This window comes from Roseateles oligotrophus, from assembly GCF_014204525.1.
Taxonomy (GTDB): domain Bacteria; phylum Pseudomonadota; class Gammaproteobacteria; order Burkholderiales; family Burkholderiaceae_C; genus Paucibacter_A; species Paucibacter_A oligotrophus_A.
The window spans coordinates 450798-506331 of the sequence record NZ_JACHLP010000004.1 but is presented as its reverse complement, the minus strand read 5'-3'; the positions used below and the strand labels follow the sequence as shown (position 1 = coordinate 506331).

Genomic DNA, 55534 nt, shown 5'->3' with positions numbered 1-55534 from the left:
TGCGCCGCGCTGGGCCGCCATCAAGTCCATGCTGAAGCTGGGCCTGCCCATGGGCGCGGGCATGCTGATCGAGGTGACGGGCTTCACCTTCATGGCCATCTTCATCGCCCGCCTGGGCGCCACGGCCGTGGCCGGCCACCAGCTGGCCATGAATCTGGTGGCCCTGATGTTCATGGCCCCGATGGCCCTGGGCAATGCCGCCCAGACCCTGGTGGCGCAAAGCATAGGCGCACAGCGCCTGGCCGAGGCCCGCCGCCTGGGCTGGCACAGCCTGGAAATCGGCCTGGCCCTGGCTTTTTGCATGGGTGGCCTGGTGTTTGCATTGCGCGAGCACATCCTCGGCCTCTACACCCACGACCCCGCCATCATCGCCGCGGCCATGCCTCTGCTGATCTGGCTCTGGTACTTCCATGTGGGCGATGCCGGCCAGACCGTCGGCGCCTTTGTGCTGCGGGCCCACCGCATCGCCACCGCGCCCATGCTGGTCTATGCCCTGGCCATCTGGGGTGTGGGCATAGGCGGGGGCTACTGGCTGGCCTTCGGCGAGGCGGCCTGGATCCCGGCCCGCCTGCAGGGCGCGCCCGGCTTCTGGGCGGCCGCGACCCTGGGCCTGGCCCTGGCCGCCACCGGCATGGGCGGCTTCCTGGCCTGGGTCCATGCCCAAGAGGCTCGGCGGACGCGCTAAGCCCTGCTCGGCCCTGATCAGCCCGGCAGGGCCGGCAGGCTCAGCACAAACACGCTGCCCCCGCCCTGCCGCCCCTCGCAACGCACCTGGCCGCCATGGCGCTGGGCGATCTGCTTGACCAGGCTCAGGCCCAGGCCCACGCCACCGGCCTGCTCGGCATGGCCGGGCAGGCGGAAAAAAGCCTCGAAGATGCGCTCGCGCATGGCCTCGGGCACGCCCGGGCCGCGGTCCGACACGCGCAGCTCGGCCACGCCCTCAAGGCAGGCCAAACCCAGCAGCACCTCGCTGCCACCGTAGCGGCGCGCATTCTCCAGCAGATTGCGCAAGGCCCGCCGCAGCAAGCGGTCTTCGCCGCTAACCTTGAGGCTGCTCAGGCCCTCGGCCGGCTCGAAATCGGCCCCGACCCGCGCCGCCTCCTCGGCGGCCAGGCCCATCAAATCCACCGTCTCGCTGGCGTCCCGGGGCAGGCCGGAGTCCAGGCGGCTGGCCAGCAACACCTCTTCGACCAGGGCATCCAGTTCCGCGATATTGGTATGGATCTCGCTCGCCAGCTTGGCGCGCTGTGCCGGGCCCGCCTCGTCCAGCATGGAGAAGGCCATCTTCAGGCGCGCCAGCGGCGATCTCAGCTCATGGCTGGCATTGGCCAACAGGGTTTGCTGGGAGCGGAGCAAGGTCTCCAACTGCGCGGCCGCGCGGTTGAAGCTGCTGGCCAGGGCGGCCACCTCGTCGGTGCCCTGGTCATCCACCCGATGGGCCAGCTCGCCGGCGCCGAATTGCTCCACGCCTTGCTTGAGTGCTTCCAGGCGCCGGGTCAGGCGCCGCACCACCGGATACGCCCCCAGGGCAACGCCGAAAAACAGCAGCACCAGCAGGATCACCAGCGCCTGGCCATTAGGCCTGGGGCCAAGAAAAGGCAGGCGCCACAAGACCTCATCGCGCGGCGGGGCCAAGATGCCGCGGCCCTCCCCGAACTCGCGCCCACCTTCGCGGGCTTCACGCAGCTCGCGCGTCTCGCGACCTTCCCGCGCCTGGGCCAGCACGGCCGGCGGCAGGCGGCGGGGCCGCAGCAGCAACAGGCTGCGCCCGTCGCGCAAGGCCACTTGCTGGCTCAGCATGGGCATGCTGTCGTCCGACTCGCGGCGGCGGAACAATTCCGTCGCGGCAATGCGCTGCCCCTTGGCATCCATCAAGGCCACCGCCATGCGCAGGCGCTGACCCCAGTCCTCCAGCGCGGCCGCCTGCTGCTCACGCGAGGCCTCGGCCGAGGGCAAGGCGAGTTGCAGCAGCTCGGCCATGGCCAGGGCCCGGTCATTGGCCGTCACCTCCACGCTGCCACGCTCCTGCTCGATATGGCGCTGAAACAGCCAGGCCGAACCAAAGGCGAAGGCCAGCAGCAAGACCACCAGGGTCAGATAGATGCGCAGATAGAGCGACTTCATGCCAAGCACCCGCCAAGACAATCAGGCCGCATTCTCAGCATCTTGCTTGCGCGCAAAAACATAACCCGCACCCCGCACGGTCAAGACCCGGCGCGGACTCTTGGGGTCGTCCTCGATCAGGGCCCGGATGCGGGAGATGTGCACATCGATGGAGCGGTCAAAAGCATCCAGGGGATGGCCTTTCAAGGCATCCATGATCTGGTCTCGCGACAGCACCCGGCCCGGGCTCTGGGCCAGCACCACCAGCAGGTCGAACTGGTGGCTGGTGAAGTCGCAAGGCTTGCCGTCCAGGCGCGCCAGGCGTTCGGCCAGATCGATTTCCAGGCGGCCAAAGCGCAGCACGTCCTGGTCCTGCGACTGTGGTTCGGCCCGGCGCAGCAGGGCCTTGATGCGGGCCTGCAGCTCACGCGGCTCGAAGGGCTTGGCCAGGTAATCGTCGGCACCCAGTTCCAGGCCCAGGATGCGATCCATGGGCTCGCCGCGGGCCGACAGCATCAGCACCGGCAGGCGGCGGGTATGGGCGTCGCCGCGCAGCTCGCGGCAAAAGTCCAGGCCATCGCCGTCGCCCAGCATCAGGTCCAATACCAGCAGATCAAAAGCCCCCGAAGCCAGTTGCGAGCGCGCCTCCGCCAGCGAGCCCGCCACCGCCACCTCAAAGCCTGCGGCGCCCAGATAGTCACCCAGCATCGCGGTCAAACGGGCGTCATCATCGATCAGCAACAGTCTTGCAGGCATGGGCGAAAAGTGGAGGCAGGTGGGGGAACGCAACGCATGCGGCTGCGCGAAATGAGCGGGGTGAATCTGGGGGCTGAGCATAAACGAGCGCGCCCTGCTGCAAGCGGAATCATTGACCCGGCTTGGCGGCCGGCGCCTGGCCACGCTCGCCGCGACGGGCCTGCATCTTCTTCATCTTCTCGGCCAGCTTGGCACGCTGTTCGGGCGTCAGCACCTTGGCGGCCTCGGTCATGGCCTGGCTCATGCGCCGGCTCATCTGATCGTGCTGGGCCAGCATCTGCTGCCTATGGGCCTCGATGGCAGCGGCATCGATCACCGGCGCGGTGAACAAGGCCATGCCCTGCTCATGCAGCTTGCGAGCCGCCAGGCGCTGGGCCTTGAGATCGGCCTGGGCGGCACTCATGATCTGCTTGATCTGGGCGCGCTGGGCCTCGCTGGCGTCGGCCGCGTCCAGCATATGAGCCATATGCCCGCTACCCATCATCATGCCGGGGCCAGCGCGGCCGCCGTGCTCGCCCGGGCCGTTCATCGGCCCTTGCGCCATGGCCATGGCAGCACCCAAACTCAGCGCACCCAGCAACAAGGCCTTGCTCAGCAGGGATGTAGAAATCAGTTGACGCATGCTTGAACTCCAGAATTTATGCACCTCCGAGAGGGGCTGACCGAAGTCTCGCCAGGCCAGGTAAATCAGCCATGCCGCGGCCGTAAAGTTCTGTGAAGGACAGCCGCCAGAACAAAAAAGGGAGCCCTCGGGCTCCCTCGTTTCGCTGCGGCAAGAACCGATTACTTGATCGGCTTGAAGCGCATGCGCTTGGGCCTTGCGCCCTCTTCGCCCAGGCGTTTCTTCTTGTCGGCCTCGTACTCGTGGAAGTTGCCGTCGAAGAAGAACCACTGCGAATTGCCTTCGCAGGCCAGGATGTGGGTGCAGATGCGGTCCAGGAACCAACGGTCGTGCGAGATCACCATGGCGCTACCGGCGAATTCCAGCAGCGCCTCTTCCAGCGCGCGCAGGGTTTCGACGTCCAGGTCGTTCGAGGGTTCGTCCAGCATCAGGACGTTGCCGCCCTGGGCCAGGGTCTTGGCCAGATGCAGGCGGCCACGCTCACCGCCCGACAGGCTGCCGACCAGCTTTTGCTGGTCATTGCCCTTGAAGTTGAAGCGGCCCAGATAGGCCCGGCTGGGCATGACGAACTTGCCCACGGTGATATTGTCCAGGCCGCCGGAGACGTCTTGCCAGACGGTCTTGTCGGCCTCGAGGTTTTCGCGGCTCTGGTCCACAAACGCCATCTTGGCCGTCTTGCCGATCTTGACCGTGCCGCTATCGGGCTGCTCCACGCCTTGCAGCATGCGGAACAGCGTGGACTTGCCGGCGCCGTTGGGGCCGATGATGCCGACGATGGCGCCGGCCGGCACCTTGAAGCTGAGGTTGTCGATCAGCACGCGGTCGCCAAAGCTCTTGCTGACGTTCTCGAACTCGATCACCTCATTGCCCAGGCGCTCGGCCACGGGGATGAAGATCTCGTTCGTCACATTGCGCTGCTGGTATTCGACGTCACTCAGCTCCTCGAAGCGGGCCAGGCGGGCCTTGCTCTTGGACTGGCGGCCCTTGGCATTGGAGCGCACCCACTTCAGCTCCTCCTTCATGGCCTTGGTACGGGCGTCCTCGCTCTTTTGCTCCTGCTCCAGGCGGCGCTCCTTCTGGTCCAGCCATTCGGAGTAATTGCCCTTCCAGGGGATGCCATGGCCGCGGTCCAGTTCCAGAATCCACTCGGCCGCGTTGTCCAGGAAGTAGCGGTCGTGGGTGATGGCCACCACGGTGCCGGGGAAGCGCTGCAGGAACTGCTCCAGCCACTCGACCGACTCAGCGTCCAAGTGGTTGGTGGGCTCGTCCAGCAGCAGCATATCGGGCTTGCTCAGCAGCAGGCGGCACAGGGCCACGCGGCGCTTCTCGCCGCCGGAGAGCACGCCGATCACGGCGTCCCAGGGCGGCAGATTGAGGGCGTCGGCGGCCAACTCCAATTGCAGATCGGTGTTCTCGGAGCCGGCGGCGGCAATGATGGCCTCCAGCTCGCCCTGCTCGGCGGCCAGGGCGTCAAAATCGGCGTCCGGCTCGGCGTAGGCGGCGTAGACCTCGTCCAGCCGCTTCTTGGCCGCCAGCACGCCGCCAATGCCCTCTTCCACCGCCTCGCGCACGGTCTGCTCGGGGTTGAGCTGGGGCTCTTGCGGCAGATAGCCGATCTTGATGCCGGGCATGGCCATGGCCTCGCCCTCGTACTCCTTGTCCACGCCGGCCATGATTTTCAGCACGGTGGACTTGCCCGAACCGTTGACGCCCAGCACGCCGATCTTGGCGCCGGGGAAGAAGGACAGGGAGATGTCCTTCAGGATGTGGCGTTTCGGGGGAACCGTCTTGTTCAGACGATTCATGGAATAGACGTATTGCGCCATGAGGATGAGACCCTGGAGAAAAGCGTTGGATTTGCAGGCTGCGAGCAGCCGCGTCAAACAAAGGACCGGCCGCCCCTTGCGTTCAGGGCTAGACCCCGCAAAGCACCGGGCCGGGCAGAACGCAAAGAACGCTATTGTCGCAGCTTCGGGAGCGCCACCCTATGACGGCTATAATCTGCGGCATTGCTGCGACTACCAGTCTTGTCGCGGCTTTTATTTTTTTGAGCCTCAAGCACGTTTCCTTCGCAGGCGCTAAGACTGGCCCAGCATTCCTGCTGCGCGGCCTTGCACTCATGAGCCGTGCTCATAAAGCAGTCAATGACATTTGAATCCCTGGGCCTTGCCGCGCCCTTGCTGAAGGCCATCGCCGACGCCGGCTATACCACTCCCACCCCTGTCCAAGCGCAAGCCATTCCCGCCGTCCTGAAGGGCGGCGATCTGATGGCGGGTGCCCAGACCGGCACCGGCAAGACCGCCGGTTTCACCCTGCCCCTGCTGCATCTGCTGAGTGCGGGCGCGCCCGTCATCAACAAGCGAGGCAAGCCCGCCATCCGTGCCCTGGTGCTGACGCCCACCCGCGAGCTGGCCGCCCAGGTCGAGGAAAGCGTCAAGACCTATGGCAAATACCTGCCGCTGAAAAGCATGGTCATGTTCGGCGGCGTGGGCATGCAGCCGCAGATCAACCGCCTGCGCGATGGCGTGGACATCCTGGTGGCCACGCCCGGCCGCCTGCTGGACCACGCCCAGCAGGGCACGCTGGACCTGAGCCAGGTGCAGATCCTGGTGCTGGATGAAGCCGACCGCATGCTGGACATGGGCTTTGTGCACGACATCAAGAAGGTGCTGGCCCTGCTGCCGGCCAAGAAGCAGTCGCTCTTGTTCAGCGCCACCTTCAGCGACGACATCAAGAACCTGGCCGACCGTCTGCTGAACCAGCCCGCCCTGATCGAGGTGGCGCGCCGCAACCAGACCAATGAGTCGATCGCGCAAAAGGTCCACCCCGTCGGCCGCGAGCGCAAGAAAGACCTGCTCTGCCATCTGATCAAAGAGGGCAACTGGCACCAGGTGCTGGTCTTCACCCGCATGAAGCATGGCGCCAATCGCCTGACGGATTACCTGAATGACCAGGGCATCAGCGCCATGGCCATCCACGGCAACAAGAGCCAGGGTGCCCGCACCAAGGCCCTGGCCGAGTTCAAGAGCGGCGAGTTGCAGGTGCTGGTGGCCACCGATATCGCGGCCCGCGGCATCGACATCGACCAATTGCCCCACGTCGTCAACTACGAGCTGCCCAATGTGCCCGAGGACTATGTGCACCGCATCGGCCGTACCGGCCGCGCCGGCGCCCAGGGCGAGGCGGTGTCCCTGGTCTGCGTGGACGAGAACGGCTTTCTGCGCGAGATCGAGAAGCTGATCAAGCGCGAAATCCCCAAGGAGATCGTGGCCGGCTTCGCCCCCGACCCGAACGAGCGCGCCGAGCCCATCGTGCTGGGCCGCATGGTGCTGAACGGCAATGGCAGCCGCAGCGGTGGCCGAGGCAATTCGCGCGGTGGCGCGGGTGGCGGCGGTGGCCGCCCGGCAGCGGGCCGCGGCCCGGCCGGTGGTGGCCGCCCCGGCCAGGGTGGCGGCGAGCCGCGCAACGGCCAAGGCCAGCGCGCCGGCGGCGGCAATGGCGGCGGCGGTGGTGGCGGCAATCGCTCCTCCGCGCCTCGCTCCGGCGGTGGCCGCAGCGGTGGTGGTGGCAACGGCGGCGGCGCACGCCTGACCAGCCCCAAGCGCTGAACAAGACAAATATGGCCCAAAGCCCAGCCCTCCCGGTCTGGGCTTTTTTTCTGCACGGCCCGAGCTTCTACGATGCCCGCCATGAAAACCCAGCCCATCACCCCTGCCGAGATCGACTTCACCGACCCCGCCGCCCCCAGCGCGCCGGCCTTTCAAGACGTCTATCACAGCCACGCCGGGGCGCTGGAGCAGGCCCGTCATGTCTTTCTGGCCGGCAATAGCCTGCCCGGGCGCTGGGCAAAAAAGCCGCGCTTCGTCATCCTGGAAACCGGCTTTGGCCTGGGCAATAACTTCCTGGCCACCTGGCAGGCCTGGCGGCAAGACCCGCAGCGTTGCCAGACCCTGGTCTTCATCAGCATCGAAAAACACCCGCTGCGCAAGGACGATCTGGCTCGGGTCCAGCGGCCACCCGAGCTGGCCGGTCTGGCCCAGCAATTGCACGAGGCCTGGCCGCCGCTAACGCCCAATCTGCACCGCCTCGGCTTCGAGGGCGGGCGGGTGCAGCTGCTGCTGGGCCTGGGCGATGTGCATCTGTGGATGCGCGAGCTGGTGGCCGAGGTCGACGCTTTTTATCTGGACGGGTTCAGGCCCGCCAGCAATGCCGAGATGTGGGACAAGCATCTGCTCAAGGCCCTGGCCCGGCGCGCCGCCCCGGGCGCCACGGCCGCCAGCTGGAGCGTGGCGCCGCAGCTGCGCGAGGGGCTGATGGCCGCCGGCTTCAGCCAGGAAAGACAGCGCGGCTTTGCCAACAAGGGTGGCATGTGCGTGGCCCGTTACGAGCCGCGCCACCAGGCCCAGAAGCCCGCCGGCCGCGAGGCGCTTGCGCCCCAGGCCCAGCATGCCCTGATCCTGGGTGCCGGCCTGGCCGGTGCCGCCTGCGCCTGGGCCCTGGCGGCGCAAGGCATCAAGAGCACCCTGATCGATGCCCGCCCCGGCCCGGCCCAGGCGGCCTCGGGCAATCCCGGCGGGCTCTACCACGGCACGCTCAACCCGGACGACGGTCTGCACGCCCGCTTCAATCGCGCGGCCGCCCTGGCCACCGCCCAGGCCTTGCGCGACCTGCCGCCCCTGCCCTGGCGGCAGCAAGGCCTGCTGCGCCTGGAGCAAGCGCGCGACCTGGCCCAGATGCAGGCCTTGCTGCAGCGCCTGGGCCTGCCGCCCGACTATGTGCAGGCCCTGAGCCAGGCCGAGGCCGCCGCCCTGTCCGGCCTGGCCCTGCCCGGCCCGGCCTGGTTCTACCCCGCCGGCGGCGCCCTGCCGCCACCGGCCTATGCCCAGGCCTTGCTCGATGCCGCCGGGCCGGCGGTCGACACCCGCTTCAACTGCCGGGTCGCGCGCATCGACTCGCTGGGAAGCCGCTGGCGGCTGTGGGACGAGGCCGGTCGGCTGATCGCCGAGACCGACTTGCTGGTGCTGGCCGGCGGGCATGAGGCTCAGGTCTTGCTCGCCCAGCTGGACCCGGGCCTGGCCAGGCGCCTGTCGGTGATGCGCGGCCAGCTCAGCCACCTGAGCCCGGCCGAGCCACGCCCCAAACTGCCCGTGGCCGGCCTGGGTTATGCCATTGCGGACCGCGCACAAGGCCTGTGGTGCGGCGCCACCAGCCAATTGGACGACACCGAGCCCCGCCTGCGTGACGCCGATCATCAGCGCAATCTGGGCCAGTGGCTGAGCCTGAGCGGACAGGCCGACAGCAGGGCCACGATCCAGGGCGGCCGCGTCGGCTGGCGCCTGGCCACACCGGACCGCCTGCCCCTGGTCGGCGGCCTGCCCCAGCCGGGCTATGGCGGCCGCCAGGACCAGGCCCGCTTCATTCCCCGTCGGCCCGGCCTGGCCTTGTGCACGGCCATGGGCTCGCGCGGCATTGCCTGGGCGGCGCTGTGCGCCCAGGTGCTGGCGGCGCAAATCAGCGGCACCCCGATGCCGCTGGAAGCCAGCTTGCTGGACGCCATCGACCCGGCCCGTTTTCTCCTGCGCGAATGAGCCGCCGACCTGTCAACTCTTACAGGATGGGCGTTGCTTTGATGTGAATCAGGGAAACACTGGATGCTGAAATTTGTGCGAGCAGCGGACATTCGAGTCCTCGCCAAGGCGGCCCCTCTACTCCGGGGGTTGACCGTTGGCGAGCCAACCCCCGAAACCCGGAGATTCTCGAATGACAACACGGTCCATGTCCCGCAACACCTTCCGCCAAGCCAGCCTGGCGCTGTCCATCGCCACCGGCCTCGCGGCCCTCAGCCTGGGCGCGCAAGCCCAGGTACAGGAACACAGCCAAGCCCAGCGGGCCAGTGCCTTCAGCAAGGCCCAAGGCCATATCGAATCCTTCCGTGGCCGCAGCCTCAGCGATGCCGACCACAGCTTTGAAGCCCGCGACCTGGTGGTCGACGAGGACGGCGCCGAGCACGCCCGTTTTGACCGCCGCTACAAAGGCCTCAAGGTGCTGGGCGGCGATCTGATCGTGCACTCCGGCCGTCAAGGCGCTTTGCAGTCGCTCCGCCAAACGCTCAACCGCCAACTCCAGATCGACACCAGCCCCAAGCTGCGCGCGGCCGAAGCCAATCGGATCGCCCTGCAACAACACGGCGGTGAGCTGCTCAGCAAGCAGCCCGAGCTGATGATTTACGCCCGCGGCGATCTGCCCGCCCTGGCCTGGGATGTGCGCAGCTTCCAGACCAAGGCCGATGGCACGCCCTCGGAAATGCACATCATCGTGGACGCGCAAAACGGCCGCGTGCTGGAAGCCTGGGACGATATCCACACCGCGGCCGCCAACGGCACGGGCAAGACCCTGTACAGCGGCAATGTGCTGCTGACCACCAATAGCGTCAGCGGTGGCTACGAGTTGCGCGACCCCAGCCGCGGCAACACCTACACCATCAATATGGCCAACCGGACCAGCGGCGGCAGCATCCTGAAAGACAGCGATAACAGCTGGGGCAATAACGCCACCAGCGACAGCACCAGCGCCGCCACCGACGCCCAGTTCGGCACCGCTGTGACCTGGGATTACTACAAGAATGTGCATGGCCGCATGGGCATCGCCAACGACGGCAAGGGCGCCTACAACCGCGTGCACTACAGCCGCAACTACAACAACGCCTATTGGTCGGACAGCTGCTTCTGCATGACTTATGGCGATGGCGACGGCACGTCCCTGCGCCCCCTGGTCTCGCTGGACGTGGCCGGCCACGAGATGACCCATGGCGTGACCAGCCGCACGGCCAATCTGACCTACTCGGGCGAGTCCGGCGGCTTGAACGAAGCCACCTCCGACATCTTCGGCACCATGGTCGAGTTCTACGCCGCCAATGCCAACGACAGCGGCGACTATCTGATCGGCGAGAAGATCATGATCGGCCGCAGCTTTATGCGCAGCATGATCAAGCCCAGCGCCGACGGCGCCTCGGCTGACTGCTGGTATGCCGGCGTGGGCAATCTGGATGTGCACTACAGCTCGGGCGTGGCCAACCACCTCTTCTTCATCCTGGCCGAAGGCACGAACAGCCCGCTGGGCGCCAGCCCCACCTGCGTGGCCGGCAATACCCGCGTGGCCACCGGCAATGCCAGCCTGAGCGGCATCGGCCGCACGGCCGCGGCCAAGATCTGGTACCGCGCGCTGACCACCAAGATGACCTCGGCCACCAACTACGCCGGCGCCCGTGCAGCCACCCTGGCCGCCGCCGCCGAGCTGACCGCCACCCTGGGCAGCGACTACTCGGCCCAGGTCGCGGCGGCCTGGTCTGCGGTGGGCGTCAACTGATAGGCAGTTTCTGCAAGCACGAATGCAAGGGCCCTGCGGGGCCCTTGCTTCTTGGGGCAAATTTTGGGCGACTCCCGGCGCGAGCGTGCGCACTGCGCCCCTGGCGACTCAGCAATCGCCCGAAAACGTCGATGTAAACCTCTGTCCTCCCCGATGTTTTCCGAAGAAAGTTTGCATGCCTGCTTCCCAACTGTCCGGCCGCTCAATCGGTCGTCGTTTGAATTTCTCCTTCTCCCTCGTGCTCTTGATTGCCCTGGCCGGCTCGGCCATGGGTTTCTGGTCCCTGCAGAAAGTGGCGGATGAGACCGCCAGCATGTATGGCGAGACCCTGCTCTCCGAGCGCCTGGCCAGCGACTGGCAGCGCAATATCGTCGGCGGCATCTACCGGTCCACCGCCATCGCGGTCAGCAAGGACAAGGAACTGGCCGATTACTTCAGCGCCTCTGCGGCCGAATCCACCCGCCAGTCCGGCGAACTGCAAAAGCGCCTGGACGCCTTGCTGACGACGCCCCATGAGCGGCAGATGTTCGAGCAGCTGAGCCAGGGCCGGCAGGCCTATCTGGCCGCGCGCGATGCCATGACCCAGGCCAAGAAAAGCGAGGACGGCCAGCGCGCCAGCGAGATCTTCAACCAGCAATACCTGCCGGCGGCCGGCCAGTTCCAGGACACCATCAAGCAGATCGTGCAGGAGCAGCGCGACGAGCTGGACGCCGCCGCCCAGCGCGTCGCCCAGACCAATAGCCGGGCCCGCATCGCCTTGCTGGTCTTCGCCGCCTGCGCCCTGGCCGCCGGAGCGGCCCTGGCCCTGCGCCTGACCCGCTCCATCGTGCGGCCGCTGAGCCAGGCAGCCGCCTCGGCCGATGCCATCGCCGGCTTCGACCTCAGCCGCCAGATCGTGGTGAACTCGGCCGACGAGACCGGCCAGCTGCAGCAGGCGCAGAAGGTGATGCAGGAGTCCCTGATCCGCCTGATCGGCGAGGTGCGCAGCTCCACCGACAGCATCAGCACGGCCAGCGCCGAGATCGCCACCGGCAACCACGACCTCTCGGCCCGCACCGAGCAGACGGCCTCCAATCTGCAAGAGGCGGCGGCCTCCATGGCCCAGCTGACCGGCACCGTGCGCCAGACGGCCGAGTCGGCCGTCACCGCCAATCAGCTGGCCAACTCGGCCGCCGAGGTGGCACGCCGCGGCGGCACGGTGGTGGCCCAGGTGGTCAGCACCATGGAGGACATCAGCGCCAGCTCACGCCGCATCACCGACATCATCGGCACCATCGATGGCATCGCCTTCCAGACCAATATCCTGGCCCTCAATGCCGCCGTCGAAGCGGCCCGGGCGGGCGAGCAGGGGCGTGGCTTTGCGGTCGTGGCCTCCGAGGTGCGCAGCCTGGCCCAGCGCTCGGCCGAGGCCGCCAAGGAGATCAAGACCTTGATAGGCGCCAGCGCCGAGCGGGTCGAGTCCGGCACCCAGCTGGTGCAGGACGCCGGCAGCACGATGAGCGATATCGTCGCCAGCGTGCAGCGGGTCTCGGACATCATCGCCGAGATCAGCGCCGCCTCGCGCGAGCAGAGCGAGGGCATCCACCAGGTCAACAAGGCCGTCGGCCAGCTGGATCAGATGACCCAGCAGAACGCCGCCCTGGTGGAAGAATCGGCCGCCGCGGCCGAGAGCCTGCGCGACCAGTCCGGTCGCCTGGCCTCGGCCATCGCGGTGTTCAGGCTGGCCTGATCAGAAGGCCAGGGTCTTGACGCCCTCGGCCGTGCCCAGCAGGCAGACCGAGGCACGGTTGCGGGCAAACACGCCCACGGTGACCACGCCGGGCCACTGGTTCACATCGGCCTCGAAGGCTTGCGGGTCGGTGACTGCCAAGCCGCGCACATCGAGGATGTGGCCGCCGTTATCGGTCACCACGCCGGCGCGCAGGCTTGCTTGCGCGCCCAGGGCTGCAAAGCGGCGGGCGATCTGGGCCGCGGCCATGGGGATTACCTCCACCGGCAGCGGGAACTGGCCCAGCACCTTGACCAGCTTGGACTCGTCGGCGATGCAGACGAATTGCTCGGCCAGGTCGGCGACGATCTTCTCGCGCGTCAGCGCCGCGCCGCCGCCCTTGATCATGTGGCCGGCATGGTCGATCTCGTCGGCGCCGTCGATGTAGACGCCCAGGGACTGCACCTCGCTGGCCTCGAACACCGGGATGCCCAGCGCCTGCATGCGCTCGGTGGAGCGCAGCGAGCTGCTGACCGCGCCCTTGATCTGCAGGCCGCTGGCGGCCAGGGCGTCGATAAATTTGTCCACCGTGGAGCCGGTGCCGACACCGATGATGCTGCCGGGCTGTACGTATTGCAGGGCGGCTTGGCCCACCAGGGTCTTGAGTTCGTCTTGAGTCATGGCTGATGCTGGAGAGGGATGAAATGCCGCGCATTATCCCGCCGCGTAGAACTTGCCGTGGAAGCCGTAAGTCACCCAATAGGGCAGCCAGACCTTGGCCAGCGGGCCCGCATCCAGGGCTTGGGCATCAAACACGCTGGCAAAGCTGCGCTGGCGCCGGCTGTCATAGCAAAGCCCCAGCAACCAGCCCTCGCCTTCCCGGCCGCTGCCGGGCTTGGGCACCAGCACATGCTCTTCCACCACCACCTCATTGCCAAAGCAGTAGCGCTGGCGGCGGCCGCTCTGCAGGTCCAGATGCAGCAGGCCGTTGAAGCCCCAGCGCGCACCGGTCTCCAGCGCCGTGGGGTAGTAGACATGGCGGTAGCGCTGCGCCACCACCCGCGGGTCCACCACCGGGAACTCCACCTCCTCGTCACGCGACTGCAGCTCGACCCGGCCGCTGGCCAGATCTATCTTCATGAAACGGGGGCTTGAGGCCTGCTTGCTGAGCGGCCGCTCGCCCTGCATCAGCTGCTTGAAATCCTCTGTCAGCAAGGGCATCTCGCGCGACTGCACATAGTCCAGTTGCAGGGTCTGGCCATCGTCCCAGGCATTGCCGAAGTGGAACACCATGCAGGCCGGAATCTCCAGAATGCGGCGGTGGCTGAAGTCGGCCTTGGCAACCACCAAGACCTTGCACGACTCCGCCGCCTGCCAGCGCAAGGCCCCGGCCATGCTGGCACCGGCGCGCAAGGTCTCGACATCCAGATGCAGGGGCGGCAGCAGGAACACCAGATAGTTTTGCGAGACCACGAAGTCGTGCACAAAAGCCGTCGAGGCTGGCACGGCAAAGACCTCGCTGCGCAAGACCTGACCCCGGGCCGAGATCTGGTAGAGCGCCATGCGCCCGGCCATGGTGCCGAAGTTCCACACCGTACCGTCCGCCTCCACCTTGGGGTGGGCCGAAAAAGGCATGCCGGCCAAGTCCGGCGCCCAGGTCTTGAGCCCGCGGGTACTCAGCGTTAGCGGATCCAGTTCGTGGGCGCTGCCGCCCTCCCACAGGGCGTAAAGCTTGTCCTGCTGCAGCAGCACGCTGGTATTGGCGACATTCATGCCGTCCGAACCCCGCGTCGGCATGCGCGGCTCGATCGCCGTGCCAAAAGCGGGCAGCAGAAAGCGTCCGGCCGCGCTCTCGGCCTTGAACTTGGCCGTTTGCACAAAACGGGCCTGGTGGCTGGCACGGCCATCGCCAAAACGCCAGGCCTGCACCAGGCCATCACCGTCAAACCAATGCTGATAGCGCTGCCCGCCGCGCGCCATCAGGGCGGGCCCGTTCTTGTAGTAGACGCCGCGCAACTGCCTGGGTAGGCGGCCTTCGATCTGCAGATCCTGGGCCGCCAGGTCCTGGCCGTTCAGGCCCTGAAAAGGCAGCAGCTCGGGGGCGCTGCCGAAGGAATTCGACAGCGGGGCGCCCAGGGCCCAGGCTTCTTGCAGGCTGTTCAGGCCCAGGCCGGCCAGCCCGGCCTTGAGGAGTTCACGTCTTTGCATGACCATGATGCGCCCCCTCAGTTGAGTTGCACGACGATGCGCGTACCGGGCTTGACGCTGAACTGGGCCTTGTCAAAGGCCGGCGGGCCGAACATGCCGGCGGCATTATTGGAAAAGCCGTAGGGCTCGGTCGGCATGCCCATGGCATTCATGTCCAGGCGGCCATTGCCGTTGACGTCGTGGCTGACGTTGAGGGCCAGATTGCCCTCGGGCAGCTCGCGCAGCTGGATCAAGACCTTGCCGTCCTTGCGCTCGGCCGCCTGGGCCTTGAACACCAGCACCGGCTTGCGCAGCCAGTCCTTGGCCTCGGCAAAGACGCTGACCAGGAGCTGGCCCTGCTCCTCGCTCACGCCCTGGACCTCCAGCTCCATATCGGCGGCAGGGCTGCTCTGGGCCAGCAGCAGGCCGGCGGTCAGGAGCAGGGCAAGGGGAAAGGACGGCAGAGTCTTCATGGCGGCACCTCGAGGGCTGGTTGGCGATGGGCGCACTCTAGGTGGCACGCCCCCTGCCCTCCACCGCCTTGCGACCAAAGCGGCCGCCAAGTCGCCAAAGCCCTGAATCAGGGCGCCAGTGGTGGGCGCCCGGTGTTTTCAGCGCCCCGCGACGCGGCGCTGCCGCACGGCCGCGGCCAGTTCGCGCAGCAAGGGCTCGGTCTGGCCCCAACCCAGGCAGGCGTCGGTGATGGAGACACCCGGCTTGAGATCGGCCTTGGTCTGGCCCGCGGCCAGGTCCTGGCGGCCCGGCTGCAGATGGGACTCGATCATCACGCCGGTGATGCGGGCGTCGCCACCCGCGATCTGGGCACCCACATCGCGGCCCACCTCGATCTGGCGCTCGAACTTCTTGCTGGAGTTGGCATGCGAGAAATCGATCATCACCTGCTCGCGCAGGCCGGCCCCGCGCATGGCCGCACAGGCCGCCTCCACCGAGGCCGCGTCGTAATTGGGCGCCTTGCCGCCGCGCAAGATGATGTGGCAGTCGTCATTGCCGCGGGTCTCGAAGATGGCGGCAGCGCCCATCTTGGTCATGCCCATGAAGGCATGGCTGGCCTGGGCCGCCAGCACCGCATCGCTGGCCACCTTGATGCCGCCATCGGTGCCGTTCTTGAAGCCGACCGGGCAGCTCAGGCCCGAGGCCAGCTGGCGATGGCTCTGGCTCTCCGTCGTGCGCGCGCCGATGGCGCCCCAGGCGATCAGGTCCGAGATGTATTGCGGCGACAGCAGGTCCAGGAATTCGGTGCCGGCCGGCAGGCCCAGGGCCGTCACATCCAGCAGGAGCTTGCGCGCCAGGCGCAGGCCCTCGTTCATATGGAAGCTGCCGTCGATGCGGGGGTCGTTGATATACCCCTTCCAGCCCACGGTGGTGCGCGGCTTCTCGAAATAGACGCGCATCACCAGCAGCAGATCCTGGCGCAACTCCTCCTCGGCGGCCTTCAGCAGGCGGGCATAGTCCATGGCCTGGTCGTGGTCGTGGATGGAGCAAGGCCCCACCACCACCAGCAGGCGATCGTCGCGGCCGTGCAGCACATCGCCGATCTCGCGGCGGGCCCGCTCCACCAGCTCCAGCGAGGCGCTGGGCAGGGGCAACTCGTCCAGCAGCAGGGCGGGCGAGATCAGCGGGCGCACCGCGCCGATGCGGGTGTCATCGGTGCGAGTGGTGTCACGGGTCTCGTCGCGCGAGCCCACTTCGTGGTCGTGATGGAGATCGTCCAAGGGCGTCATGCAGGGCTCCGGCAGTCTTGAGGGATTGCCTTCATTATCAACGCCGCGCTGCCCAGGCCACGCTCAAGCCAGAGAGCGCGAAGCCCATCAGGGCCAAGCCGCTCAGGTGCTCGCCTAGCAGCAGCCAGCCCAGCAAGGCCGACACGCCCGGGATCAGGAAGAACAGCCGCGCCACCGCGCCCGCCGAACCCCGCCTGAGCATCACAAACATCAGGCTGAAGGCGCCGATGGAATTGACCAGGGCCAGCCATAGCGTGGCGACGCCTAGCTGCCAATGCCAGCGCATGGCAAAGCCCTCTTGCGCGCCCGCCAGGCCCGCCACCAGCAGCGCGGCCACGGCCAGTTGCACGCAGCTGCCGCTGCGCAAATCGGTATTCGCGCAAAACTGCTTTTGGTACAAGCTGCCCAGCACCAGGCCCAGCAAACCCAGCAGCGCCGCGCCATAGGCCGCCCAGCCCGCCGCGCCCGCCATGGGCTTGGCCGCCACCACCAGCAAGACGCCGCCCAAACCGCCCAGCAAGGCCAGGCCCTGGCGCGGCCCCAGGCGCTCGCCCAGCCACAGGCGCGCGGCAAAGGCCGTGGCCAACGGCATCAAGCCTATGGCCAGCGCCGCCACCCCGGCCGGCAGGCCCAGGCGCAAGGCCTGGTAGACGCCGATGAAATGCAGGCCCTGCACCAGCAGGCCCACCACCGCCAGATGCAGCCAGGCCCGGCCGCGCGGCCAGGGCGCCTTGCTGAGCACGCTCAGGCCCAGCAAGAACAAGGCGGCCAGGCCGAAGCGCAGGCTCAGCAAGGTGTAGGGCCCGGCAAACGGCAGGGCCAGCTTGCCCGCCACATAGCCGCTGCTCCACAGCAGGATGAAGAGCAGGGGCAGGCTCAGGCCGGCCCAGGCGGCCAGGCCCCGCGGCCTTGCGGGCAAACGAACCGATGGCAACGCCAGAGTGGGTGACGAGTGAGGCATGGCAAGCTCCTGTGATGAACAGGGTTCGACTGTAGAAATCGGTGGCCCGGCGCACAATCCAGCTCACAATCACAGCAATGTTTCCAATTCAAGAACAATGACTGGAGTGCCGCCATGGGCCGTCTGGAAGACCTGCAATGCCTCGCCAAGGTGGTGGACAGCGGCAGCTTTTCCGCCGCCGCACGGGCCCTGGGCACGAGCAAATCCGCCGTCAGCAAGCAGATCGGCCGCCTGGAATCCGAGTTAGGCCTGCGCCTGCTGCATCGCAGCACCCGCAGCCTCAGCCTCAGTGCGGCAGGCCATGCCGTCCATGCCCAGGGCCTGCGCGTCATCGAGGCCGCCCAGGCGCTGGAGGCCGAGAGCGCCGGGCAAAGCAGCCAGCCGCGCGGCCTCCTGCGCCTCAGCACCTCCACCGCTTTCGGCAATCTGCAGTTCACCGCCCTGCTGGCCGAGTTCTGCCAGCGCTACCCGCAGCTGCAAGTCGTGCTGGGCCTGAACGACCGCTATGTGGACCTGGCCGAAGAGGGCTTCGACCTGGTGCTGCGCCTGACCAGCCAGCCTGCGCCCGGCCTGGTGGCGCGGCGCCTGGCCGAGATCCGCTACGTCTTGTGCGCCGCCCCCGACTACCTGGCCCGCATGGGCCGGCCCGAGACCGTGGCCGAGCTGGCCGCCCACCGCTGCCTGCGCTTCGGCTATCTGCACAGCCCCGAACGCTGGACCTTTGCCCACGCCCGGCAGGGCGAGCAAAGCGTGGCCGTGCAGGGCGCGCTGCGTTTCGAGAGCGGCCTCACCGTCAACAGCAGCGAGTCCCTGCGCGTGGCCGCCCTGGCCGGCATGGGCTTGGCCATCCTGCCCACCTACGCCATCGGCCCCGACCTGCGCGCCGGCCGCCTGCAAGCCCTGCTGCCAGATTGGCGCCCGGTCGGCGGCCTGGCCGAGGCCGACACCCTCTACGCCGTCTATCTGCCCAGCCGCTTCCCCGCCCCCAAGCTGCGCGCCTTGATCGACTTCATGCTGGAGAAAATGGGGGAGGTGGCGCCCTGGGATCGGTAAGGGCCAAATCGGCTACCCAGGCCTCATCCGGGCCAATGCGACAATCCGCCGCTATGTCTTTGATCCCCTACGCCCTCACCCGCCCCTTTCTGTTCGGCCTCGATCCCGAGCATGCTCACGAGCTGACCCTGGCCTCGATCGCCAAGCTGCAGAACACGCCGGCGCAATGCCTGTGGTCCCAGCCCCGGATCCAGGACCCCCTGACCCTGGCCGGCCTCAAATTCCCCAACCGCATCGGCCTGGCCGCCGGCCTGGACAAGAACGGCCGCTGCATCGACGGCCTGGGCGCCATGGGTTTTGGCTTCATCGAGGTGGGCACGGTCACGCCCAAGGGCCAGCCGGGCAATGACAAGCCCCGCATGTTCCGCCTGCCCGAGGCCCAGGCCTTGATCAACCGCCTGGGCTTCAATAACGAGGGGCTGGCCAGCTTTCTGGCCAATGTGCAGCGCGCCCGCTCCTTCCGCGCCGCCGGCGGCCTGGTGGGCCTGAATATCGGCAAGAACGCCGCCACCCCGATAGAAAACGCGGTGGACGACTATCTGCTGGGCCTGGACGGCGTGTTCCCGCATGCGGACTACATCACCGTCAATATCTCCAGCCCTAACACCAAGAATCTGCGCGCCCTGCAAAGCGATGCGGCGCTGGACGCCCTGCTGGGCGCCCTGCAGGAGCGCAAGCTCAAGCTGCAAACCCAGGCCTCGCGCCAGGTGCCTATGTTCGTCAAGATCGCCCCCGATCTGGACGAGGCCCAGGTCAGCGTCATCGCCCACACCTTGCAGGCCAATGGCATCGACGGCGTGATCGCCACCAACACCACCATCTCGCGCGAGGCCGTCAAGGGCCTGCCCCATGCGGAAGAAGCCGGCGGCCTGTCCGGCAAGCCGGTGTTCGAGGCCAGCAACCAGGTCATACGCCTGCTGCGCGCGGCCCTGGGCGCCAACTTTCCCATCATCGGCGTGGGCGGCGTGCTGAGCGGCGAGGACGCCCGCGCCAAGCTGCAGGCCGGCGCCGATCTGGTGCAGATCTACACCGGCCTGATCTACAAGGGCCCGGCCCTGGTCAGCGAATGCGCGCGCGCCATGGCCAGGGTCTGAAGCCATGGGCCTGGAGATCGAGCGCAAATTCCTGGTGCTGGGTGAGGCCTGGAAGGACGGCGGCCCGGGCGAGTTCATCAGCCAGGGCTATCTGAACCGCGACCCGGCCCGCACGGTGCGGGTGCGCATCAAGGGCGAGTCCGCCTGGTTGACCATCAAGGGCCGGAACGAAGGCCTGGCCCGGGCCGAGTTTGAATACCCCCTGCCGCTGGAAGATGCCAAGCAATTGCTGGCCCTGTGCGAGGGCCCGCGGGTCGAGAAGATACGCCGCGAGATTGCACATGCCGGCATGCTCTGGGAGGTGGACGAATTCCTGGGCGATAACGCCGGCCTGGTGGTGGCCGAGATCGAGTTGGGGCACGCCGAGCAGGGTTTTGAGCGCCCGGCCTGGCTGGGCGCAGAGGTCAGCCAGGACGCCCGCTACTTCAACTCACAGCTGGCCGCCCACCCCTTCAAGCGCTGGTAAGCACCCGCAAGACCTTCTGGAAGGCCTCCACCGCCTTGCCCTTGCGGGCGCGCTTGCCGGCATAACTGGCCAATCCGACGCCCTTCAGCACCTCCTCCTTGGGCTTGGCACCGCGGCCCAGGCCCACGACCAGCAGGCTTTGGCTGAAGGCAGCCACGCTCAGCAAGGCGTCCTTGGGCTCCAGATCCATCAGGGTCAGGCCGCGGCCGCCCTTGGGCTGGTGCTTCAACTCATCCAGCGCATAGGTCAGCAAGCGGCCTTGCAGCGACAAGCAGGCCAGTTGCACGCCCAGCACCTCGCCCGTGGGCACCAGGGCCGGCGGCAGCAGCTTCTCATCGCCTTCCAGGCTGAGGAAGGTCTTGCCGGCCTTCTGGCGGCCGACCAGATCACCCAGGGCCGCGATCAGGCCAAAACCGCCCGTGCCCGCCAGCACCAGGCGCTGGCCGCTGGCACCGGCCAGGTAATGTGCAATCTGCGTGCCCGATTCCAGCTCGATCAAGGTGGTGATGGGCTGGCCATCGCCCCGCCCACCCGGCAGCACCGAGACCGGCACCGAGTAGACCCGGCCATTGCTGCCGAAGACGATCAGCGGGTCCACGCTGCGGCATGGGAAGGTGCCGTAGAGCTGGTCGCCCGATTTGAAGGCCAGGGCCGCCGGGTCCACCTCGTGGCCCTTGAGCGCGCGCACCCAGCCCTTCAGGCTCACCACCACGGTGACGGGTTCATCGACGATGCGGACCTCGGCCGTGGCCTTTTTCTCGGCCTGAATCAGGGTGCGGCGCTCGTCGCCGTACTGCTTGGCGTCAAGCTCGATTTCCTTGACCAGGGTGCGCTTCAGGACGCCGGGGTTGGCGACGATGTCTTGCAGCTTGATCTGCTCTTCGCGCAGCGACTTCAGCTCCTGCTCGATCTTGATCGCCTCCAGCCGCGCCAACTGGCGCAGGCGGATTTCGAGAATGTCCTCGGCCTGTCGATCGCTCAGGCGGAAGCGCTCGATCAGCGCCGGCTTGGGCTCGTCGGCATTGCGGATGATGCGGATGACCTCGTCGATATTCAGCAGCACCAGCTGCCGGCCTTCCAGCACATGGATGCGGTCCAGCACCTTCTTCAAGCGGTGCTCGGTGCGGCGCAGCACGGTGGCCTGGCGGAAGCCCAGCCACTCGGCCAGCATCTGGCGCAAGCTCTTCTGCGTGGGCCGGCCGTCGGCGCCAATCATGGTCAGATTGATGGAGGCCGAGGTCTCCAGGCTGGTGTGGGCCAAGAGCGTGGTGATCAGGTCTTGCTGCTCCACCGTGCGGCTCTTGGGCTCGAAGACCAGGCGCACGGCCGCCTCCTTGCTGGACTCGTCGCGCACGCAGTCCAGCACGGCCAGCAGGCTGGCCTTGAGTTGCAACTGCTCCTGGCTGAGCGTTTTCTTGCCGGTCTTGACCTTGGGGTTGGTGAGCTCCTCCACCTCCTCCAACACTTTTTGCGAGCTGGTGCCGTGGGGCAGCTCGGTTACCACCAGCTGCCACTGGCCGCGGGCCAGATCCTCGATCTTCCAGCGCGCGCGCAGCTTCATGCTGCCGCGGCCTGACTGGTAGGCCGAGCGGATATCGTCGGCCGAGCTGATCAGCTGGCCGCCGCCGGGGTAGTCCGGGCCGGGCAGCAGGGTGAAGAGCTCATCGTCCGTCAGCTTCTCATTCTTCAGCAAGGCCACGGCGGCGCTGGCCACCTCGCGCAGATTGTGGCTGGGCACCTCGGTAGCCATGCCGACCGCAATGCCGCTGGCGCCGTTCAGCAGCACAAAGGGCAGGCGGGCCGGCAGCTGGCGCGGCTCCTGGGTGGAGCCGTCGTAATTGGGCACGAAGTCCACCGTGCCTTCGTCGATCTCGTCCAGCAGCAGGCGCGAGATCGGGGCCAAGCGGGCCTCGGTGTAACGCATGGCGGCGGCGCCGTCGCCGTCGCGGCTGCCGAAATTGCCCTGACCGTCGATCAGCGGGTAGCGCTGCGAGAAGTCTTGCGCCATGCGCACCAGGGCGTCGTAGACCGACTGATCGCCATGCGGGTGAAAACGGCCCAGCACATCGCCCACCACGCGCGCGCCCTTGACCGGCTTGGCCCCGGTGGCACCGCTGAAGCTCAGGCCCATGCGCTCCATCGAGTAGAGGATGCGGCGCTGCACCGGCTTCTGGCCATCGCAGACATCGGGCAGGGCCCGGCCCTTGACCACGCTCAGCGCATATTCGAGGTAAGCACGCTCGGCGTAATCGCCCAGGCTCAGGGCGTCGCCGGGCTCGTCGAAAGCGGGGGTGGGCGAAGTGGGTGGAACGGGAGGCTGGGCCGGCTGATCCGGCGAATCGAAATCGATGGGAGTCTGGTTCATGGTTGAGAGGAGTGAATCTTCAGATGCTGGGCCTGGGCGGGCAGGCGTTTCTGCAAGAGCGCCCAATACAGCTCCAGCACCAGATGGACATGGGCCTGGGTTTCGAGAATCGGCGGCATGCGCCCGCCGGCACGGCGCACCGCGCCCTCGCCGGCATTCCAGGCCGCCAGGGCCGCGTCGATGCGGCCAAAGCGTTGCATCAAATCGGCCAGCATGCGGGCCCCGGTCAGCACATTGGTGCGCGGGTCCAGCAGACGCTGCGCCAGCTCGGGCGCGGCGATGCCGGCATAGCGCTCGCCCGCCACCGTGGTGATCTGCATCAGGCCGAGGGCGCCGCGCGGCGAGACGGCATCGCGTTTGAAGCCCGACTCCACCGCGATGATGGCCTTGAGCAGCTCCATGTCCACGCCGTGCGCCTGGGCCGCCTCGCGCAGAAAAGGCTGCACCGCCTTGACCTCGGGCGCGATCTCCAGCCAGGTCAGCAGGCCCAGGCTGCCGTCGGTCTTGCCGGGTACGCGGCCTGGCTCCGCGGACTTGTCCTGCTTGCCGGCCAGGACCAGGCTGTACTGCCCCGACAAGGGCTTGCCGGCCAGATGGGCCACGCCTTGCGCGTCCACATAACCCCATAGCTCGGCGTGGGCCGCAGCGGCCCAGCTCAAGGCGGCCAAGCACAGGGCACGGGCGATCATGGCTGTTGTTCCTCGCCCAGGGCCACACGGGCCTGGTATTCGCGGTCCAGCATGGACATGACGATCAGGCTGTCGTAACCGTCCGCGCCCTCGGCCGTGATGCGCACGCTCTCACGCAAACGGCCCTCGGTGACAAAGCCCTCGCTCTCGTAGAGCTTGAGCGCGCGCACATTGAGCGCCTTCACATCCAGCCAGAAGCGGTGGGCATGCAGCTGGGTGAAGGCCATTTTCTTCAGCAGGCGCAAGGCCTCGCGGCCCAGGCCCAGGCCCTGGCCCTGGCGGGCCAGCACGATGCGCTTGAGCTCCACCGAGCCATGCGGGTTGCGGCAGCCCTGGAAGATCACAAAGCCGGCGCGCTCCAGCGCCGGCCCGGCCTCGATGATGAAGTGGCGCGAGTCCGGGAAGCGCAGCGCGCCCTCGTGCTGCACCCGCTCCCAGGGCGTGATGAAGGGGCGGTTGGCGCCGTCCTGCTCGACCGAAACCACATAGTCCAGGTCGGACAGCATGCTGGGACGCAGATGGATCTTCGACATCACGGAATGAGTTTGCTTTCACCCAGCAGAGACCGCAGAACCGGCTCTGCCGGGCTGCTGGTCTTGCCCCCTTGAGGGGGAGGCGCGACGCGCTTCGGGGGTGGGCTCATACATCGATCTCTACGGAGTCGCCGTTGATCTCCATCAACTCACGCCGCGAGGCGGCCTCGCCCTTGCCCATCAGCTTGTTGATGGCGATCTCGGTCTGGCCCAGGTCCAGGCGGCCGTAGATGACGGGCGAGAGGCGCCGGGTCTCGGGGTTCAAGGTGGTGTCCCAGAGCTGGGCGGCACTCATCTCGCCCAGGCCTTTGAAGCGGCTGATGCTCCAAGAGCCTTCGCGCGCGCCTTCCTTGCGCAGCTTGTCCAGCGTGGCCGTCAGCTCGCCCTCGTCCAGGGCATAGATCTTGGCGGCCGGCTTCTTGCCGCGCGCCGGCGCATCGACCCGGTACAGCGGCGGCCGCGCCACGTAGATGTGGCCGGCCTCGACCAGCTTGGGGAAATGGCGGAAGAACAGGGTCAGCAGCAGCACCTGGATGTGGGAGCCATCCACATCCGCGTCCGACAGGATGCAGACCTTGCCATAGCGCAGGCCGCTCAGATCGGGCGAGTCGTTCTTGCCATGCGGGTCCACGCCCAGGGCGACGGCGATGTCATGGATTTCGTTGTTAGCAAACAAGCGGTCGCGCTCCACCTCCCAGGTGTTGAGCACCTTGCCGCGCAGCGGCAGGATGGCCTGCGTCTCCTTGTTGCGGCCCATCTTGGCACTGCCGCCGGCCGAGTCGCCCTCGACCAGAAAGACCTCGTTGTGCAGCAGGTCGCGGCTCTCGCAATCGGTCAGCTTGCCCGGCAGCACGGCCACGCCCGAGCCCTTGCGCTTCTCGACCTTCTGCGAGGCGCGCTGGCGGGTCTGCGCCTGCTTGATGACCAGCTCGGCCAGCTTCTTGCCCTGCTCCACATGCTGGTTCAGCCACAACTCCAGGCCGGGCTTGACGTAGGTGGACACCAGGCGCAGCGCGTCGCGGCTGTTCAGCCTCTCCTTGGTCTGGCCCTGGAACTGCGGGTCCAGCACCTTGGCCGAGAGCACAAAGCTGGCGCGCGAGAACACATCGTCCGGCATCAGCTTGACGCCCTTGGGCAAGAGGCTGTGCAGCTCGATAAAACCCTTGATGGCGCCAAAGAGGCCGTCCTTCAAGCCCGACTCATGGGTTCCGCCGGCCACCGTGGGGATCAGGTTGACATAGCTCTCGCGCATGGGCGCGCCTTCCTCGGTGAAGGCCACGCACCAGCCGGCGCCCTCGCCCTCGGCAAAGTTCTCGGTCTCGGCCTTGCTGGCGTATTGCTCGCCCTCGTAGAGCGGGATCAGGGGCTCGGCATTGAGGGTTTGCAGCAGATAGTCGCGCAGGCCGCCTTTGTAGGTCCAGGTCTGCACATCCCCCGTTTTCTCATTCGTCAGCGTGACGACGACGCCGGGCATCAGCACGGCCTTGCTGCGCAGCAGATGGACCAGCTCGTGCTTGGGCAGTTCGGCGCTTTCAAAATACTTGGCATCGGGCCAGACGCGCACCGTCGTGCCCTGCTTGCGGTCGCCACGCTCGGCCTTGCGGGCCGCCACCGGCTCGACCACATCGCCGTTCTCGAACGCCAGCGTGGCCACCTGGCCCTCGCGCCAGACCGTCACCTCCAGGCGCTTGGCCAGGGCATTGGTGACGCTGACGCCCACGCCGTGCAGACCGCCGGAGAAGCTGTAAGCCCCGCCCGAGCCCTTGTCGAACTTGCCGCCCGCGTGCAGGCGGGTGAACACGATCTCCACCACCGGCACGCCCTCTTCGGGGTGCAGGCCGAAGGGGATGCCCCGGCCGTCGTCGGCAATGGTGACCGAGCCGTCGCTGTGCTGGGTCAGGTCGATGCGCTTGCCGAAACCGGCCAAGGCCTCGTCGGCCGCGTTGTCGATGACCTCCTGGATGGTGTGCAGGGGGTTGTCCGTGCGGGTGTACATGCCGGGCCGCTGCTTGACGGGCTCCAGGCCCTTGAGCACGCGGATGGAGGCCTCGCCATAGCTGGACGGGCTGCTGGAGTTGGAAGTTGTCGTTGTCTTGGTCGCCATGGGGCGGGATTCTAGGCGGCGCTAAGTGCTGCTCTCAAAACCTCGCAGCACGGCCAGCACATTGTGGCCAATCGCCTCGGTGGCGTAGCCGCCCTCCTGCAGCCAGAGCGTGGGTGCGCCAAAGCGCCGGATGCGCTGGCCGAGCAAGCTGAACTCCGGCCGGTCCAGCTGGAAGTGCGAGATCGGGTCGCCGCCATAGGTGTCCACGCCCAGGGAGACGATCAGCAGCTCGGGCGCATAGGCTTGCAGGCGCGCCAGGGCGGCGTCCAGGCACGCGAACCAGGCCTCATTGCTGGCGCCGGCGGGCAGGGGGAAATTGGCGTTGAAACCCAGGCCGGCGCCCGCGCCGGTCTCGTCCGCATGGCCCAGGAAGAAGGGGTATTCGGTCAGCGGGTCGCCATGGATGCTGGCGAAAAAGACATCGGCACGTTCGTAAAAACAAGCTTGCGTGCCGTTGCCGTGGTGGTAGTCCACGTCCAGGATGGCGACTCTTTTCAAGCCGCGATCCAGCGCCGCCTGGGCCGCCACGGCCGCGTTGTTGACGAAGCAGTAACCCCCAAAGAAATCGGCGCCCGCATGATGGCCCGGCGGGCGCGTCAGCACATAGGCGCTGCGCTCACCAGCCAGGACGAGATCCAAAGCCGTCAGGCTGCATTGCGCACCCCAGTAGGCGGCCGGCCAGGCACCGGCCGTCAGCGGCGTGCCGCTGTCCATCGAGTACAAGCCCAGGCGAGCCGCAAAGCTGCGCGGCAGCACATCGGCGCGCAGCGTGCGCACCGGCCAGACGGCGGGAAAGGCATCGCCCTCGCCGCCCAGGCCCTGCCACTCGGCCCAAGCACCGCTCAAAAAATCCAGATAAGCAGCGCTATGCACCCGGGCCAGCGGCGCCAAGCCATGATCCTCGGGGGGCAGGATGGGGCCTAGCTCGGCGGCCTGCAGCGCCTGCAAAACGTAGTAGGCGCGGGCCGGAATCTCAAACGCCGGCACCAACTGCCCGCGAAAAAACTCGTGCCTGGCGGCGTGCTGACCGTGCCTGTCGTTGTAAACCGTTTTCAAGCCTTGGCTCCTCGCTGTTCTGGGGCGGAACCATCTTCGCACGGGGGCCGCCCGGCAAACCCGGCTAGCATGGGCAGGCTATGAAAGTTCCCCGCATCCTTCCCTTCTCACTCGGCCTGAGCCTGCTGCTCGCCACGGTCCCGGCCGCCGCCAATCCCGAACCCGAGACGCCTTACTTCAAGGCCAGCGCCGCGCTGAGCATGGAGCTGAAAAACGCCCAATGGTTCGATGGCAAGGGCTTGCAGCGCGGCACGCTCTACGTCAAGGACGGCCGCTTCACCGACCAACGCATCAAAAAAGCCCAGCGTCAGATGGACCTGAAGGGCCAGTTCCTGATCCCGCCCCTGGCCGATGCCCACAACCACAATCTGCAGACCTTGTGGGGCTTTGCGCGCTATGCGCCCAGCTATCTGCGCGACGGCGTCTTCTACACCGCCCAGCAATGCGGCGAGCCCAAGGCGGTGGCCGAGATGCGGCCCATCGCCGCCCAGGCCGCCTCGCCCGAGGTCTTGTTCAACAGCGCCTGCATCACCGCCAGCGAAGGCCAGCCCCTGGCCCAGTTGCTGGGCGACGACCCCAAGCTGCGCGCCGAGGACTTCATCGACAAGGCCGTGCTGGTGATGGACACGCTGCAGGACCTCAATCAAAAGTGGCCGCTGGTCGGGCCGCGCAAAAGCGACTCCATCAAGCTGATGATCAGCCGCTCGGAAAGCCCCGAGCTGCGCAGCGAGCCCAAGCAGCACGGCCGCCTGGGGCTGAGGCCCGAGCTGGTGGGGGCTATCGTCAAGCGCGCCCACCAGGATGGCTACAAGGTCATCGCCCAGGCCGACACCGCCGCCGACTTCGCCCTGGCCACCCAGAGCGGGGTGGACTGGGTGGCCCGCCTGCCGGGCCTCCATTTCTTCGAGGGCACGACGGCCGAGCGCTACCGCATCAGCCCCGAGGCGGCGGCCGAGGCGGCCAAAAAGAAGCTCAGCGTCATCACCGCCATCTCGGGCAGCAAGCTCTTCCCCATGCCGGCCGAGACCCTGGCCGCCGTGCGCCAGCTGCAGGCCGAGAATCTGCGCCGCCTGCTGGAGGCCAAGGTGCCGCTGCTGCTGGGCTCCGACCTCTACAACGGCACGGCGCTGAGCGAGCTGCGCACCTTGGACGCCCTGGGCCTGCTGGACCGCAGCCAGCTGCTGCGCCTGGCCACGGTGGACACGCCGCGCGCCCTCTTCCCCAAGCGCAAGATCGCCTGTTTTGACAATGGCTGCGAGGCCAGCTTTCTGCTGCTCAAGAGCAATCCCTTGCAAGGACTGGAGGCCTTGGAGCGCATCCAGCTGCGGGTCAAGCAAGGGCGGGTGCTGAGCCAGTAGTCCTTAACCCAGCAGCAGGCGCTTGACACCGCGCCAGCTCAGCAAGGAGCCCGGCATACGGGTCTCGTTCAAGATACCGGCCATGGACTGGATCAGGCGCGGGCTCTTGCCGGCGCGCCAGATCACCAGATCGACCAGGCGGGGATAGCGGTTGAAGCTGGTCGCCTTGCGGTACATCTGAAAGCGTGGGCGCAGCAGCTCCAGGCGGGCGGCGTAGGCTTGCAGCAGCTCGGCGTCCGGCTGGCCCTGCAGCAAGACCTCGGCGGCATGTATGCCCGTCTCCATCGCCTTGCCTATGCCCTCGCCGGTGAAGGCATAAGTGCTGCCAATCGCCTCGCCGGTGGCCAGCAGGCCGGGCCGACCCAGGGCCGCGCCGTCCAGATTGCAGCGCAGCGGCGCACCCTTCAGCTCGCCCAGGCTGCGCCCCTCCTGGACCAGCTTGCGGGCCAGAGGATGGATGGCACAGAACTCGGCGAACAAATGGCGCAGATTGAGGTTTTTCATGCCGCGTTGCCCCCGCTCATCCTCCACATTATGGGAATCGAGAATCGCCACGCCCACATTGAAAACGCCCGCGCCCACCGGGAATATCCAGCCATAGCCGTGGCTGATGCGGGGGTGCCAGACAAAGTTCAGCTGACTCAGCTCGGCCTCCAGACCCGGCAGCTCAAAATAGCCCCGCAAGGCAATGCTGCTGGGTGAGCGCCGATGCGCCAGGTCGGCGCCTTGCAGGGGCGGCGCGGCCGCCCCCGTGGCCAAAACCACCCAGCGAGCGCGCAACTCGCAGCGCTGCTCGCCGCTGCTGAGCTCGGCGCCCATCACCCGACCCTGCTCATCCTGCAGCACCGACACGAAGCGCAGCGGTGCGAACATGCGCGCCCCGGCGTTGACGGCAGCGCGGCAGAGGATTTCGTCCAGCAGCCGGCGCGGCAGCACCGCCATCTCGCCCGGCACCTCGACGGCCCCGCCGCTGGGGCCTATGCAGCGCGCATGGCTGACCTTCTGCGCCCGAGCCATAACCGTCTCCCGCAGGCCCAGGCGCTGGAGCGCGGCCAAGGCATCGGGCACCAGGCCGTCGCCGCAGGTTTTCTCGCGCGGAAAAGCCTGGGCATCGACCAACACCACATCGCGACCCGCCAGGGCCAGCATGCGCGCACAGGCGCTGCCCGCAGGGCCTGCACCGATGACCAGAAACTCGCATTGGGTGGGTAGCTCGCTGGCGGGGCGGTTGAGTTCTTGAGGCATCGGTCTCGAACGGGCGGTGCTTGAGGTGGCCGCATTGTGCAAGCGCAAGGCGGGCCCGCATCCCCCATCAAACCCTAGATCACCTGCGGGACAGCCGGGTCTTGCATTTCTGGCTAGAGTCCGCCCATGACTGCCCCCGCCCTCCCCCCACGCTTGTCCATGCGCCAGGTGCTGCTCTGCGGCGCCCTGATCGTGACCCTGTCCATGGGCATACGCCACGGCTTCGGCCTGTGGCTGCAGCCCATCACCCTGGAACGCGGCTGGACCCGCGAGACCTTTGCCTTCGCCCTGGCGATACAGAACCTGGCCTGGGGCCTGGCCGGGCCTTTCACCGGCATGCTGGCCGACCGCTACGGCCCTTTCCGCGTGCTGCTGGCCGGTGGCGCGCTCTATGCCCTGGGCCTGGTGCTGATGGCGCTGTCGACCTCGGGCCTGGCCTTCACCGGCAGCGCCGGCCTGCTGATAGGCATCGCCCAGTCGGGCACGACTTACGCGGTGATCTACGGCGTCATCGGCCGCAATGTGGCGCCCGAGAAGCGCTCCTGGGCCATGGGCGTGGCGGCGGCGGCGGGCAGCTTCGGGCAGTTCCTGATGGTGCCGGTGGAGAACTGGCTGATCGGCCACACGGGCTGGCAAAACGCTCTTTTCATCCTGGCCTGTGCAGCGCTCATCATCCTGCCGCTGGCCCTGGGCCTGCGCGAACCCAAGGGTGCGCAAGCCGCCCACGGCCAGCAGCAAAGCATTGCCCAGGCGCTGCGCGAGGCCTTTGGCTACCGCAGCTTCCAGCTGCTGATGCTGGGCTATTTCGTCTGCGGCTTCCAGGTCGTCTTCATCGGCGTGCACATGCCCAGTTATCTGAAGGACCATGGCTTCAGCCCCCAGATCGCCACCTATTCACTGGCCCTGATCGGGCTCTTCAATGTGTTTGGCACTTACGCGGCCGGCTCGCTGGGCCAGCGCTTCCCCAAGCGCTACATCCTCTCGGCCATCTACGCCCTGCGCTCCATCGCCATCGTGATCTTTCTGAGCCTGCCGCTGACGCCGGCCTCCATCTACCTCTTTTCGGCCGTGATGGGCGTGCTGTGGCTGTCCACCGTGCCGCCCACCAATGCGGTGCTGGCGCAGATCTTCGGCGTGCAACACATGTCCATGCTGGGCGGTTTTGTCTTCCTCAGCCACCAGATCGGCAGCTTTCTGGGCGTCTGGCTGGGTGGCAAGCTCTACGACCTGAGCGGCAGCTACGATGGGGTCTGGTGGCTGGCCGTCGGGCTTGGCGTGATGGCCGCGCTGGTGAATCTGCCGGTGCGCGAGAGCGCCATCCCGCGCGGCGCCGTGGCGGCATGAAAATACGCCCCGCATTGCTGCGGCTGCTGGCCCTGGTGGCGCTGGGCCTGGTCTTCCTGGCCTATTTCCAGCCCAGCTTGATGCAGGGCTTGTCCGAACAAATCTGGGCCTGTTTCTGAACACAAATCTTGTTGTTTCCTCCTGGCTGCTGCGCTGGCAGCAAGCCTGCCGCCCCGGTGCCACGGCCCTGGACCTGGCCTGCGGCAGCGGCCGCCATCTGCGCCATCTGGCCGGGCTGGGCCTGCGCGTCACGGGGGTGGACCGCGACGCGGCCGCCCTCGCGCCGCTGCGCCAAGAGCTCAAAGAGGCCGAAATCATCCAGGCCGATATCGAGGCCGGGCCCTGGCCGCTGGCCGGGCGGGCTTTCGATCTGGTGCTGGTCAGCAACTACCTCTGGCGGCCCCTGCTGCCGCAGATCATGGCGGCGGTCGCCCCGGGCGGCTGGCTGATCTACGAAACCTTTGCCGATGGCCAGCAAAGCATAGGCCGGCCGGCGCGGGCCGAATTCCTGCTGCAGCCGGGCGAGCTGCTGCAGGCCTGCCAGGGCCTGCGGGTGATCGGCTACGAGGATGGTTTTGACAGCGTCAACGGCCGCTATGTCCAGCGCGTTGCCGCTGTTCGCTCCCCATCCACCGAAAACGGGGTTTTCCAGCGTTATGCCTTGCCCGGCTGAGAAAGCGCTGTGCGGCTGAGTAGAATCGCTCGATTAATAGGAATTGCTCAATGAACGGACTTGTTGGCAGCATCGTCGCTCTCGTGACCCCGATGCTTGAAGATGGCAGCGTTGATTACCCCACCCTGCGCAAGCTGATCGACTGGCATATCGCCGAAGGCACCGATGTCATCGGCGTGGTCGGCACCACCGGTGAGTCGCCCACCGTCAGCATGGAAGAAAACCGCGAGATCATCCGCGCGGCCGTGCTGCATGCCAAGGGCCGCGTGCCCATCATGGCCGGCACCGGCGCCAATTCCACCGCCGAAGCCATCGAGCTGAGCCGTTATGCCAAGGAAGTCGGCGCGGACTGCACGCTCTCCGTCGTACCCTATTACAACAAGCCCTCGCAAGAAGGCATTTACCAGCATTACAAGGCCATCGCCGAGGCGGTAGACATCCCCATGATGCTCTACAACGTGCCCGGCCGCACCGTCGCCGATATGCTGCCCGAGACGGCGCTGCGCTGCGCCGCCCTGCCCGGCGTGTTCGGCGTCAAGGAAGCCACCGGCAATATCGAGCGCGCGGCCTACCTGATCAAGCATGCGCCCGAGCACTTCAAGATCTACTCCGGCGACGACGGCACGGCCATCGCCCTGATGCTGCTGGGCGGCGCGGGCAATGTCAGCGTGACGGCCAATGTGGCCCCGCGCGCCATGCACGAGCTGTGCAAGGCGGCCCTGGCCGGCAATATCGCCGAGGCCCGCCGCATCCACTTCCAACTGCTGGGCCTGCACAAGCATCTGTTCTGTGAACCCAGCCCGGCACCGGCCAAATGGGCCTTGTCGCGCCTGGGCCGCATCGAACCCCATCTGCGCCTGCCCATCACCGGCCTGACGCCTGCCGGCCAGGCCCTGGTCGAACAAGCGATGACGGACGCAGGCCTGCTCTAATCGCCCCATTTTGATAGCCGCCGCGCATGTGCAAGCCATGAGTTCACATGCAGGCGCAACCTTGACCTCCGGAGATGTCTAGCGTGACTCGTTCCTCAATTGCTTCTTCCAAGACCCGCCCGGTGTCCTTGGCCTGTCTGCTGATGGTGGGCGCGCTGGCCGCCGGTTGCTCCTCGCTGGACAATGTGATCTCCACCGACAAGGTGGACTACCGCAGCGGCGCCAAGCAGACCACCGGCCTGGACGTGCCGCCCGATCTGAGCCAACTGGCCCGCGACGGCCGCGCCCAGCAGCAAGGCGGCGTGGTCAGCGCCGCCACCTTCCAGCAGAACAATGCAGCAGCCAAGGCCAATGCCCAGGCCAGCAGCGCGGCTCCGGCCAATACCGTGGCCCTGAACGCCGCCGGCAATGTGCGCCTGGAGCGCAATGGCAGCGAGCGCTTTCTGCGCGTGGACCTGCCGCCCGAGCAACTGTGGCCACAGGTGCGCGAGTTCTGGATCGAACGCGGCTTCGAGATCGCCAAAGAGCAGGCCGATATCGGCCTGATCGAAACCAACTGGAACGAGAACCGCGCCAAGCTGCCGCAAGACATCATCCGCTCCACCATAGGCCGGGTGTTTGACGGCCTCTACTCCAGCGGCGAGCGCGATATGTACCGCAGCCGCATCGAGCGCGTGGCCGGCGGCACCGAGATCCATATCTCGCACAAAGGCGTGCAAGAGGTTTACACCAGCCAGCAAAAAGACAGCACGGCCTGGCAGCCCCGCCCCAGCGACCCCATGCTGGAAGGTGAGATGCTCTCACGCCTGATGCTCAAGCTGGGCGCCAAGGAAGAGGCCGCCAAGGCCGCGCTGCAGGCGGCCGCCAGCCAGCCGGCCGCTGTCGCAACAGGCGGGGCCGTGGCCACCGCCGGCGCGGCCGCCGTGGCCAGCAAACCGCAAAGCCGCAGCCTGGCCGAGGTGCCGGACGAATTGCAGGTGGCCGAAGGCTTCGAGCGTGCCTGGCGCCGTGTCGGCCAGTCGCTGGACCGCCATGGCTTCACCGTGGAAGACCGTGACCGCAAGCAAGGCCTGTTCTATCTGCGCTATGCCGACCCCAACCAGGCCGGCAAGGAAGAGCCCAATTTCTTCCAGAAGCTCTTCAGCAAGGATGAGGGCCCGACCAAGGTGCGCTACCGGGTGATGGTCAAGTCCGAAGGCGAGCGCAGCACCGTCTCGGTGCTGGACGACAAGGGCCAGAAGCAAACCAACGAAATCGCCAAGCGCATTCTCAATCTGCTGATGGACGATCTGCGTTGATCTGAATCGTTCAGAGGCAAGAACACGCCACCGCCTCCGGGCCGGTGGCGTTTTTCATTCAAGACAGCGGACGGAAAAACCCCATGCGTTTTTGCAGCCTGGGCAGCGGCAGTGGCGGCAATGCCACGCTGATCGAGGCCAGCCAGGGCATCACCAGCACCCAGCTGCTGCTGGACTGCGGCTTCAGCCTGCGCGAGCTCGGCAAGCGCCTGCAGCGCGCCGGCAGCTCGCCCGAGCAGCTCGGCGCCGTCTTCATCACGCACGAGCATGGCGACCATGTGGGCTGCGTGCTCAATCTCTGCCAGCGCTTTCAAATACCGCTATGGACCAGCCGCGGCACCTGGAAGGCCATAGGCCACGAGGACTTCGACCCCAGGCTGCTGCACCTGGTCCGCGACGGCGACTTCATCGACCTGGGCGATCTGGCCCTGCAGCCCTTTGCCGTGCCGCACGACGCCCGCGAACCCCTGCATCTACGCTGCCACGATGGCCTGCACCATCTGGGCCTGCTGACCGATCTGGGCTGCGCCACGCCCTCGGTCATTGAAGCCCTGCAGGGCTGCCATGCCCTGCTGCTGGAATGCAATCACGACGAGGACTTGCTGCGCAACTCCAGCTATCCCGCCAGCCTCAAACGCCGCATCCTGGGCAGCCACGGCCATTTGTGCAACCAGCACTCGGCCGACTTGCTGCGCCAGTGCCTGCATGCCGAATTGGGTGTGGTGGTGGCCGCCCATCTGAGCGAGCGCAACAACCGCCCCGAGCTGGCCGCACAGGCCTTGGCCGCGGCCCTGGATCGCCGGATCGAGGACATCCCGGTGGCCAGCCAAAGCCTGGGAACCGACTGGTTCTCACTGCGCTAAACCACAGGCGAGAAAACAGCAGACGTAAAAAAACCGCCTGGTTCGCACCGGGCGGTTCTTTCAGAGAATCGAAAAGATTCGATTACTTCTTGATGGCGTCAACAGCCGAAGCAGCTGCGTCAGCAGCAGCAGCGCCGACAGCCGAAGCTGCGTCGGCAGCGCCGGTGGCCACTGCGGAAGCGGCAGCCGAAGCAGCCGAGTCAACAGCGCTGGCGGCAGCCGAAGCGGCTTCAGCGACGGGAGCCACAACAGCGGCTTCTTCCTTCTTGCCGCAAGCGGTCAGGGCAACAGCAGCCAACAGGGTAGCCAACAGGATCGACTTGTTCATACTTGTCCTCAAAATTCGTTTAAACGACGATGCAATTACCGGTAATTTTTTGAAGCATCACAACAGTTTCAAATCCCGGGAAACTCCCCAAACCTGACTTTTTGCGAACCTCGACGTCTTAAGACGAGGAAACCTCGAGCGCTTCCACCGCCTAGTCAATAAGTATAACCGGTGATTTTGTCCAGCCTTATAGACCCAATGTCGTGCTAGCAAATGATTCGTAAGACCGTTGCAAGCTTGCATCAATCTGTTCGCGCAGCGACACAGCATCGAGCGGGCTCAAGGACAAAACCCCACGCCAATGCAGTTTGTCCAGCAGGCGCAGGCTGAGGGTGGCCGAGCGCCCCTTGGCCCACAGCAAGGCCTCGGGCGCGCCCTGGCCCAAGGGCTGCCAATCCTCGTCAAAAGCACGCGCTTGCACGCAGTGGCCGTAGCGGCCGCGCCACTGCACAAAGCGTGGGTGGCGGCGGCGCAAGTCCTCGTACTGCCGGGCCAGCAAGAGCAGGCGCCGGCCAGGCTTGGCCCAGGCCTGCAGATCGGCCAGCAAGGCGGGCTCGGACAAGGGCCAGTCGACAAAGCTCGCATCCATGCAGCGCAGATCCCGGCAGTCTTGCGCCAGGGCCCAGGCCAGGGCTTGGCCGATGGCAGCGGCAAAGGCCTGGCGGCCCTCAAACACGCCCAGGCTCAAGCCGGGCGGACAGCATGCGTCAGGTTCTGGCGCCATGGCTGCAAGCCCCCTCAAGCCCTCAGTCGGCCAGCCGGACCCAGCCGTCCTCGGCCCACTGGTCCAGCAAGTCCCGCGCGCCTTCGGACAGTTGCGCCACCTGCTTGGCCGTCAGCGCCCTGTGGTCGGCGAACTCGCGCATCAGCTTGGCATCGCGGCCGGCGGCGCGGAAGGACTCGCCGTTGATGAAGATATGGGCGGCGTCGTACAGCATGCGGCTGCGGCGGTCCAGCACGGCCGCGCGGCCGGCCGGCAGCGGCAGGCCGGCGTCGAACCAGACATGGGGCTTGGGCTCGGTCATCGCCTCGCCCAGGGCCCGCTCCAGCGCCAGCGGCTCACGCAGGGCGCGCTCGGCGGCATCGCGGGCAAAGTCCAGCAATTGCTGCGGCATCAGGCCCGGCGTGGTGGTGGCCGGCTGCCTGGGGTCGGCATACATTTTGTTGACGTAATGCCTGTCCTCGTCGTCCATCAGACGGCTCAGCAAGTCCTTGGCCAGCTCGGCGCGCCAGGGCGTGCGGAAGCCCACTGAGCAAGTCATGCATTCGCCAATGGCCACGCCGTCGTGCGCCCAGCCCGGCGGCAGATACAACATATCGCCCGGCTCCAGCACATGCTCCCGCTCAGGTTCGAAGTTAGCGATGATCTTCAGCGGCACATCGTCGCGCAGCTGGGCGTTCTTCTGCTGGCCGATGCGCCAGCGGCGCTGGCCATGGACCTGGATCAGGAAGACGTCGTAAGAATCGAAATGCGGGCCCACGCCGCCGCCATCGCTGGCGTAGGAAATCATCAAATCATCCAGCCGCGCCTCGGGCACGAAGCGGAACTGGCTGAGCAGCTCGTAAGCCGCCGGCACATGCTGCTCCAGGCCCTGGACCAGCAGGGTCCAGCCCGGTTTTGAAAAAGGCGGCAGTTTGGCAATCGGGCCTTTGCGCAAGGCCCAGCGGCCATCAAAAGCGCTGACCAGGCGCGACTCCGCGTCCTCGCTGGCGGCCAGGGCAGCGAGCTCGCTGCGCGAGGCCGGCGGACGTATGCCCGGCAAGGCCTGGCGCACCAGCAAGGGCTTTTTCTGCCAGTGGCTGCGCATGAATTGTTCGGGGCTGAGGCCGCCCAGCAGCGGCAGTTTTGCAGTGATGTCCATGGCCGGCATTGTCGCCTGCTCCTCCGTTCCGAAATCGGGACGATTTGCGCCCGCAGGTCCCGATTCCGCAATTCCTGGCCCTTGCTTGCGCCGGATCAATCCCGCGTCTCAGGGTCAGCGCCCGCTGAAATCAAGCACTTGGTGGCATTCATGCCCGCTGGCACGAGTCCTGCAATGCAAGCGGCAAAGACTCCGCCAAACCCGCCTCCCATGGACATTCAACGTGCCCTCACACCCCTGCAGCGCCTGCGTCGGCAAGGCTCTCGCCTGGGTCTGGCCGCCCTGCTGCTGGGCCTGCTGGCCGGCCTGCTCGCGCTGCGCCTGCAGGCCAGGCCTAGCGAGTTGACGGTGAGCCGCCAAGGCGTGCTGCTGGCCGCGGTCGAACAAGGGCCGCTGCAGCTGGACGTGCGCGCCGCCGGCCTGCTGCTGCCCAGCCAACAGCGCTGGATTGCGGCGCAGAGCGAGGGCCGGGTCGAGCGGGTCGAGGTGCAGGCGGGCACGGCGGTGCGCAAGGGTCAGGTCTTGCTACAGCTCAGCAATCCGCAGCTGCAGCAGGCCTTGCAGGAAATCCACGGCCAGTGGGTGCAGGCCCGGGCCGAGATGAGTGCCACCCAACTGAGCCTGGAAAGCCAGGCCCTGAACCAGCGCGCCGCCACCCAGCGCGCCGAGTTCGCCCTGCGCAGCGCCGAGCTGCAGTGGGAGGCGGATCAGGAGTTGCTGAAGGACGGCATGGTGTCCAAGCTGGCCTTCGAGCGCAGCCGCTTCGCGCTTGAACAAGCCCGCCAGACCCTGCAGCTGGAACTTGAGCAACTGAGCCGGCAGCGCGCCGCCATGCAGGCCCAGCTGGAGGCCAAGCGCGCGGCCCTGAGCCGCTGGCAGCAAAGCCAGCAAAGAGCGCAGGACTTGCTGGACGCGCTCAGCGTGCGGGCGCCGGACGAAGGCGTGGTGCAGGAGCTCAATCTGCAGCCCGGCCAAAGCGTGGCGGCCGGCGCCAATCTGGCCAAGCTGGCGCGGGCCGGCGCCCTCTACGCCCAGTTGCAGGTGCAGGAGGCCCAGGCCCGCGATATCGCCCTGGGCCAGGCCGCCCGGCTCGATCTGCGCAGCGGCGGCAGCGACGGCCAGCTCAGCGGCCGGGTCAGCCGCGTCGCGGCCAAGGTCAGCAATGGCGTGGTGCTGGTGGACGTCGAGCCCAGCGGCGCGCTGCCGCGCGGCGCCCGGCCCGATCTGGGCGTGGACGGCGTCATCACCCTCAGCCGCCTGGACAACACCTTGCAGCTGCAACGCCCCGTCTTCAGCCAGGCCCTGAGCAGCGGCAGCGTCTTCCGCCTGGGCGCGGACGGCGTGCTGGAGCGGGTGCCGGTGCAGTTCGGCCCCGCCTCGGTGGGCCGGATCGCCCTGCTGTCGGGCCTGCGCCTGGGCGATCAGGTGGTGGTCTCGGACACCAGCGCCTGGCGCGAAGCGCAGCGTGTGCGCCTGCGCTGAACCCCCGACCCCCCTAACTTTCAACCTATATTGACCCACCCGAGGAGATGTGCATGAGTAGCCAGAACAGCGACCCCATCCTGATCCGCCTGCAAGGCATACAAAAAAGCTTTCTCAGCGATGAGCTGGAAACCCGCGCGCTGGACGAGATCCAGCTGCAGATACGCCGCGGCGAGTTCCTGGCCGTCAGCGGCCCCTCGGGCTGCGGCAAGTCCAGCCTGCTGGCCATTCTGGGCCTGCTGGACAGCCCCAGCGCCGGCAGCTATGAGCTGGACGGCCAGCGGGTCGAGCGCCTGGACAATCGCGCCCGCGCCCTGCTGCGCAATCGCAGCATCGGCTTTGTGTTCCAGGCCTTCAATCTGATTGCCGAGCTGACGGTGGAGGAGAACGTCGCCCTGCCGCTGAGCTACCGCAAGGAGATGAGCCGCGCCCAGCGCCGCAGCCGCGTGGCCGAGGTGCTGGCCCAGGTGGACATGAGCCACCGCGCCCGCCACTACCCCAACCAGCTCTCCGGCGGCCAACAGCAGCGGGTGGCGATTGCCCGCGCCCTGGTGGGCCGGCCCAGCCTGATCCTGGCCGACGAGCCCACCGGCAATCTGGACTCCCGCAATGCCGAACTGGTGATGCAGCTGCTGAAGGACGTGCATGCCGCCGGCGCCACGCTCTGCATGGTCACCCACGAGCCGCGCTTTGCCGCCATGGCCCAGCGCAGCATCAGCCTCTACGACGGCCATATCGTCGCCGACCTGCCCACGGCGGACCGGGCCGCGCCGCAAATGAGCGGCCAGGCGGCCGAGGTGATCTGATGCGCGACGACCTGCAACACGCCTTGCGCGCCCTGCTGCGCGCCCCCGGCTTCAGCTTGCTCAGCCTGCTGAGCCTGATCTGCGGCCTGGGCTTCGCCATCTACAGCGCCGCCATCTACTTCAGCTTCATGGACGGCCACATCCCCTTCCCCGAGCCGGAACGCCTGCGCGCCGTCGAGGCCACCCGCGAGGCCGAGCGCACCCAGGCCAATAGCGTGCATTACCTGGACTACCTGGAATACGCCGGCACGGCCAGCGACCGCGGCTGGGAAGCCTTGCACGCCTTGCAGACCGCCACCATCACCCTGGGCGGCAGCCGCAACTACCCGGCCAATTTCAACGCCGCCTATCTGCCTGCGGGCCTGTGGCCCTGGCTGGGCGAGGCCGCCCGGCCCCAGCTCGGCCGCCAGCTGCAGGCCAGCGACGAGCAGGCCGGCGCCGCGCCCGTGGTGGTCATCGGTGCCGAGGTCTGGCGCAATTTCCTGGCCGCCGATCCCAAGGTGATTGGCAGCCACATCTTGGTCAACGGGGTGGACACCGAGATCGTCGGCGTGCTGCCCGCGGCCCTGCGCTTCCCCATGACTCAGCAGGTCTGGCTGCCCTTTCGCCCACCCACCGGAACGCTCAGCCGCGGCCCAGGCCTGAGCATGGGCACAGCTCAGCATGTGATGGTGCTGGGGCGGCTGAAAGCCGGGGTCAGCCCCGCCGAGGCACAGGCCGGCTTGGACCAGGTCGCCGCCCGGCTGGCGCAGAGCTTTCCGGCCAATAACAAGCCGGTTGGCGCCATCGCCCTGCCCTATGCCGCCTGGGGCATGCCCGATCTGGAACTCATCTCTCTGGGCCTGAGCACGGCGGCGGCCCTGCTGCTGAGCCTGGTCTGCATCAACACCGGCAATCTGCTGCTGGCCCGGGCCAATGAACGCCGCCAGGAAATCGCCGTGCGCGCCGCCCTGGGCGCCCCCAGGGCGCGGCTGATCTGGCGCCTCTTGCTGGAGGCCTTGCTGCTGTGCGCTGCGGCGGGCTTGATCGGCCTCTTCTTCGCCGCCTGGGCGCTGAATGCGACGCAGCAGGCCGTGTCCGCCACGGCCGATGGCCGCATGCCCTTCTGGATCCAGATCCAGCTCAGCCCGGCCGCCGTGGCCTGCGGCCTGGGCCTGTGCTTGGCCGTCGCCCTGCTGACCGCCTGGCTGCCGGCCTGGCGGGCTTCGGCGCTCGATGTGGCCGCCGTGCTGCGCGATGGCCGCGGCGGCAATAGCCGCCAGGCCGGCCGCGCCAGCCGCGCCCTGGTCTTGCTGCAAATCGCTCTGTCCAGCCTGCTGCTGCTGCTCTCCGGCGTGCAAAGCGTGCAGCTGGAGCAGCGCCTGAACGGCGGCACTGGCGCGCGCAGCCACGAGGTGATGACGGCCCAGCTCAGGCCGCGCTTGGCCCTCTATCGCGGGCCCGCGGCCGAGCCGGCGCTGGGCCAGCTATGGGCGCGGCTGGAAGCCGCCCTGCGTGAACAGCTGGACGGGCAGGCCGGCGGCGTGGCGCTGGCCACCAGCCTGCCCGGCGGCGGCATGCGCTCCACCGAGGAGGTCATGGCCGAGGGCCAGCAGATCAACGAGGAGCGCTACCCCGTGTCGGGCGACTACAGCGTCAACAGCGGCTATTTCAAGACCCTGGAAGTGCCCTTGCTCGCGGGCCGCGAATTCAGCAGCACCGACCGCAGCGAGGGCCTCAAGGTGGCGGTGGTCAACGCCAATTTCGCGGCGCAGTTCTGGCCCGGCCTTAACCTGCATGCGGTGCTGGGCAAGCGCGTCAAGCTGGACCCAAAAAACCCCAAGAGCGAATGGCTGACCGTGGTGGGCGTCTGCGCGCATCTGCTGCAGGGCCCCAACACCCCGAGCAGCCTGCAGGCCGCCAACCTCTATCGGCCCCTCAGCCAGGCCCCCTCGCCGGACATCAATATCGGCCTGGTCGGTGTGAGCGACACGCCGGCCAGCCGGGAGCTGCTGGCCCGCGCCGTGGCCAAGGCCGACCCCGCCCTGGCCCTGGAGCGGGTCTATAGCGCGGAGGAGCGCCAACGCATCGCCTACGGCGGCGAGGAGGTGAGGTCGGCCCTGAGCCTGATCCTGGGCCTGATGACCATGAGCCTGGCCGTCAGCGGCATCTACGGCGTCACCAGCCGGGCGGTGCAGCTGCGCGGCCTGGAAATCGCCGTGCGCCGCGCGGTCGGCGCCAGCGATGGCCAGATGATGGGCCTGCTGATGGCGCAAGCCCTGCGCCTGCTGCTCTGCGCCCTGCCGCTGGGCTTGCTGGCCGGGGCCTTGATCCTGAACCAGGACGCCGCCTCCGCGGCCCTGCTGGCCGGGGGCGTGGGCGGGGTGAGCGTGCTGATCGGCGGCCTCGTCTTGTTCTCCACCTGGCTGCCGGCCCGCCAGGCCCTGCGCCGCCTGCCCAGCGCGGCATTGAACAGTGCCTGAAGGCCGGGGCCCAAAACAAAACCAGGGCCGGGCCGGGCGAGAATGGCCCGGCCTTTTCCTTCCCCACAATGACTCGATACTTCAGCAGCATGGAAGCCAGCCCAAGCCCGAACGCGCCCATCCTCGTCGCCGATGACGACGCGGCCGTGCGGGCGGCCCTGCGCCTGTTCCTGAAAAGCGAGGGCCTGAGCAGCGTGCTGGTGGCCTCGCCGCAAGAAGCCCTGGCCGAGCTGGCCCAGGGCGCGGTCGGCCTGCTGCTGGCCGATCTCAACTACGCCCGCGACACCACCTCGGGCGAGGAAGGCCTGGCGCTGATACGCCAGGCGCGTGCCCAATCCGCCCTGCTGCCCATCGTCGCGATGACGGCCTGGGGCAGCATCCCGCTGGCGGTGCAGGCCCTGCAGCTGGGCGCCAATGATTTCATCGAAAAACCCTGGGACAACACCCGCCTGGCCGCCGTGCTGCGCAATCAGCTGAGCTTGCACAGCAGCCGCCAGCAAGCCGCGCGCCTGGCGGCCGAGAACGCCTTGCTGCAGGCCGACAGCACCGAGCAAGCCTGGCTGGGCCAGTCCCCGGCCTTGCTGGGCCTGATGCGGCGGGTGGCGGCCGTGGCGGCGGCCGATGTGAATCTGCTGATCACCGGCGAGAACGGCACCGGCAAAAGCCAGCTAGCCCAGGCCATCCACCGCCAAAACCATAAAGCCGGCGGCCCCTTCATCAGCCTGAATATGGGCGCCATCCCCGACACCTTGTTCGAAAGCGAGCTGTTCGGTGTTGAGCGCGGCGCCTTCACCGATGCGCGCCAGACCCGGCTGGGCCGCTTCGAGCTGGCCGATGGCGGCACCCTGTTCCTGGACGAGGTGGGCAATATCCCGCTGGCCCAGCAGGCCAAGCTCTTGCGGGTGCTGGAGAGCGGGGCGTTCGAGCGCCTGGGCTCGGCCACGCCGCGCCGGGCCCAGGTCCGCCTGATCAGCGCCACCAATGCCGACCTGGATCAGCTGGTGAGCCAGGGCCTGTTCCGCCGCGACCTGCTCTACCGGCTCAATAGCGTGCAGCTGCATCTGCCGCCGCTGCGCGAGCGCGGCGCCGACATCCTTCTGCTGGCCCAGCACTTTCTGGCCGGCCACGCCCGCCGCTATCAGCGGCCCGCGCTGGCCCTGGCCGAGTCCGCCAGGCAGGCCTTGCTGAACCATGCCTGGCCCGGCAATGTGCGCGAGCTGAGCCACTGCCTGGAAAGAGCCTGCCTGCTGAGCCCGGGCGACGCCATCGAGGCCGCCGATCTGGGCCTGCAGCCCCAAGCCCATGCACCGGCCCGGGAGCTGGAGCAGCTGACCCTGGACGAGGCCGAGAAGCTGCTGATCCGCAAGGCCTTGCAGCGCAGCCAGGGCAATGCCTTGGCTGCGGCCCAGACCCTGGGCCTGAGCCGCTCGGCCTTTTACCGCCGTCTGGAAAAACACCAGCTGTGAGCCCACGCAGCCAAGGCAAACAAGGCTTCGCCCAGGCGCAATTCCTGCGGGCGCTGGCCGGCGGCGCGCCCGCCCTGCTGCTGGCCGCCTATCTGCTGAGCCAGCAGGCCTGGTCCATCTACCCCAAGATCTTGCTGCTCTGCCTGGCCGGCGCCGCCTGGCTGGGCATGGCCTGGCGCTTGCGCGAGCGGGCGGAGTTCCAGCGCCTGCTGCTGGGCAATGTGATCGAGGGCGTGATCGCTGGCGAGTACCAGCAGCGCCTGCGCCGTGCCGGCCCCGAGGACTTGCTGGGCGAGCAGATCAACCGCCTGGTGGACGGCCTGCACCAGCAGCGCCAGCAGGCGCTGGCGGCGCTGAGCCTGGCCGAAAACGTGCTGCAGCAACTGGATGTGGCGGTGTTCGCCTTCGACGGCCAGGACCACCTGCAACTGGCCAACCCCAGCGCCCTGCGCCTGCTGCAATGCGAGGCCGCGCAAGCCCTGGGCCGGGACGCGCGCAGCCTGGGCCTGGCGGCGCTATTGCAGGCCGACACCGAGCCGCTGTGCGAGCATGTCTTTCCCGGTGCCGCCGGCCTGTGGCGCCTGCGCCGCCAGGCCTATGCCATGCCCGGCCAGAGTCAGGACAAGCCGGCCCAGCATCGTCTGCTCTTCGTCACCGATCTCAAGCAGGTCCTGCGCGAGGAGGAGTTGCAAGCCTGGCAGCGCCTGCTGCGGGTGCTGAGCCATGAGGTCAACAACTCCCTGGCCCCCATCGCCAGCCTGAGCGAGATGCTGAGCCAGGGCCTGCAAAAACAGGGGCAGGGCCAGGCGATCAGCGCCGACTGGCGCCAGGATGCCGAAGAGTCCCTGGCCTTGATCCGTGACCGCGCCCGCCATCTGGGCGAGTTTGTACAGCGCTATGCCCAGCTGGCCCGCCTGCCCGAGCCGCACAAGCAGCGCTTTGACCTGGCCGCCCTGCTGCGCCGCCTGCCCGCCTTGCTGCCGCAGGCGCGGCTGGAGCTAAGCGGCCTGGGCGAGGGCGAGCTACCTTTTTTCGGCGACCCGGTGCAGATCGAGCAGATGCTGATCAATCTGCTGCAGAACGGCATCGAAGCCGGTGGCGCGCCGCTGCGCCTGCAGGTGCAGGCCCAGCCTTTGGAACTGCGCCTGCTGGACCAGGGCTGCGGCATCGCCAACGCGGCCAATCTCTTCGTGCCCTTCTACACCACCAAGCCGCAGGGCAGCGGCATCGGCCTGGTGCTGGCGCGGCGCATCGCCGAGGCCCACCAGGGCAGCCTCGCCCTGAGCAATCGGCCGAACGACCCCGGCTGCCAGGCCCTGCTGCGCTTTGCCACGGCGCCGGGAAGCCTGTGAAACAATGCAGGCATGAAAATTTCTGCCCCCTGTGTGGTCGCCCTGAGCTGGCGACTTGAAGATGCCCAAGGCCAAATGATCGACGAACTGGCCGAGCCGCTGGAGTTTTTCTACGGTGGCAGCGATCTGTTTGCCAAGGTCGAGGAGGCCCTGCTGGACCAGCAAGCCGGCTACGCCGTCAGCCTGGCCCTGCAACCCGAAGAAGCCTTTGGCGACTACGACTCCAGCCTGGTCTGCTTCGAATCGCGCAGCCTCTTCCCCGACGAGGTCGAGCCCGGCATGCAGCTCGAAGGCCTGCCCGAGGGCGCGGCCACGCCGGACATGCCCGAGCACGCGCTCTACACCATCACCGACGTCTACCCCGAGCATGTGGTGCTGGACGGCAACCACCCCCTGGCCGGCATCGGCCTGCGCATGCATCTGAAAGTGCTGGAGGTGCGCGCCGCCAGCGAGGCCGAGATCGAGGCCGGCTCGCTGGGCGAGGCCGTGTTCAGCGTGATCGGCGGGGCGCCAGCGGACGAACCCCTTCATTGACACCCTGAGTCACAAGGCCAAATAAAGACTATATTTAGTCATCCCGCGTCAAATGCGAAAGGCCTCCTCATGCGTTACACCAGTCAAATCAAGCCCATCAGCTACCTCAAGGCCAATGCGGCCGAGGTACTGAGCCTGCTGTGCCAGGAGCGGCAACCCATCGTCATCACCCAGAACGGTGAAGCCAAGGCGGTGCTGCAAGATGTGGCCTCGTATGAAGAGACCCAGGAAACCCTGGCCTTGCTGAAGATTCTGGCCTTGGGCAACCAGGAGATTGCCGAAGGCAAGCTCAAACCGGCCGCCCAGGTGGTCGCGCGCCTGCGGGCCAAGCACCCGGCACGCTGATGGCCGCGGCGCGCAGCTACGAGGTCTTGCTGACGGCGGGCGCCGAGCGGGATCTTGAAGCCATCTACGACTACATCGCCGAGTACGATTGCAGCGCCAGCGCCAATCATGTGCTGGACGAATTGACGCTCGTCATTGCCAGCCTGCAGCAATTTCCCGAGCGCGGCAGCATTCCCAGAGAACTGCTGGCCCTGGGTCTGCGCGAATACCGGCAAACCATGTTCAAGCCCTATCGCGTGATCTACCGGGTGCTGGCAGCACAAGTCCTGATCTACCTGATCGCCGATGGCCGACGCGATATGCAAGCCCTGCTGACGCGGCGCCTGCTGAGCGCTTGATTCAAGCCTTACCCGTAGACCCAAACCCGCCCTCGCCCCGCTGCGAGGCATCGGCAAAGTCTTCGACGCGGCGAAAGGCCGCCTGCACCACCGGCACCAGCACCAGTTGGGCGATGCGCTCCAGGGGTTGGATCACGAAGGCCGTCTGGCCGCGGTTCCAGCAGCTCACCATCAGCTGGCCCTGGTAATCGCTGTCGATCAGGCCGACCAGATTGCCCAGCACGATGCCATGCTTGTGGCCCAGGCCGGAGCGCGGCAGGATGATGGCGGCCAGGCCGGGGTCGTTGATGTGGATGGCCAGGCCGGTGGGCACAAGAAAAGTCTGGCCGGGCTCCAGAGTCACGGGCGCATCCAGGCAGGCGCGCAGGTCCAGGCCGGCGCTGCCGGGCGTGGCATAACTGGGGATTTGCTCGGCCATGCGGGCATCGAGCACTTTGAGGTCAACGGTGGTCTGGGTCATTGTTTTGCATTCAGGCGCCGGGCGATGTCCGCGATCAACTCGCGGGCCAGGCTTTGTTTGTCGTTGTGGGGAATTTCGCGCTCGCCCTCGGCGTCCACCAGCAGCAAGGCATTGTGGTCCTGGCCGAAGGTGGCCGGGCCGACATTGCCGACCAGCAAGGGCACCTTCTTGCGCAGGCGCTTGGCGCGGGCATGGGCGGCGAGATTTTCGCTCTCGGCCGCAAAGCCCACGCAGAAAGGTGGCGCGGGCAAGGCGGCCACGCTGGCCAGGATGTCGGGGTTCTCGCACATGGCGATGCTGGGCGCGCTGCCGCTGCCGTCTTTCTTGATCTTCTGAGCGCTGCTCTGTGCCGGCCGCCAATCGGCCACCGCGGCCGTGGCCACAAACAGGTCTTGCGCCGGCGCCAGCGGCAGCACGGCGTCGAACATCTGCTGGGCGCTTTGCACATCGATGCGGGTCACGCCGCGCGGCGTGGCCAGATGCACGGGGCCGGCCACCAAAGTCACCTCGGCGCCGGCCTCGCGGGCCGCGCGGGCGATGGCAAAACCCATCTTGCCGCTGGACAGATTGGTAATGCCGCGCACCGGATCGATGGGCTCAAAGGTCGGGCCGGCGGTGATCAAGAGCTTGCGCCCGGCCAGCAGCTTGGGCTGGAAGATGGCTAGCACCTCCTCCAGCAGATCGGCCGCCTCCAGCATGCGGCCGTCGCCCACCTCGCCGCAGGCCTGGTCGCCCGCGTCGGGGCCGAGGATCAAGGTGCCGTCGGCCTTGAGCTGGGCGATATTGCGCTGGGTGGCCGGGTGGGCCCACATCTCGCGGTTCATGGCCGGGGCCACGGCCAGGGGGCAGCGCTCCAGCGGGCGCGCCAGGGCCGTCAGGCTCAGCAATTCGTCGGCGCGGCCCTGGGCCAGCTTGGCGAGGAAGTCGGCGCTGGCCGGGGCGATCAGCATCAGATCGGCCTCGCGGCCCAGATTGATGTGGGCCATATTATTGGGCTCGCGCGCATCCCACTGGCTGGTGACAACGGCGCGGCCCGACAAGGCTTGCAAGGTGACGGCGGTAATGAACTGCTCGGCCGCGGCCGTCATCACGACCTGCACGGTGGCACCGGCCTTGCTCAGCAGGCGGATCAGCTCGGCGCTCTTGTAGCAGGCGATGCCGCCCGAGAGGCCGAGCAAGACATGCTTGCCGGCCAGTTGAAGAGGAGTGGTTTCAGACATGGGCCGCACTCTAGCAGGCTGGCCACCACCCCCAGGGCGCAGACCGCATCCCGTATGCTTGACCCATGCCCGTCAACTACCTCGCCGATCTGACCTCGCCGGTGCGCAGCCCGCGCGCCAATCTGCATCTGGGCGCGGGCCTGGCCTTTGTGGCGGGCGCGCTCAACGCCGGCGGCTTTCTGGCCGTAGGCCAGTACACCTCGCATATGACGGGCCTGGTCTCGGGTGCGACCGATGCATTGGCCTTGGGCCATCTGGCCCTGGCCATCAGCGCCCTGGTGGCCGTGGCGGCTTTCGTGACCGGAGCGGGCAGCACAGCTTTGATGGTCAATTACAGCCGCCGCAATTTCCCGGCTTGGACCTATGTGCCCACGCTGCTGCTGGAGGCCGTGCTGCTGCTGGTCTTTGGCCTGGTTGGCAGCCAGTTGCTGCCGCAGCAGATCGAACGGGTCTCGCTGACCACCTTGCTGCTGTGCTTTGTGATGGGTTTGCAGAATGCCCTGATCACCAAGATCTCCAAGGCCGAGATTCGCACCACCCATGTCACCGGTCTGCTGACCGATCTGGGCCTGGAATTGGGCCGCCTGATCTACTGGAACCAAGGCAAGCAGGCCGAGCAGGTGCGCGCCGACCGGCGCCGCCTGCGCATTCACGCCAGCCTGGTGCTGGCCTTTTTCTTGGGCGGCATCTCGGGTGCTCTGGGCTTCAAGCACGCGGGCTTCATCGCCACCCTGCCCCTGGCCGCCGCGCTCTTGCTGCTGGCCTTGGCCAGCTTGCTGCGCGGCATGCGCGGGGACTTGGTGGAGCGCTGATCAAGGCTTGCGGCGGAACACCAGGTCCCAGACGCCATGGCCCAGCTTGATGCCACGGTTCTCAAATTTGGTCAGCGGCCGATAACTGGGAGTTTCAGCGTAGCCGGTGGCCGTGTTTTCCAGCAGCGGCTCGGCGCTCAGCACCTCCAGCATCTGCTGGGCATAGGGCTCCCAGTCGGTGGCGCAATGCAGATAGCCGCCCGGGCGGATGTGTTTGACCAGCTTGGCCACAAAAGCCGGCTGGATCAGGCGGCGCTTGTTGTGGCGCTTTTTGTGCCAGGGGTCGGGGAAGAAGATGTGCACGCCGGCCAGCGAGGCGGGCGCAATCATCTGCTCCAGCACCTCGACGGCATCGTGTTGGAGGATGCGGATATTGCCGAGCTGCTTCTCGTCAATATGCTTGAGCAAGGCGCCGACGCCGGGCTCGTGCACCTCGCAGCCGAGGAAGTCGTGGTCGGCCAGGGTCTGGGCGATCTTGGCCGTGGCGTCGCCCATGCCGAAGCCGATCTCCAGCACCAGCGGCGCCTCGCGGCCGAACACGGCGGCCACATCCAGGCGCTGGCCCGGGGTGAAGGGCAGAACGAATTTGGGCCCCAGCTCGGCCAAGGCCTTGACCTGGCCCGAACCCATGCGTCCGGCGCGCACCACAAAGCTCTTGATGGCGCGCTGCGGATGGGCCGCTGCGGCCTCGGTCTCAGCGGGCGTGGCGGGGTTTTCTGGAAGCTCGGACATGGTGACAGCGCGGTAACGGGTAAGGGACGACAAAGAAAGGGCGGGAGTCTAGCCTAGTAGCCAGATCCGGGGGCGCCGGCAGATTGGCCGTCCAGCAGCGCCAGGATATCGCTCAGCAACCCGCTGGCGCCGAAGCGCAGGCGGGCGGGCTGCAGGGCCGCCGCGCCCAGGGCCTGCTCGGCCAGGGCCAGATAGGTCTCGGCGTCCCGCACGGTGCGTATGCCACCCGAGGCCTTGAAGCCAAGGCCGGGCCTGGCGGCCTTGGCGATCTCGTCCAGCATGGCCTCCGCGGCCGCGGGCGTGGCCGAGACGGGCGATTTGCCGGTGCTGGTCTTGATGAAATCGGCGCCCGCGGCCATCGACAGCTGGGTCGCCAGGCGGATCAGCTCGGGCGTCGCCAGCTCGCCGCTTTCGATAATGACCTTGAGCGTCTTGCCCGCGCAGGCGGCACGCACGCCGGCGAGGAAGTCGCTGACCGCTTGCTGCTGCCCGGCCTGCAAGGCCCGGTAAGGCAGGACCACATCGACCTCGTCGCCACCCGCCGCCAGGATGGCCTGCACATCGGCCAGGGCCTGGGGCAGATCCAGATCTCCGGCAGGGAAATTGGCCACGGCCGCAACTTTGATGCCGGCCGGCAGCGCCGCCCGGGCCTGGGCCACAAAACGCGGCCACACGCAGACGGCGGCCACCGGGCCATGGGCGCTCTGGGCACGCGCGCACAGGGCCGCGATGTCGGCGGCCGTGTCGGCCTCGCCCAGGCTGGTCAGGTCCAGGCATTGCAGGGCCAGGGCGGCCGACTGTTTCAGGCTGCGTTGGCTCATGCTCAGGCCTGCAGCGAGGGCAGCTCGGCCAGGCTGGCGACCACGGCGGCCAGGAAGCCGGCGGCGCGCTCGCCCGAGGCCTGGGCCTGCTGCAGGGTCAGGGCATGGGTCAGGGCCTCTTCCGACAGGCCGGCGGCCATATTCGTCATCAAGGCCAGGCCCATCACGCGCAGGCCGCAGTGACGGGCCAGAATGGTTTCGGGCACGGTGCTCATGCCGACGGCGTCGGCCCCCCAGGCGGCAAACATGCGGATCTCGGCCGGGGTCTCGAACTGCGGCCCTAAGGCCCAGCAGTAAACGCCCTCGCCCAGCACCTGGCCGGTCTGGGCCGCGACCTGCCTGGCATTGGCCAGCAGCTCGCGGTCATAGGCCTGGTTCATGTCCACAAAACGCTCGCTGCCGGGCTCGCCGACCAGGGGCGAACGCTGGGGCGCGTTGATGTGGTCATTGATCAGCATCAGGCTGCCCGGCGGCATGCTGGGGCGCAGCGAGCCCGAGGCATTGGTCTGCAGCAAGACCTTGACGCCCCAGCGCTTCAGGCTGCGCAGGGCGCCGGCCATGCCGGTGCAGTCGCCGCTCTCGTAGGTGTGGGCGCGGCCACGCAGCATCACAACACGCTGGGCGCCGATCTGGCCGAGCACGATCTCGTTGACATGGCCTTCCACCTTGGGTTGAGGAAAGGCCGGCAGCTCGGCATAGCTCAGGCGCTGAGCCTGCTCCACCAGGCTGACGGCGCCCGACCAGCCCGAGCCCAGCACCACGGCCACGGCGGGGGCGGCGCCAAACTGGCTGTTCAAGCGGGCAAGGGTGGCGTCAATCTTGGCGTCCAGGGCTTTGTTATCGATCATATTCACTGCTTTCAAAATTTGAGATGGTCGGGGCCGAAGCTGTAGGGCAGCAGCTCGGCCAGGGTCCAGTGCTGGCGGATGCCGCCGGGATCGGCCGCGATGATGAGCAGCTCGGGCCCGGCAAACTCGCGCAGCTTCTGGCGGCAGCCGCCGCAGGGCGTGATGATGTCGGGCCCGGGGCCGCTGACCAGCACGGCCCGCACCTGGCGGCCACCCGCCATCACCATCGCACCCAGGGCCGTGGCCTCGGCGCACCAGCCTTGCGGGTAGGCCGCGTTCTCGATATTGGCGCCCATATGGATGCGACCTTGCTCGTCCAGAATCGCCGCACCCACGGCATAGCGCGAGTAAGGCGAATGCGAATGCGCGCGGGCGGCCAGCGAGGCCTGCAGCAAGCGCTGCTGGATGTCAGCTGCGAGATTCAATCAGCGCTCCTTCACATAAGGCAGGCCCAGGGCCTTGGGCGCCAAGGCCTGGCCGATGAAGCCGGCCAGCAGCACCACGGTCAGCAGATAAGGCAGGGCCTGGATGGCTTGCACCGGCACCTCGGCACCGCCTAAGGCGGCCGGCAGGCTAACGCCTTGCATGCGTATGGCCAGGGCATCCAAAAATCCGAACAGCAGGCAGGCCAGCAAGGTGGGCACCGGCTTCCACTTGCCGAAGATCAGCGCAGCCAGGGCGATATAGCCGCGGCCCGCCGTCATATTGGGCGAGAAGGCCGCGTTCTGGGCCAGGGTCAGATAGCTGCCGGCCAGCCCGCACAAAACCCCATTCATCAGCAGGGCCGAATAACGCAGGCCGGCGACGGACACGCCGGCCGCATCCACCATGGCCGGGTTCTCGCCGACGGCGCGCAGGCGCAGGCCGGGCCGGGTGCGCTCCATGAAGAACCACACGGCGGCCACCAGGGCGAAAGCCAGATAGACCAACACGTTATGGCTCAAGACCCCATGGCCCAGCACGGCGCCGAGCCAGGGGCCCAGAGCGGCCTGGGCGGCGGCGGGCTCGCTCCAGCTGGGGATCAGGCCGGTCAGGCGCACGCTGGCGTCCACCGGCGGGGTCTGGCCGCCCTGGCTGAACCAGGCAATGCCCAGCACCACGGTCAGCCCTGCGGCCACCATATTCAGGGCCACGCCCGACACCACCTGATCGCCGCGGTGGCTGACGCAGGCAAAACCGTGGATCATGGACATGGCGCAGGCCACGGCGATGGCGGCCATGATGCCTAGCCCCGTCGAATGGCTGGCACTCGCGGCGGCAGCGGCGGCAAAGGCGGCGAACAGCATCTTGCCTTCCAGGCCTATGTCCACCACACCGGCGCGCTCGCTCAGCAGTCCCGCCAGGGCGCAGAGCAGCAGGGGCGTGGTGACGCGCAGGGTGGAGGCCAGCACCGAGCCCATCATGACCTCATCCATGGAGGCTCTCCTTGTTCTTGTTGGCGGCGCCGAACAAGGCCACCAGCTTGACGAATAGAGGCACGCTGACGGTAGCCATGGCACCCGCGAACAGCACGATGAGGCCTTGGGCCGTCACCACCATCTCGCGGCTGAAGCCGGGCAGCTCGAAGGACAGCTCGACCCCGCCCTGATAGAGCACACCGAACAGCAGCGAGGCCAGCACGATGCCGATGGGGTGATTGCGCCCCATCAAGGCCACGGCGATGCCGGTGAAGCCGGCACCGGCCACAAAGTCCAGCGTCAGCTTGCCCTGCACGCCCGAGATCTCGTTGACGGCCACCAGGCCGGCCAGCGCGCCCGACAAGCCCATGGCCAAGAGCACCTGCCAGCGTGGCTTGATGCCGGCGTAATGCGCGGCGCGCGGCGCACTGCCGACGGCGCGCAAGACATAGCCCGCCCCGCTCTTCCACAAAAACCAGTGCACGAAAATGCAGGCCAGCACGGCCAGCAACAGGCTCAGATTGAGCGGCGAGGACGGCAGCTCCCAGCCCAGCATGGCGGCCAGGCTGTGCAAGCTGGGCATGCGGGCCGAATCGGCAAAGGCCTGGCTCTCTACCGACATGCTGTCCGCGGGACGCAGCCAGTTCACCAGCAGATAGACGTTCAGGCTGGCCGCCAGAAAATTGAACATGATGGTGGTGATGACGATATGGCTGCCGCGCCAGGCCTGCAGATAGCCGGGGATGGCCGCCCACACCATGCCGAACAAGGCCGCGGCCAGCACCAGCAAGGGCAGCAAGGCAACAGCCGGCAAATGGGGCCCAAGCAGCAAGGCCAGCAAGGCCAGGCCCAGGCCGCCAAAGGTCGCCTGGCCCTCGCCACCGATATTGAACAGGCCACCGTGGAAGGCCACGGCCACGGCCAGGCCGGTGAAGATGAAGGTGGTGGTGTAGTAAAGCGTGTAGCCGATGCCACGCGCACTGCCCAGGGCACCGTGCAGCAAAATCGTTAGTGCCTGCCAGGGGCTCTGGCCTATGACCAGCACCACCAGGCCGGCCACGGCCAGGGCGACGGCCAGATTCCACAGCGGCAGCAGGCCCACATCGATCCAGCGGGGCAAGGTCTTGGCCTGGCTCATGCTGCCTGCCCCTCGGCTTGCGCCGTCTCGTGTTGCGAAGCCATCAACAGTCCCAATTTTTTCTCATCGCAGTCTTCAATCCCCAACTCGCCGGTGATGCGGCCGCTGTTCATCACGATGACGCGGTCGGCCAGGGCCAGGATCTCGTCCAGCTCGCTGCTGACCAACAGGACGGCGCAGCCGGCATCGCGCAGCCCGCGCAGCTGCTGGTGGATGAACTCGATCGCGCCGATGTCCACCCCGCGGGTGGGCTGGCCCACCAGCAAGACGCTGGGTGCCTGGCCGATCTCGCGCGCCAGCACCAGTTTCTGCTGATTGCCGCCGGAGAATTTGGAGGAACCCAAGTTCACATCGCGCGGCCGCACATCGAAGCGCTCCTGCATCTGCGCGGTCTGCGCGCGCATCCGGCCATGGTCCATGCTCAGACCGCGGCGATAGGCCGGCTGCTGCTGATAGCCCAGCACGGCCGTCTCCCAGGCCGGGAAGCTCTTCACCAGGGCGCAGGCCAGGCGGTCCTCCGGCACATGGGCCAGCTTGAGTTCGCGCGCCCGCGCAGGCGTCAACCAGGGGCCGCTGGCGGCGTCGAACTCGGCCTGAGCCAAGGTCAAGCGCCCGGCTTGCGGCGCCAGCATGCCGGACAGCAGCTCCAGCAGCTCGGTCTGGCCATTGCCCGAGACGCCGGCCACACCGACGATCTCGCCCGCATGCAGGGCCAGGCTCACATCCTTCAGCGTCTCGACCCCGTTGTCCGCACGCAGGCTCAAGCCCGTGGCGCGCAGGCGGACCTGCTCACCCGAGGGCCGGGCCCCAGCCTTGCGGCCCAGATTGACCTTGCGCCCCACCATGGCCTCGGCCAAGGCCTCGGGGCTGGTGTCGCTGATCGCCGTGGTCTGCACCACCTGACCGGCCCGCATGACGGTGACCGTGTCGCACAGCGACATGACTTCCTTGAGCTTGTGGGTGATCAGCACAATCGTCGTGCCTGACTTCTCTTTCAAGCGGCGCAGGGTCTCGAAGAGCTGCAGCGTTTCCTGCGGGGTCAGCACGGCGGTGGGCTCGTCCAGGATCAAGACCTTGGCACCCCGGTACAAGGCCTTGAGGATCTCCAGCCGTTGCAACTCGCCCACCGGCAGATCGCCCACCAAGGCGTCCAGATGTACGTGCAGGCCGGACTCCGCCATCAGCAGCTCAAGCTTGGCCCTCGCCTTGGCCTTGGAGCGGGCCAGCAAGAAGCCGCCTTCCGCGCCCAGCATGATGTTGTCCAGGCAGCTGAGTGTGTCCACCAGCATGAAGTGCTGATGCACCATGCCCAGGCCCAAATCAATCGCCTGATGGCTGTTGTGGATCTGGACCGGCCGGCCACCCACCTCGATCTGGCCCGCATCGGCCTGGTAGTAGCCGTAGAGAATGGCCATCAGGGTGCTCTTGCCCGCGCCGTTCTCGCCCACCAGACCGTGGACGGTGCCGGGCTCAATCGTCAGATTGACTTCCCTGTTCGCTTGCACCGCGCCGAAGCGCTTGGAGATCGCGAGCAGGCGGACGGCGGGCGAGCGCCCGGTCGACGCCGCAGGCTGGTGATTCGCCGTTGAAGATTCGCTCATGCGCTAAGGATTTATTGAATGCCGGGCGGACAAGAAAAAGGAGGCCTTGCAGAGCATGGATGCCCAACAAGCCTCCGCCGTGGGGGTGCTATCAATACTTGCAGGAACCGCTGGCCATGAAGTCCACGACCTTGACCTTGCCCGTGACGATGTCGGCCTTGATGGCCTCGACCTTGGCCTTGAGCGCGGGCGTCAGCAGCTTGGCGTTGTGCTGGTCGGCGGCATAGTCCACGCCGCCCTCCTTCAGGCCCAGCTCGCTGACGCCGGGCTTCCAGCCCTTGAGCACGTTGTAGACGGCCACATCCACCCGCTTGACCATGGAGGTCAGCATGGTGCCGGGCTGCAGATGGTTTTGATTGCTGTCCACGCCGATGGCCAGCTTGCCGGCATCCTTGGCGGCCTGGTAGACGCCCGAGCCGGTGCCGCCGGCGGCGGCAAAGACCACGTCCGAGCCCTTGGCGAACTGGGCCTTGGCCAGCTCGCTGCCGCGGGTGGGGTCGTTCCAGGCGCTGGAGGTGGTGCCGGTCATATTCGAGAAGACCTCGGCCTTGGGGTTGGTGGCCTTGGCGCCTTGCTCGTAGCCGCACTGGAATTTGCGAATCAGCGGAATGTCCATGCCGCCCACAAAGCCGACCTTGCCGGTCTTGCTGGCCAGCACGGCCATGGCACCAACCAGATAGCTGCCCTCATGCTCCTTGAACAGCAGGGACTGCACATTGGGCAGATTGACCTTGGCGTCGACGATGGCGAACTGGGTCTTAGGGAAGTCCTTGGCCACCTGCTCCAGCGCCGAGGCCTGGGCGAAGCCCACGCTGATGATGGGGCTGGCGCCGCGCTCGGCCATGCGGCGTATCGCCTGCACGCGCTGGGTGTCGTTGCTGATCTCGAATTCGAGATAGTTCTTGCCCGTCTCCTGCTTCCAGCGCTCCACGCCACGGTAGGCCGACTCATTGAAACTCTTGTCGAACTTGCCCCCCATATCAAAGATGACGGCGGGCTGAGACTGCGCCTGG

General features: G+C 67.3%; 52 protein-coding genes (2 of these 52 only partly in view). 24 read left to right on the top strand and 28 right to left on the bottom strand.

Features of this window, described 5'->3' with window-relative positions; all coding sequences use genetic code 11:
* A protein-coding gene (locus HNP55_RS12455) for an MATE family efflux transporter (protein ID WP_184299687.1) crosses the window boundary here: on the top strand, positions 1 to 685 show its 3' end. The gene continues 707 nt to the left of window position 1, outside the view; the window shows 685 of its 1392 coding nt (coding positions 708-1392); its start codon lies off the left edge, out of view; its stop codon occupies positions 683 to 685.
* Positions 686 to 702: 17 nt separating this feature from the next.
* Here HNP55_RS12455 and HNP55_RS12450 read toward each other — a convergent pair whose 3' ends face one another.
* The 4 genes from HNP55_RS12450 to ettA all read right to left on the bottom strand — a co-directional run bounded on the left by HNP55_RS12450 (position 703) and on the right by ettA (position 5307).
* Positions 703 to 2124, bottom strand: a complete 1422-nt coding sequence (locus tag HNP55_RS12450; RefSeq protein WP_184299685.1) for a sensor histidine kinase — start codon at positions 2122 to 2124, stop codon at positions 703 to 705.
* A 21-nt stretch (positions 2125 to 2145) separates the two neighbouring features.
* Positions 2146 to 2859 carry a response regulator gene (locus HNP55_RS12445; RefSeq protein ID WP_184299683.1) on the bottom strand — a complete coding sequence of 238 codons (714 nt, stop codon included), beginning with the start codon at positions 2857 to 2859 and terminating at the stop codon, positions 2146 to 2148.
* A 109-nt stretch (positions 2860 to 2968) separates the two neighbouring features.
* On the bottom strand, positions 2969 to 3481 hold the full coding sequence (locus tag HNP55_RS12440) for a Spy/CpxP family protein refolding chaperone (RefSeq protein ID WP_184299682.1): 513 nt from the start codon (positions 3479 to 3481) through the stop codon (positions 2969 to 2971).
* A 161-nt stretch (positions 3482 to 3642) separates the two neighbouring features.
* Positions 3643 to 5307 carry an energy-dependent translational throttle protein EttA gene (gene ettA, locus HNP55_RS12435; RefSeq protein WP_184299680.1) on the bottom strand — a complete coding sequence of 555 codons (1665 nt, stop codon included), beginning with the start codon at positions 5305 to 5307 and terminating at the stop codon, positions 3643 to 3645.
* A gap of 318 nt (positions 5308 to 5625) precedes the next feature.
* Here ettA and HNP55_RS12430 point away from each other — a divergent pair, with 318 nt between their 5' ends.
* The 4 genes from HNP55_RS12430 (at position 5626) to HNP55_RS12415 (ending at position 12575) form a co-directional block, all read left to right on the top strand.
* Complete coding sequence (locus HNP55_RS12430) at positions 5626 to 7089, top strand: DEAD/DEAH box helicase (protein WP_184299678.1); 1464 nt, start codon at positions 5626 to 5628, stop codon at positions 7087 to 7089.
* An 81-nt stretch (positions 7090 to 7170) separates the two neighbouring features.
* Positions 7171 to 9069, top strand: a complete 1899-nt coding sequence (mnmC, locus tag HNP55_RS12425) for an FAD-dependent 5-carboxymethylaminomethyl-2-thiouridine(34) oxidoreductase MnmC (protein ID WP_184299676.1) — start codon at positions 7171 to 7173, stop codon at positions 9067 to 9069.
* A gap of 187 nt (positions 9070 to 9256) precedes the next feature.
* Complete coding sequence (locus HNP55_RS12420; protein WP_184299674.1) at positions 9257 to 10846, top strand: M4 family metallopeptidase; 1590 nt, start codon at positions 9257 to 9259, stop codon at positions 10844 to 10846.
* Positions 10847 to 11021: 175 nt separating this feature from the next.
* On the top strand, positions 11022 to 12575 hold the full coding sequence (locus HNP55_RS12415) for a methyl-accepting chemotaxis protein (RefSeq protein ID WP_184299672.1): 1554 nt from the start codon (positions 11022 to 11024) through the stop codon (positions 12573 to 12575).
* Here the strand turns inward: HNP55_RS12415 and rpiA are convergent, their stop codons facing one another.
* The 5 genes from rpiA to HNP55_RS12390 form a co-directional block, all read right to left on the bottom strand.
* On the bottom strand, positions 12576 to 13235 hold the full coding sequence (rpiA, locus tag HNP55_RS12410; RefSeq protein ID WP_184299670.1) for a ribose-5-phosphate isomerase RpiA: 660 nt from the start codon (positions 13233 to 13235) through the stop codon (positions 12576 to 12578).
* Positions 13236 to 13268: 33 nt separating this feature from the next.
* A complete protein-coding gene (locus HNP55_RS12405) occupies positions 13269 to 14768 on the bottom strand; it encodes a carotenoid oxygenase family protein (RefSeq protein WP_184299668.1) in 1500 nt (499 codons plus the stop codon).
* Positions 14769 to 14779: 11 nt separating this feature from the next.
* The gene (locus HNP55_RS12400; RefSeq protein ID WP_184299666.1) at positions 14780 to 15214 is read right to left on the bottom strand and encodes a DUF2141 domain-containing protein; all 435 of its coding nucleotides are present in this window, start codon (positions 15212 to 15214) and stop codon (positions 14780 to 14782) included.
* A gap of 138 nt (positions 15215 to 15352) precedes the next feature.
* Positions 15353 to 16483 carry a 3-deoxy-7-phosphoheptulonate synthase gene (locus HNP55_RS12395; protein ID WP_184299664.1) on the bottom strand — a complete coding sequence of 377 codons (1131 nt, stop codon included), beginning with the start codon at positions 16481 to 16483 and terminating at the stop codon, positions 15353 to 15355.
* Positions 16484 to 16520: 37 nt separating this feature from the next.
* Positions 16521 to 17444, bottom strand: coding sequence for a DMT family transporter (locus HNP55_RS12390; protein ID WP_184299662.1), 924 nt, complete (start codon positions 17442 to 17444; stop codon positions 16521 to 16523).
* Between the two features lie 114 nt (positions 17445 to 17558).
* Between HNP55_RS12390 and HNP55_RS12385 the strand changes: the two genes are divergently transcribed.
* From HNP55_RS12385 to HNP55_RS12375, 3 genes are read left to right on the top strand one after another with little or no spacing between them, the layout of a single operon-like run.
* On the top strand, positions 17559 to 18497 hold the full coding sequence (locus HNP55_RS12385; RefSeq protein ID WP_221439557.1) for a LysR family transcriptional regulator: 939 nt from the start codon (positions 17559 to 17561) through the stop codon (positions 18495 to 18497).
* Between the two features lie 53 nt (positions 18498 to 18550).
* The gene (locus HNP55_RS12380; protein ID WP_184299661.1) at positions 18551 to 19591 is read left to right on the top strand and encodes a quinone-dependent dihydroorotate dehydrogenase; all 1041 of its coding nucleotides are present in this window, start codon (positions 18551 to 18553) and stop codon (positions 19589 to 19591) included.
* A gap of 4 nt (positions 19592 to 19595) precedes the next feature.
* The gene (locus tag HNP55_RS12375; protein WP_184299659.1) at positions 19596 to 20057 is read left to right on the top strand and encodes a CYTH domain-containing protein; all 462 of its coding nucleotides are present in this window, start codon (positions 19596 to 19598) and stop codon (positions 20055 to 20057) included.
* On the opposite strand, the gene parC is transcribed toward HNP55_RS12375, so the two are convergent.
* The 5 genes from parC to HNP55_RS12350 all read right to left on the bottom strand — a co-directional run bounded on the left by parC (position 20044) and on the right by HNP55_RS12350 (position 26804).
* Positions 20044 to 22422, bottom strand: coding sequence for a DNA topoisomerase IV subunit A (gene parC, locus HNP55_RS12370; RefSeq protein WP_184299657.1), 2379 nt, complete (start codon positions 22420 to 22422; stop codon positions 20044 to 20046). The two genes, HNP55_RS12375 and parC, sit on opposite strands and share 14 nt — an antisense overlap.
* The gene (locus HNP55_RS12365; RefSeq protein WP_184299655.1) at positions 22419 to 23111 is read right to left on the bottom strand and encodes a lytic transglycosylase domain-containing protein; all 693 of its coding nucleotides are present in this window, start codon (positions 23109 to 23111) and stop codon (positions 22419 to 22421) included. Before HNP55_RS12365 ends, parC begins: the two co-directional genes overlap by 4 nt.
* Positions 23108 to 23644 carry a GNAT family N-acetyltransferase gene (locus HNP55_RS12360; protein WP_184299653.1) on the bottom strand — a complete coding sequence of 179 codons (537 nt, stop codon included), beginning with the start codon at positions 23642 to 23644 and terminating at the stop codon, positions 23108 to 23110. Before HNP55_RS12360 ends, HNP55_RS12365 begins: the two co-directional genes overlap by 4 nt.
* Before the next feature lie 106 nt (positions 23645 to 23750).
* On the bottom strand, positions 23751 to 25748 hold the full coding sequence (locus tag HNP55_RS12355; RefSeq protein ID WP_184299651.1) for a DNA topoisomerase IV subunit B: 1998 nt from the start codon (positions 25746 to 25748) through the stop codon (positions 23751 to 23753).
* A gap of 21 nt (positions 25749 to 25769) precedes the next feature.
* On the bottom strand, positions 25770 to 26804 hold the full coding sequence (locus HNP55_RS12350; protein WP_184299649.1) for a histone deacetylase family protein: 1035 nt from the start codon (positions 26802 to 26804) through the stop codon (positions 25770 to 25772).
* Between the two features lie 80 nt (positions 26805 to 26884).
* Here HNP55_RS12350 and HNP55_RS12345 point away from each other — a divergent pair, with 80 nt between their 5' ends.
* Positions 26885 to 28162: a hypothetical protein gene (locus tag HNP55_RS12345; protein ID WP_184299647.1), complete on the top strand. Its 1278-nt coding sequence runs from the start codon at positions 26885 to 26887 to the stop codon at positions 28160 to 28162.
* 3 nt (positions 28163 to 28165) lie between these two features.
* Here HNP55_RS12345 and HNP55_RS12340 read toward each other — a convergent pair whose 3' ends face one another.
* Entirely contained in the window at positions 28166 to 29407 is a 1242-nt protein-coding gene (locus HNP55_RS12340) for an NAD(P)/FAD-dependent oxidoreductase (RefSeq protein WP_184299645.1), read from the bottom strand.
* A gap of 126 nt (positions 29408 to 29533) precedes the next feature.
* Between HNP55_RS12340 and HNP55_RS12335 the strand changes: the two genes are divergently transcribed.
* The 6 genes from HNP55_RS12335 to HNP55_RS12315 all read left to right on the top strand — a co-directional run bounded on the left by HNP55_RS12335 (position 29534) and on the right by HNP55_RS12315 (position 34517).
* Positions 29534 to 30751: an MFS transporter gene (locus HNP55_RS12335; protein ID WP_184299644.1), complete on the top strand. Its 1218-nt coding sequence runs from the start codon at positions 29534 to 29536 to the stop codon at positions 30749 to 30751.
* Positions 30748 to 30870, top strand: a complete 123-nt coding sequence (locus tag HNP55_RS24675) for a hypothetical protein (RefSeq protein ID WP_281385251.1) — start codon at positions 30748 to 30750, stop codon at positions 30868 to 30870. The genes HNP55_RS12335 and HNP55_RS24675 overlap by 4 nt, the downstream gene beginning before the upstream one ends.
* The gene (locus tag HNP55_RS12330) at positions 30855 to 31424 is read left to right on the top strand and encodes a class I SAM-dependent methyltransferase (RefSeq protein ID WP_409993742.1); all 570 of its coding nucleotides are present in this window, start codon (positions 30855 to 30857) and stop codon (positions 31422 to 31424) included. Before HNP55_RS24675 ends, HNP55_RS12330 begins: the two co-directional genes overlap by 16 nt.
* Positions 31425 to 31474: 50 nt before the next feature.
* Positions 31475 to 32356, top strand: a complete 882-nt coding sequence (gene dapA / locus HNP55_RS12325; RefSeq protein ID WP_184299642.1) for a 4-hydroxy-tetrahydrodipicolinate synthase — start codon at positions 31475 to 31477, stop codon at positions 32354 to 32356.
* A 143-nt stretch (positions 32357 to 32499) separates the two neighbouring features.
* On the top strand, positions 32500 to 33654 hold the full coding sequence (bamC, locus tag HNP55_RS12320; protein ID WP_184299784.1) for an outer membrane protein assembly factor BamC: 1155 nt from the start codon (positions 32500 to 32502) through the stop codon (positions 33652 to 33654).
* A gap of 83 nt (positions 33655 to 33737) precedes the next feature.
* Positions 33738 to 34517: an MBL fold metallo-hydrolase gene (locus HNP55_RS12315; protein ID WP_184299640.1), complete on the top strand. Its 780-nt coding sequence runs from the start codon at positions 33738 to 33740 to the stop codon at positions 34515 to 34517.
* Positions 34518 to 34599: 82 nt separating this feature from the next.
* On the opposite strand, the gene HNP55_RS12310 is transcribed toward HNP55_RS12315, so the two are convergent.
* The 3 genes from HNP55_RS12310 to HNP55_RS12300 all read right to left on the bottom strand — a co-directional run bounded on the left by HNP55_RS12310 (position 34600) and on the right by HNP55_RS12300 (position 36707).
* Positions 34600 to 34845 (bottom strand): hypothetical protein, encoded by a 246-nt coding sequence (locus HNP55_RS12310; RefSeq protein ID WP_184299638.1) that lies wholly within the window; start codon positions 34843 to 34845, stop codon positions 34600 to 34602.
* A gap of 187 nt (positions 34846 to 35032) precedes the next feature.
* Positions 35033 to 35569, bottom strand: coding sequence for a hypothetical protein (locus HNP55_RS12305; protein WP_184299636.1), 537 nt, complete (start codon positions 35567 to 35569; stop codon positions 35033 to 35035).
* A gap of 22 nt (positions 35570 to 35591) precedes the next feature.
* Positions 35592 to 36707 (bottom strand): JmjC domain-containing protein, encoded by a 1116-nt coding sequence (locus tag HNP55_RS12300; RefSeq protein ID WP_184299634.1) that lies wholly within the window; start codon positions 36705 to 36707, stop codon positions 35592 to 35594.
* A gap of 210 nt (positions 36708 to 36917) precedes the next feature.
* Here HNP55_RS12300 and HNP55_RS12295 point away from each other — a divergent pair, with 210 nt between their 5' ends.
* The 8 genes from HNP55_RS12295 (at position 36918) to HNP55_RS12260 (ending at position 45492) form a co-directional block, all read left to right on the top strand.
* On the top strand, positions 36918 to 38189 hold the full coding sequence (locus HNP55_RS12295) for an efflux RND transporter periplasmic adaptor subunit (protein ID WP_184299632.1): 1272 nt from the start codon (positions 36918 to 36920) through the stop codon (positions 38187 to 38189).
* Positions 38190 to 38242: 53 nt separating this feature from the next.
* Positions 38243 to 38995 carry an ABC transporter ATP-binding protein gene (locus HNP55_RS12290; RefSeq protein ID WP_184299630.1) on the top strand — a complete coding sequence of 251 codons (753 nt, stop codon included), beginning with the start codon at positions 38243 to 38245 and terminating at the stop codon, positions 38993 to 38995.
* Complete coding sequence (locus HNP55_RS12285) at positions 38995 to 41457, top strand: ABC transporter permease (RefSeq protein ID WP_184299628.1); 2463 nt, start codon at positions 38995 to 38997, stop codon at positions 41455 to 41457. The genes HNP55_RS12290 and HNP55_RS12285 overlap by 1 nt, the downstream gene beginning before the upstream one ends.
* Positions 41458 to 41546: 89 nt before the next feature.
* Positions 41547 to 42923 (top strand): sigma-54-dependent transcriptional regulator, encoded by a 1377-nt coding sequence (locus HNP55_RS12280; protein WP_184299626.1) that lies wholly within the window; start codon positions 41547 to 41549, stop codon positions 42921 to 42923.
* On the top strand, positions 42920 to 44275 hold the full coding sequence (locus tag HNP55_RS24790) for an ATP-binding protein (protein ID WP_184299624.1): 1356 nt from the start codon (positions 42920 to 42922) through the stop codon (positions 44273 to 44275). The genes HNP55_RS12280 and HNP55_RS24790 overlap by 4 nt, the downstream gene beginning before the upstream one ends.
* A gap of 12 nt (positions 44276 to 44287) precedes the next feature.
* Positions 44288 to 44809, top strand: a complete 522-nt coding sequence (locus tag HNP55_RS12270; RefSeq protein ID WP_184299622.1) for a peptidylprolyl isomerase — start codon at positions 44288 to 44290, stop codon at positions 44807 to 44809.
* A gap of 69 nt (positions 44810 to 44878) precedes the next feature.
* Positions 44879 to 45154 carry a type II toxin-antitoxin system Phd/YefM family antitoxin gene (locus HNP55_RS12265; protein WP_184299620.1) on the top strand — a complete coding sequence of 92 codons (276 nt, stop codon included), beginning with the start codon at positions 44879 to 44881 and terminating at the stop codon, positions 45152 to 45154.
* On the top strand, positions 45154 to 45492 hold the full coding sequence (locus tag HNP55_RS12260; RefSeq protein ID WP_184299617.1) for a type II toxin-antitoxin system RelE/ParE family toxin: 339 nt from the start codon (positions 45154 to 45156) through the stop codon (positions 45490 to 45492). The genes HNP55_RS12265 and HNP55_RS12260 overlap by 1 nt, the downstream gene beginning before the upstream one ends.
* Position 45493: 1 nt before the next feature.
* Here HNP55_RS12260 and dut read toward each other — a convergent pair whose 3' ends face one another.
* Together dut and coaBC are read right to left on the bottom strand one after the other, a co-directional pair.
* Positions 45494 to 45952 (bottom strand): dUTP diphosphatase, encoded by a 459-nt coding sequence (gene dut, locus HNP55_RS12255; RefSeq protein ID WP_184299615.1) that lies wholly within the window; start codon positions 45950 to 45952, stop codon positions 45494 to 45496.
* Positions 45949 to 47172, bottom strand: a complete 1224-nt coding sequence (gene coaBC, locus HNP55_RS12250) for a bifunctional phosphopantothenoylcysteine decarboxylase/phosphopantothenate--cysteine ligase CoaBC (RefSeq protein ID WP_184299613.1) — start codon at positions 47170 to 47172, stop codon at positions 45949 to 45951. Before coaBC ends, dut begins: the two co-directional genes overlap by 4 nt.
* A gap of 65 nt (positions 47173 to 47237) precedes the next feature.
* On the opposite strand from coaBC, the gene HNP55_RS12245 reads away from it, so the two are divergent.
* The gene (locus HNP55_RS12245; protein ID WP_184299611.1) at positions 47238 to 47984 is read left to right on the top strand and encodes a YoaK family protein; all 747 of its coding nucleotides are present in this window, start codon (positions 47238 to 47240) and stop codon (positions 47982 to 47984) included.
* On the opposite strand, the gene trmB is transcribed toward HNP55_RS12245, so the two are convergent.
* From trmB to HNP55_RS12205, 8 genes are all read right to left on the bottom strand, one after another.
* Positions 47985 to 48716, bottom strand: coding sequence for a tRNA (guanosine(46)-N7)-methyltransferase TrmB (trmB, locus tag HNP55_RS12240; protein ID WP_184299609.1), 732 nt, complete (start codon positions 48714 to 48716; stop codon positions 47985 to 47987).
* A 53-nt stretch (positions 48717 to 48769) separates the two neighbouring features.
* Positions 48770 to 49537 carry a deoxyribose-phosphate aldolase gene (gene deoC / locus HNP55_RS12235; protein WP_184299607.1) on the bottom strand — a complete coding sequence of 256 codons (768 nt, stop codon included), beginning with the start codon at positions 49535 to 49537 and terminating at the stop codon, positions 48770 to 48772.
* 2 nt (positions 49538 to 49539) lie between these two features.
* The gene (locus HNP55_RS12230; RefSeq protein WP_246448362.1) at positions 49540 to 50385 is read right to left on the bottom strand and encodes a purine-nucleoside phosphorylase; all 846 of its coding nucleotides are present in this window, start codon (positions 50383 to 50385) and stop codon (positions 49540 to 49542) included.
* Between the two features lie 11 nt (positions 50386 to 50396).
* Positions 50397 to 50810 carry a cytidine deaminase gene (gene cdd / locus HNP55_RS12225; RefSeq protein ID WP_221439556.1) on the bottom strand — a complete coding sequence of 138 codons (414 nt, stop codon included), beginning with the start codon at positions 50808 to 50810 and terminating at the stop codon, positions 50397 to 50399.
* On the bottom strand, positions 50811 to 51800 hold the full coding sequence (locus tag HNP55_RS12220) for an ABC transporter permease (RefSeq protein WP_184299605.1): 990 nt from the start codon (positions 51798 to 51800) through the stop codon (positions 50811 to 50813).
* Complete coding sequence (locus tag HNP55_RS12215; protein WP_184299603.1) at positions 51793 to 52920, bottom strand: ABC transporter permease; 1128 nt, start codon at positions 52918 to 52920, stop codon at positions 51793 to 51795. The genes HNP55_RS12220 and HNP55_RS12215 overlap by 8 nt, the downstream gene beginning before the upstream one ends.
* Positions 52917 to 54521 (bottom strand): ABC transporter ATP-binding protein, encoded by a 1605-nt coding sequence (locus tag HNP55_RS12210; protein WP_184299601.1) that lies wholly within the window; start codon positions 54519 to 54521, stop codon positions 52917 to 52919. The genes HNP55_RS12215 and HNP55_RS12210 overlap by 4 nt, the downstream gene beginning before the upstream one ends.
* A gap of 91 nt (positions 54522 to 54612) precedes the next feature.
* Positions 54613 to 55534: the 3' portion of a BMP family protein gene (locus tag HNP55_RS12205; RefSeq protein WP_184299599.1), read on the bottom strand. Its footprint extends 68 nt past the window's final position; the window shows 922 of its 990 coding nt (coding positions 69-990); the start codon falls outside the window, past its right edge; its stop codon occupies positions 54613 to 54615.

Bases quoted from the DNA above. Each gene is read 5' to 3' on its own strand.
- trmB (WP_184299609.1), bottom strand. From the start codon at position 48,716: ATGTCCGAGCTTCCAGAAAACCCCGCCACGCCCGCTGAGACCGAGGCC.
- HNP55_RS12265 (WP_184299620.1), top strand. From the start codon at position 44,879: ATGCGTTACACCAGTCAAATCAAGCCCATCAGCTACCTCAAGGCCAAT.
- HNP55_RS12300 (WP_184299634.1), bottom strand. From the start codon at position 36,707: ATGGACATCACTGCAAAACTGCCGCTGCTGGGCGGCCTCAGCCCCGAA.
- HNP55_RS12450 (WP_184299685.1), bottom strand. From the start codon at position 2,124: ATGAAGTCGCTCTATCTGCGCATCTATCTGACCCTGGTGGTCTTGCTG.
- rpiA (WP_184299670.1), bottom strand. From the start codon at position 13,235: ATGACTCAAGACGAACTCAAGACCCTGGTGGGCCAAGCCGCCCTGCAA.
- HNP55_RS12280 (WP_184299626.1), top strand. From the start codon at position 41,547: ATGGAAGCCAGCCCAAGCCCGAACGCGCCCATCCTCGTCGCCGATGAC.
- HNP55_RS12415 (WP_184299672.1), top strand. From the start codon at position 11,022: ATGCCTGCTTCCCAACTGTCCGGCCGCTCAATCGGTCGTCGTTTGAAT.
- HNP55_RS12290 (WP_184299630.1), top strand. From the start codon at position 38,243: ATGAGTAGCCAGAACAGCGACCCCATCCTGATCCGCCTGCAAGGCATA.
- HNP55_RS12385 (WP_221439557.1), top strand. From the start codon at position 17,559: ATGGGCCGTCTGGAAGACCTGCAATGCCTCGCCAAGGTGGTGGACAGC.
- HNP55_RS12335 (WP_184299644.1), top strand. From the start codon at position 29,534: ATGACTGCCCCCGCCCTCCCCCCACGCTTGTCCATGCGCCAGGTGCTG.
- HNP55_RS12310 (WP_184299638.1), bottom strand. From the start codon at position 34,845: ATGAACAAGTCGATCCTGTTGGCTACCCTGTTGGCTGCTGTTGCCCTG.
- dut (WP_184299615.1), bottom strand. From the start codon at position 45,952: ATGACCCAGACCACCGTTGACCTCAAAGTGCTCGATGCCCGCATGGCC.
- HNP55_RS12295 (WP_184299632.1), top strand. From the start codon at position 36,918: ATGGACATTCAACGTGCCCTCACACCCCTGCAGCGCCTGCGTCGGCAA.
- HNP55_RS12285 (WP_184299628.1), top strand. From the start codon at position 38,995: ATGCGCGACGACCTGCAACACGCCTTGCGCGCCCTGCTGCGCGCCCCC.
- HNP55_RS12210 (WP_184299601.1), bottom strand. From the start codon at position 54,521: ATGAGCGAATCTTCAACGGCGAATCACCAGCCTGCGGCGTCGACCGGG.
- HNP55_RS12270 (WP_184299622.1), top strand. From the start codon at position 44,288: ATGAAAATTTCTGCCCCCTGTGTGGTCGCCCTGAGCTGGCGACTTGAA.
- HNP55_RS12375 (WP_184299659.1), top strand. From the start codon at position 19,596: ATGGGCCTGGAGATCGAGCGCAAATTCCTGGTGCTGGGTGAGGCCTGG.
- HNP55_RS12315 (WP_184299640.1), top strand. From the start codon at position 33,738: ATGCGTTTTTGCAGCCTGGGCAGCGGCAGTGGCGGCAATGCCACGCTG.
- HNP55_RS12220 (WP_184299605.1), bottom strand. From the start codon at position 51,800: ATGGATGAGGTCATGATGGGCTCGGTGCTGGCCTCCACCCTGCGCGTC.
- HNP55_RS12230 (WP_246448362.1), bottom strand. From the start codon at position 50,385: ATGATCGATAACAAAGCCCTGGACGCCAAGATTGACGCCACCCTTGCC.
- deoC (WP_184299607.1), bottom strand. From the start codon at position 49,537: ATGAGCCAACGCAGCCTGAAACAGTCGGCCGCCCTGGCCCTGCAATGC.
- HNP55_RS12360 (WP_184299653.1), bottom strand. From the start codon at position 23,644: ATGTCGAAGATCCATCTGCGTCCCAGCATGCTGTCCGACCTGGACTAT.
- HNP55_RS12305 (WP_184299636.1), bottom strand. From the start codon at position 35,569: ATGGCGCCAGAACCTGACGCATGCTGTCCGCCCGGCTTGAGCCTGGGC.
- parC (WP_184299657.1), bottom strand. From the start codon at position 22,422: ATGAACCAGACTCCCATCGATTTCGATTCGCCGGATCAGCCGGCCCAG.
- HNP55_RS12445 (WP_184299683.1), bottom strand. From the start codon at position 2,859: ATGCCTGCAAGACTGTTGCTGATCGATGATGACGCCCGTTTGACCGCG.
- HNP55_RS12405 (WP_184299668.1), bottom strand. From the start codon at position 14,768: ATGGTCATGCAAAGACGTGAACTCCTCAAGGCCGGGCTGGCCGGCCTG.
- HNP55_RS12355 (WP_184299651.1), bottom strand. From the start codon at position 25,748: ATGGCGACCAAGACAACGACAACTTCCAACTCCAGCAGCCCGTCCAGC.
- HNP55_RS12440 (WP_184299682.1), bottom strand. From the start codon at position 3,481: ATGCGTCAACTGATTTCTACATCCCTGCTGAGCAAGGCCTTGTTGCTG.
- HNP55_RS12400 (WP_184299666.1), bottom strand. From the start codon at position 15,214: ATGAAGACTCTGCCGTCCTTTCCCCTTGCCCTGCTCCTGACCGCCGGC.
- mnmC (WP_184299676.1), top strand. From the start codon at position 7,171: ATGAAAACCCAGCCCATCACCCCTGCCGAGATCGACTTCACCGACCCC.
- bamC (WP_184299784.1), top strand. From the start codon at position 32,500: ATGGTGGGCGCGCTGGCCGCCGGTTGCTCCTCGCTGGACAATGTGATC.
- dapA (WP_184299642.1), top strand. From the start codon at position 31,475: ATGAACGGACTTGTTGGCAGCATCGTCGCTCTCGTGACCCCGATGCTT.
- HNP55_RS12390 (WP_184299662.1), bottom strand. From the start codon at position 17,444: ATGCCTCACTCGTCACCCACTCTGGCGTTGCCATCGGTTCGTTTGCCC.
- HNP55_RS12430 (WP_184299678.1), top strand. From the start codon at position 5,626: ATGACATTTGAATCCCTGGGCCTTGCCGCGCCCTTGCTGAAGGCCATC.
- HNP55_RS12365 (WP_184299655.1), bottom strand. From the start codon at position 23,111: ATGATCGCCCGTGCCCTGTGCTTGGCCGCCTTGAGCTGGGCCGCTGCG.
- HNP55_RS12245 (WP_184299611.1), top strand. From the start codon at position 47,238: ATGCCCGTCAACTACCTCGCCGATCTGACCTCGCCGGTGCGCAGCCCG.
- coaBC (WP_184299613.1), bottom strand. From the start codon at position 47,172: ATGTCTGAAACCACTCCTCTTCAACTGGCCGGCAAGCATGTCTTGCTC.
- HNP55_RS12345 (WP_184299647.1), top strand. From the start codon at position 26,885: ATGAAAGTTCCCCGCATCCTTCCCTTCTCACTCGGCCTGAGCCTGCTG.
- HNP55_RS12340 (WP_184299645.1), bottom strand. From the start codon at position 29,407: ATGCCTCAAGAACTCAACCGCCCCGCCAGCGAGCTACCCACCCAATGC.
- HNP55_RS12380 (WP_184299661.1), top strand. From the start codon at position 18,551: ATGTCTTTGATCCCCTACGCCCTCACCCGCCCCTTTCTGTTCGGCCTC.
- HNP55_RS12395 (WP_184299664.1), bottom strand. From the start codon at position 16,483: ATGACGCCCTTGGACGATCTCCATCACGACCACGAAGTGGGCTCGCGC.
- HNP55_RS24675 (WP_281385251.1), top strand. From the start codon at position 30,748: ATGAAAATACGCCCCGCATTGCTGCGGCTGCTGGCCCTGGTGGCGCTG.
- HNP55_RS12215 (WP_184299603.1), bottom strand. From the start codon at position 52,920: ATGAGCCAGGCCAAGACCTTGCCCCGCTGGATCGATGTGGGCCTGCTG.
- ettA (WP_184299680.1), bottom strand. From the start codon at position 5,307: ATGGCGCAATACGTCTATTCCATGAATCGTCTGAACAAGACGGTTCCC.
- HNP55_RS12260 (WP_184299617.1), top strand. From the start codon at position 45,154: ATGGCCGCGGCGCGCAGCTACGAGGTCTTGCTGACGGCGGGCGCCGAG.
- HNP55_RS12420 (WP_184299674.1), top strand. From the start codon at position 9,257: ATGTCCCGCAACACCTTCCGCCAAGCCAGCCTGGCGCTGTCCATCGCC.